At 49.3% G+C, this 57,671-nt stretch carries 56 protein-coding genes, 1 tRNA gene, 1 pseudogene and 1 other annotated feature (1 of these 59 running past the window's edge); of the genes and pseudogenes, 16 read left to right on the plus strand and 42 right to left on the minus strand.

All coding sequences use genetic code 11. The annotated features are described in order from the left end of the window. The coding region (locus C557_RS0107665) for a transposase (protein WP_018751263.1) at positions 1-189 on the minus strand (189 nt) is incomplete at its 3' end. Between the two features lie 698 nt (positions 190-887). Continuing rightward, positions 888-1,799, minus strand: coding sequence for an MmyB family transcriptional regulator (locus tag C557_RS0107670; RefSeq protein ID WP_051082427.1), 912 nt, complete (start codon positions 1,797-1,799; stop codon positions 888-890). Positions 1,800-2,045: 246 nt separating this feature from the next. Here C557_RS0107670 and C557_RS0107675 point away from each other — a divergent pair, with 246 nt between their 5' ends. Then, positions 2,046-3,008, plus strand: coding sequence for a zinc-binding dehydrogenase (locus C557_RS0107675; protein ID WP_018751265.1), 963 nt, complete (start codon positions 2,046-2,048; stop codon positions 3,006-3,008). A 183-nt stretch (positions 3,009-3,191) separates the two neighbouring features. On the opposite strand, the gene C557_RS0107680 is transcribed toward C557_RS0107675, so the two are convergent. The 4 genes and pseudogenes from C557_RS0107680 to C557_RS0107700 form a co-directional block, all read right to left on the minus strand. After that, positions 3,192-4,757 (minus strand): carbohydrate-binding protein, encoded by a 1,566-nt coding sequence (locus C557_RS0107680; protein WP_018751266.1) that lies wholly within the window; start codon positions 4,755-4,757, stop codon positions 3,192-3,194. 296 nt (positions 4,758-5,053) lie between these two features. Further along, a pseudogene (locus C557_RS24430) lies at positions 5,054-5,426 on the minus strand (aldo/keto reductase); the annotation flags it as partial. Between the two features lie 211 nt (positions 5,427-5,637). After that, positions 5,638-6,489, minus strand: a complete 852-nt coding sequence (locus tag C557_RS23180) for a helix-turn-helix transcriptional regulator (protein WP_018751269.1) — start codon at positions 6,487-6,489, stop codon at positions 5,638-5,640. A 24-nt stretch (positions 6,490-6,513) separates the two neighbouring features. Then, a complete protein-coding gene (locus tag C557_RS0107700) occupies positions 6,514-6,900 on the minus strand; it encodes a winged helix-turn-helix transcriptional regulator (protein ID WP_018751270.1) in 387 nt (128 codons plus the stop codon). Positions 6,901-7,115: 215 nt separating this feature from the next. Between C557_RS0107700 and C557_RS0107705 the strand changes: the two genes are divergently transcribed. Together C557_RS0107705 and C557_RS0107710 are read left to right on the plus strand one after the other, a co-directional pair. Continuing rightward, a complete protein-coding gene (locus C557_RS0107705; protein WP_018751271.1) occupies positions 7,116-8,174 on the plus strand; it encodes an LLM class flavin-dependent oxidoreductase in 1,059 nt (352 codons plus the stop codon). 38 nt (positions 8,175-8,212) lie between these two features. Then, positions 8,213-8,764 carry an NADPH-dependent FMN reductase gene (locus C557_RS0107710; protein WP_018751272.1) on the plus strand — a complete coding sequence of 184 codons (552 nt, stop codon included), beginning with the start codon at positions 8,213-8,215 and terminating at the stop codon, positions 8,762-8,764. Between the two features lie 71 nt (positions 8,765-8,835). On the opposite strand, the gene C557_RS23185 is transcribed toward C557_RS0107710, so the two are convergent. After that, on the minus strand, positions 8,836-9,123 hold the full coding sequence (locus C557_RS23185) for a TetR-like C-terminal domain-containing protein (protein WP_018751273.1): 288 nt from the start codon (positions 9,121-9,123) through the stop codon (positions 8,836-8,838). A gap of 79 nt (positions 9,124-9,202) precedes the next feature. Here C557_RS23185 and C557_RS0107720 point away from each other — a divergent pair, with 79 nt between their 5' ends. Further along, complete coding sequence (locus C557_RS0107720; RefSeq protein ID WP_018751274.1) at positions 9,203-9,940, plus strand: type II toxin-antitoxin system Phd/YefM family antitoxin; 738 nt, start codon at positions 9,203-9,205, stop codon at positions 9,938-9,940. Positions 9,941-10,007: 67 nt separating this feature from the next. Next, the gene (locus C557_RS0107725; RefSeq protein ID WP_018751275.1) at positions 10,008-10,319 is read left to right on the plus strand and encodes a YbjQ family protein; all 312 of its coding nucleotides are present in this window, start codon (positions 10,008-10,010) and stop codon (positions 10,317-10,319) included. A 70-nt stretch (positions 10,320-10,389) separates the two neighbouring features. Here C557_RS0107725 and C557_RS0107730 read toward each other — a convergent pair whose 3' ends face one another. From C557_RS0107730 to C557_RS0107750, 5 genes are all read right to left on the minus strand, one after another. Next, positions 10,390-10,845, minus strand: a complete 456-nt coding sequence (locus C557_RS0107730) for a GNAT family N-acetyltransferase (RefSeq protein ID WP_018751276.1) — start codon at positions 10,843-10,845, stop codon at positions 10,390-10,392. A 15-nt stretch (positions 10,846-10,860) separates the two neighbouring features. Beyond that, on the minus strand, positions 10,861-11,946 hold the full coding sequence (asd, locus tag C557_RS0107735) for an aspartate-semialdehyde dehydrogenase (RefSeq protein ID WP_026263362.1): 1,086 nt from the start codon (positions 11,944-11,946) through the stop codon (positions 10,861-10,863). Positions 11,947-12,049: 103 nt separating this feature from the next. Next, positions 12,050-12,327, minus strand: a binding site (T-box leader). Between the two features lie 193 nt (positions 12,328-12,520). Further along, complete coding sequence (locus C557_RS0107740; protein WP_018751278.1) at positions 12,521-13,075, minus strand: polymer-forming cytoskeletal protein; 555 nt, start codon at positions 13,073-13,075, stop codon at positions 12,521-12,523. 244 nt (positions 13,076-13,319) lie between these two features. Further along, positions 13,320-18,293 (minus strand): discoidin domain-containing protein, encoded by a 4,974-nt coding sequence (locus tag C557_RS23190; protein ID WP_018751279.1) that lies wholly within the window; start codon positions 18,291-18,293, stop codon positions 13,320-13,322. Between the two features lie 393 nt (positions 18,294-18,686). After that, on the minus strand, positions 18,687-19,004 hold the full coding sequence (locus C557_RS0107750) for a thioredoxin family protein (RefSeq protein ID WP_018751280.1): 318 nt from the start codon (positions 19,002-19,004) through the stop codon (positions 18,687-18,689). A 162-nt stretch (positions 19,005-19,166) separates the two neighbouring features. Between C557_RS0107750 and C557_RS0107755 the strand changes: the two genes are divergently transcribed. Continuing rightward, a complete protein-coding gene (locus C557_RS0107755) occupies positions 19,167-19,493 on the plus strand; it encodes a YnfA family protein (protein WP_026263363.1) in 327 nt (108 codons plus the stop codon). A gap of 50 nt (positions 19,494-19,543) precedes the next feature. After that, positions 19,544-20,488: a serine hydrolase domain-containing protein gene (locus tag C557_RS0107760; protein WP_018751282.1), complete on the plus strand. Its 945-nt coding sequence runs from the start codon at positions 19,544-19,546 to the stop codon at positions 20,486-20,488. A 3-nt stretch (positions 20,489-20,491) separates the two neighbouring features. Here C557_RS0107760 and C557_RS0107765 read toward each other — a convergent pair whose 3' ends face one another. Together C557_RS0107765 and ybaK are read right to left on the minus strand one after the other, a co-directional pair. After that, entirely contained in the window at positions 20,492-21,121 is a 630-nt protein-coding gene (locus C557_RS0107765) for a YfbR-like 5'-deoxynucleotidase (protein ID WP_018751283.1), read from the minus strand. 101 nt (positions 21,122-21,222) lie between these two features. Beyond that, on the minus strand, positions 21,223-21,711 hold the full coding sequence (ybaK, locus tag C557_RS0107770; protein ID WP_018751284.1) for a Cys-tRNA(Pro) deacylase: 489 nt from the start codon (positions 21,709-21,711) through the stop codon (positions 21,223-21,225). A 186-nt stretch (positions 21,712-21,897) separates the two neighbouring features. On the opposite strand from ybaK, the gene C557_RS0107775 reads away from it, so the two are divergent. Together C557_RS0107775 and C557_RS0107780 are read left to right on the plus strand one after the other, a co-directional pair. After that, entirely contained in the window at positions 21,898-22,890 is a 993-nt protein-coding gene (locus C557_RS0107775) for a zinc dependent phospholipase C family protein (protein ID WP_018751285.1), read from the plus strand. Between the two features lie 89 nt (positions 22,891-22,979). Further along, entirely contained in the window at positions 22,980-24,086 is a 1,107-nt protein-coding gene (locus C557_RS0107780) for a DNA alkylation repair protein (RefSeq protein ID WP_018751286.1), read from the plus strand. Between the two features lie 19 nt (positions 24,087-24,105). Here the strand turns inward: C557_RS0107780 and C557_RS23195 are convergent, their stop codons facing one another. Further along, positions 24,106-24,672 (minus strand): acyl-CoA dehydrogenase family protein, encoded by a 567-nt coding sequence (locus tag C557_RS23195; protein WP_018751287.1) that lies wholly within the window; start codon positions 24,670-24,672, stop codon positions 24,106-24,108. Positions 24,673-25,098: 426 nt separating this feature from the next. On the opposite strand from C557_RS23195, the gene C557_RS0107795 reads away from it, so the two are divergent. The 3 genes from C557_RS0107795 to C557_RS0107805 all read left to right on the plus strand — a co-directional run bounded on the left by C557_RS0107795 (position 25,099) and on the right by C557_RS0107805 (position 26,204). Next, on the plus strand, positions 25,099-25,329 hold the full coding sequence (locus C557_RS0107795; RefSeq protein ID WP_018751289.1) for a helix-turn-helix transcriptional regulator: 231 nt from the start codon (positions 25,099-25,101) through the stop codon (positions 25,327-25,329). Further along, the gene (locus tag C557_RS0107800) at positions 25,316-25,747 is read left to right on the plus strand and encodes a DUF2178 domain-containing protein (protein WP_018751290.1); all 432 of its coding nucleotides are present in this window, start codon (positions 25,316-25,318) and stop codon (positions 25,745-25,747) included. Before C557_RS0107795 ends, C557_RS0107800 begins: the two co-directional genes overlap by 14 nt. A gap of 154 nt (positions 25,748-25,901) precedes the next feature. Continuing rightward, positions 25,902-26,204 carry a DUF6442 family protein gene (locus C557_RS0107805; RefSeq protein WP_018751291.1) on the plus strand — a complete coding sequence of 101 codons (303 nt, stop codon included), beginning with the start codon at positions 25,902-25,904 and terminating at the stop codon, positions 26,202-26,204. A gap of 95 nt (positions 26,205-26,299) precedes the next feature. Here the strand turns inward: C557_RS0107805 and C557_RS0107810 are convergent, their stop codons facing one another. The 4 genes from C557_RS0107810 to C557_RS0107825 all read right to left on the minus strand — a co-directional run bounded on the left by C557_RS0107810 (position 26,300) and on the right by C557_RS0107825 (position 31,073). Beyond that, the gene (locus C557_RS0107810) at positions 26,300-27,346 is read right to left on the minus strand and encodes an HD-GYP domain-containing protein (RefSeq protein WP_018751292.1); all 1,047 of its coding nucleotides are present in this window, start codon (positions 27,344-27,346) and stop codon (positions 26,300-26,302) included. Positions 27,347-27,605: 259 nt separating this feature from the next. Then, complete coding sequence (locus tag C557_RS0107815; protein ID WP_018751293.1) at positions 27,606-28,451, minus strand: SPFH domain-containing protein; 846 nt, start codon at positions 28,449-28,451, stop codon at positions 27,606-27,608. Positions 28,452-28,545: 94 nt separating this feature from the next. Further along, positions 28,546-29,322 (minus strand): ABC transporter ATP-binding protein, encoded by a 777-nt coding sequence (locus C557_RS0107820; protein WP_018751294.1) that lies wholly within the window; start codon positions 29,320-29,322, stop codon positions 28,546-28,548. Positions 29,323-29,348: 26 nt separating this feature from the next. Further along, a complete protein-coding gene (locus C557_RS0107825) occupies positions 29,349-31,073 on the minus strand; it encodes an ABC transporter ATP-binding protein (protein WP_018751295.1) in 1,725 nt (574 codons plus the stop codon). A 239-nt stretch (positions 31,074-31,312) separates the two neighbouring features. Here C557_RS0107825 and C557_RS0107830 point away from each other — a divergent pair, with 239 nt between their 5' ends. Next, a complete protein-coding gene (locus C557_RS0107830) occupies positions 31,313-32,176 on the plus strand; it encodes a class I SAM-dependent methyltransferase (RefSeq protein ID WP_018751296.1) in 864 nt (287 codons plus the stop codon). 2 nt (positions 32,177-32,178) lie between these two features. After that, on the plus strand, positions 32,179-32,943 hold the full coding sequence (locus C557_RS0107835; RefSeq protein ID WP_018751297.1) for an RluA family pseudouridine synthase: 765 nt from the start codon (positions 32,179-32,181) through the stop codon (positions 32,941-32,943). Positions 32,944-33,175: 232 nt separating this feature from the next. Here the strand turns inward: C557_RS0107835 and C557_RS0107840 are convergent, their stop codons facing one another. The 15 genes from C557_RS0107840 to C557_RS0107910 form a co-directional block, all read right to left on the minus strand. Next, positions 33,176-33,586, minus strand: a complete 411-nt coding sequence (locus C557_RS0107840) for a MarR family transcriptional regulator (RefSeq protein WP_018751298.1) — start codon at positions 33,584-33,586, stop codon at positions 33,176-33,178. Positions 33,587-33,693: 107 nt separating this feature from the next. Beyond that, complete coding sequence (locus C557_RS0107845) at positions 33,694-34,767, minus strand: branched-chain amino acid aminotransferase (RefSeq protein ID WP_018751299.1); 1,074 nt, start codon at positions 34,765-34,767, stop codon at positions 33,694-33,696. A gap of 417 nt (positions 34,768-35,184) precedes the next feature. Continuing rightward, positions 35,185-35,796, minus strand: coding sequence for a hypothetical protein (locus tag C557_RS0107850; RefSeq protein WP_018751301.1), 612 nt, complete (start codon positions 35,794-35,796; stop codon positions 35,185-35,187). Positions 35,797-35,863: 67 nt separating this feature from the next. Beyond that, entirely contained in the window at positions 35,864-37,186 is a 1,323-nt protein-coding gene (locus C557_RS0107855) for a sensor histidine kinase (protein ID WP_018751302.1), read from the minus strand. 1 nt (position 37,187) lies between these two features. Next, positions 37,188-37,895: a LytR/AlgR family response regulator transcription factor gene (locus C557_RS0107860; protein ID WP_018751303.1), complete on the minus strand. Its 708-nt coding sequence runs from the start codon at positions 37,893-37,895 to the stop codon at positions 37,188-37,190. Between the two features lie 391 nt (positions 37,896-38,286). Next, on the minus strand, positions 38,287-39,108 hold the full coding sequence (gene nadE / locus C557_RS0107865; protein ID WP_018751304.1) for an ammonia-dependent NAD(+) synthetase: 822 nt from the start codon (positions 39,106-39,108) through the stop codon (positions 38,287-38,289). Positions 39,109-39,289: 181 nt separating this feature from the next. Continuing rightward, positions 39,290-39,901 carry a nicotinate (nicotinamide) nucleotide adenylyltransferase gene (nadD, locus tag C557_RS0107870; protein WP_018751305.1) on the minus strand — a complete coding sequence of 204 codons (612 nt, stop codon included), beginning with the start codon at positions 39,899-39,901 and terminating at the stop codon, positions 39,290-39,292. A 19-nt stretch (positions 39,902-39,920) separates the two neighbouring features. Then, positions 39,921-41,411 carry a nicotinate phosphoribosyltransferase gene (locus C557_RS0107875; RefSeq protein ID WP_018751306.1) on the minus strand — a complete coding sequence of 497 codons (1,491 nt, stop codon included), beginning with the start codon at positions 41,409-41,411 and terminating at the stop codon, positions 39,921-39,923. A gap of 57 nt (positions 41,412-41,468) precedes the next feature. Further along, complete coding sequence (locus tag C557_RS0107880) at positions 41,469-42,047, minus strand: cysteine hydrolase family protein (protein WP_018751307.1); 579 nt, start codon at positions 42,045-42,047, stop codon at positions 41,469-41,471. Positions 42,048-42,094: 47 nt separating this feature from the next. After that, positions 42,095-42,868 carry an NUDIX hydrolase gene (locus tag C557_RS0107885; protein ID WP_018751308.1) on the minus strand — a complete coding sequence of 258 codons (774 nt, stop codon included), beginning with the start codon at positions 42,866-42,868 and terminating at the stop codon, positions 42,095-42,097. A gap of 179 nt (positions 42,869-43,047) precedes the next feature. Then, positions 43,048-45,480, minus strand: a complete 2,433-nt coding sequence (gyrA, locus tag C557_RS0107890) for a DNA gyrase subunit A (RefSeq protein ID WP_018751309.1) — start codon at positions 45,478-45,480, stop codon at positions 43,048-43,050. Positions 45,481-45,493: 13 nt separating this feature from the next. Beyond that, on the minus strand, positions 45,494-47,479 hold the full coding sequence (parE, locus tag C557_RS0107895) for a DNA topoisomerase IV subunit B (protein ID WP_018751310.1): 1,986 nt from the start codon (positions 47,477-47,479) through the stop codon (positions 45,494-45,496). Positions 47,480-47,569: 90 nt separating this feature from the next. Further along, a complete protein-coding gene (locus tag C557_RS0107900) occupies positions 47,570-48,559 on the minus strand; it encodes an ABC transporter permease (RefSeq protein ID WP_018751311.1) in 990 nt (329 codons plus the stop codon). Next, on the minus strand, positions 48,552-49,514 hold the full coding sequence (locus C557_RS0107905) for an ABC transporter ATP-binding protein (protein WP_018751312.1): 963 nt from the start codon (positions 49,512-49,514) through the stop codon (positions 48,552-48,554). Before C557_RS0107905 ends, C557_RS0107900 begins: the two co-directional genes overlap by 8 nt. Positions 49,515-49,565: 51 nt before the next feature. Next, the gene (locus tag C557_RS0107910; RefSeq protein WP_018751313.1) at positions 49,566-50,372 is read right to left on the minus strand and encodes a GDSL-type esterase/lipase family protein; all 807 of its coding nucleotides are present in this window, start codon (positions 50,370-50,372) and stop codon (positions 49,566-49,568) included. Positions 50,373-50,543: 171 nt separating this feature from the next. On the opposite strand from C557_RS0107910, the gene C557_RS0107915 reads away from it, so the two are divergent. Continuing rightward, a tRNA-Lys gene (locus C557_RS0107915) sits at positions 50,544-50,616 on the plus strand. Positions 50,617-50,738: 122 nt separating this feature from the next. On the opposite strand, the gene C557_RS0107920 is transcribed toward C557_RS0107915, so the two are convergent. The 3 genes from C557_RS0107920 to C557_RS0107930 form a co-directional block, all read right to left on the minus strand. Then, the gene (locus C557_RS0107920) at positions 50,739-51,245 is read right to left on the minus strand and encodes a DUF4178 domain-containing protein (protein ID WP_018751314.1); all 507 of its coding nucleotides are present in this window, start codon (positions 51,243-51,245) and stop codon (positions 50,739-50,741) included. Between the two features lie 32 nt (positions 51,246-51,277). Beyond that, entirely contained in the window at positions 51,278-51,949 is a 672-nt protein-coding gene (locus C557_RS0107925) for a PspA/IM30 family protein (RefSeq protein WP_018751315.1), read from the minus strand. 82 nt (positions 51,950-52,031) lie between these two features. After that, positions 52,032-52,577, minus strand: coding sequence for a CAP domain-containing protein (locus tag C557_RS0107930; RefSeq protein ID WP_018751316.1), 546 nt, complete (start codon positions 52,575-52,577; stop codon positions 52,032-52,034). 236 nt (positions 52,578-52,813) lie between these two features. Here C557_RS0107930 and C557_RS0107935 point away from each other — a divergent pair, with 236 nt between their 5' ends. After that, positions 52,814-53,404, plus strand: a complete 591-nt coding sequence (locus C557_RS0107935) for a C40 family peptidase (RefSeq protein WP_018751317.1) — start codon at positions 52,814-52,816, stop codon at positions 53,402-53,404. Between the two features lie 121 nt (positions 53,405-53,525). Here C557_RS0107935 and C557_RS0107940 read toward each other — a convergent pair whose 3' ends face one another. The 5 genes in view from C557_RS0107940 to C557_RS0107960 are tightly spaced (at most 39 nt apart) and all read right to left on the minus strand, a layout consistent with a single transcriptional unit that may run on beyond the window. Beyond that, the gene (locus tag C557_RS0107940; protein ID WP_018751318.1) at positions 53,526-54,230 is read right to left on the minus strand and encodes an ABC transporter ATP-binding protein; all 705 of its coding nucleotides are present in this window, start codon (positions 54,228-54,230) and stop codon (positions 53,526-53,528) included. Further along, on the minus strand, positions 54,227-55,027 hold the full coding sequence (locus C557_RS0107945; RefSeq protein ID WP_018751319.1) for an ABC transporter ATP-binding protein: 801 nt from the start codon (positions 55,025-55,027) through the stop codon (positions 54,227-54,229). Before C557_RS0107945 ends, C557_RS0107940 begins: the two co-directional genes overlap by 4 nt. Next, a complete protein-coding gene (locus C557_RS0107950) occupies positions 55,024-56,331 on the minus strand; it encodes a branched-chain amino acid ABC transporter permease (protein ID WP_018751320.1) in 1,308 nt (435 codons plus the stop codon). Before C557_RS0107950 ends, C557_RS0107945 begins: the two co-directional genes overlap by 4 nt. Then, positions 56,332-57,315 carry a branched-chain amino acid ABC transporter permease gene (locus tag C557_RS0107955; RefSeq protein ID WP_018751321.1) on the minus strand — a complete coding sequence of 328 codons (984 nt, stop codon included), beginning with the start codon at positions 57,313-57,315 and terminating at the stop codon, positions 56,332-56,334. Positions 57,316-57,354: 39 nt separating this feature from the next. Continuing rightward, on the minus strand, positions 57,355-57,671 hold the 3' portion of the coding sequence (locus C557_RS0107960; protein WP_040676643.1) for a branched-chain amino acid ABC transporter substrate-binding protein. Its footprint extends 889 nt past the window's final position; 317 of the gene's 1,206 nt are visible here — the last part of the coding sequence; the start codon falls outside the window, past its right edge; the stop codon is at positions 57,355-57,357.

Below are 57,671 nucleotides of genomic sequence, written 5' to 3' on the forward strand. Positions count from 1 at the left end.
TCGAAGCCGTTCCACACTGGAGATGGACTCATTCTTGAACTCGCGATATTTGGCTTTCCAGGCATGCAACGTCTTTGCTGGGATGTCCATCTCTAAGGCGATTTCCTCCACCGATTTCGTCTGTTCATGGAGATATTTAGCTGTTTGTCTTTTAAATTCTTCGTTATAGCGATTCCGCTGCTCACCCACGTGAACACCTCCTCAGTTAGTTTTATTATCTTTTTCTCTTAACGAGGTGTCCACTTTTTATTCTAGCTCTAGAAATCCATATAAATCCCCGATTTTTGGCGGATTTGAGCCATTTAACGGGAGTTTTTCAGACTGTTGAGAAAGTTGGTTTTCCGTACATCTCGGATAAAAGGGCCCTTAGCCTATAAGGGTTCTTCTCCATATAAATGGTACGTCACGCCCTTTTCTTAACAATCTGAGATTTTCCCTATATTAAGAAGAGGAATTCCCGAATAGAACCTGAGAACCAGCGGTATTCAGCGAATTCTTGGGACACGTGCAATGCGGCTCATAAGTCTTGCTAACGATCAACCGTTAATTTTTAGATTGAGCCGAATTTCAGGCTCTAAACCAAAATCAGCGGTTGTCATGTGGACGGTGGGGTGCTACGGGTTCGTAGGGTTCTTCCGATCGCTATTGTTCATGGATTTTCCTGATTCAATAAATTCTTATAAGGTTGAAATCCACTCGCAAAGGCGAACACTCCGTTTCTCCAGAATCCCTACGACCCTCCGCTGCATTGGAGGCTAGGCGTCAACCACTAATTTTAAGATAGAGCCGAATTTCAATTATTATTTTTTCAACATTGGAATCCCTGAAACTAATTCAGCATGCAAGGAATTTGATTGTGTATTTGGGCAATACGTTATTTTGCATTTTTAGAGCCGATCTACCAGCCCGCAATCTACGGAGCTGCCCAACTCTTCAAATAGACGTTGCGCTGCTTCATCTGCGGGCAAGAAGACTTGAATTCGCGGATGCATCAGATTTCCGGTGGAGATCGTATACTGCTTGAAGCGAATCGGCACCCATTCTCTCCTGCGCTCGCTTCGAGCCAAAATGGTCTGGGTCAGCTCAAACGAAGCATCCTCCATGGCTTCCATGTCCTCCAGAAAGGCCTGTGATGCGTCATACTGTCCGAAGCGCTTGACCACGTCTTGATACCAGGCATCGTACCGGGATAACATATAATTCTGCTTGAACATCCGGATTCCCCGGGCAGCGTGAGCCTCCCACTGCTGCTGAGATGCTTGATCAAACGTAGAGCGAGGACGCACCGGCAGAGCCAGATTAAAATGCAAGTCCACCCGGTTCATCAAAGATTGATAAGCCGAACGCTGAGGAAAGTCAAACAAACGGCTGCAAAGCTCATTGTATCCCCGGATATCCTCCGTATGAGTAACGACCATCGCCGGATAAGGCAAGGCCCTCATCGTATGCTGCGCTTGTTCAATTGCTTGCCCCAGCATAGCTGGAGACAGCTCCGTCTGTACCGGCAAATACCCTGCAGCCAGCAGCAAATCATTGCGTTCACCGGAGCTGCACTCCAGATAATCCGCGATATTCAGCATCGTTTGCCGGTCCGGGATCCGGCGAGAGCGACCGACCAGCAGGTTTTTATAGGTTGGACACGCCTCATCGTTCAGTTCCTGTTGGGTAAATCTTTTCCAGGGCGTATAGCGATGATGGGATATCTCGCGCTGACGCTGCAGGCGAAGTCGTTCGATCTCGTACAAAGTCTGCTTTAATCCAGCTTCCTCCGTTTCCATATCCCACTCTCCTTTTGGCATAAGTTCGCCTTCTATCTATTTCTTGAACCACCGTTTGCGCTTATAAAGCATCGACTCACGCTAGTCTAATCAAGTGATACTAATAAGGTGTAGTTCTACACTTGGTTGGAAAAACCGCCTTAAGTATACTCTTGAATGAAAACCACGGTCAAACATTCCGCTCCATAATCATGGAACTCGTCACTTACGTAAAGGAATGATCAAGCAGGTTCACTTCAACAAACATGCTAAAGGAGAGATCCATAGATGTCAAAAAATAAAATCCAAGCTATCGTGACCGATCCTGCATCTTCATCTTATCTAACGATTCAAGAGGTCGAGCCGCCCGCAGCCCAGCCTTGGGAAGCTCTTGTGAACGTTCATGCCGTCTCCCTCAATCGTGGAGAGGTGATCGATGCCAGCCACCAGGACGCCTACTCCCGCCCGGGCTGGGACTTCGCTGGCATCGTCACTCAGCCAGCCAAGACTGGCGACGGTCCCGCCATGGGAGCGCGGGTCGTTGGACTGCTAATGCACGGTGCATGGAGCGAGCAGGTAGCGGCCCCGGTCTCCATGCTCGCCGAAATCCCGGATGAAGTAAGCTTCGCTGAAGCAGCCACCCTGCCCGTATCCGGCTTAACCGCCCTTAATGCGCTCCGCAAGGGAGGATTGCTGCTTGGTAAGCGCGTGCTCATCACAGGCTCAACCGGCGGTGTCGGCCTGTTCGCACACCAGCTTTCCGCCTTGTCCGGAGCCTACAATGTTGGAGTAGCCAGCACAGAGGATAAAGCCCGGTTCGTGCGAGAAGCCGCGGCGAATGAAGTGCTTGTCGGAGCTGCAGCATTAGCCGAATCAGAAGCCAGCCGCTTCGGTCCCTACGACCTGATTATCGATTCGGTTGGTGGCGAGACACTAGCAGCACTGCTGCCTCAGCTTGCTCCCCGGGGCATCTGCGTAGCTGTAGGCTTCTCGTCTTCCCCAACCGCAAATCTGGACATGATGAATCTTGTCACGCGCGGTGGCCGCTCGCTATACGGCTTCTTCCTTGGCGAGGAGCTAACCCGCATGACGGCGGCCTCCGATCTGGCTCTGCTCGCTCGCTTGGTCGCAGACGGCCGATTGACTCCAAGAATCGCCGTCGAAGCGCCCTGGACGGAGATCGATAGCGTTGCCCGGCAACTTATAGATCGCACCTTTGCCGGTAAAGCCGTGCTGCACATTCAGGGATAAGGCTAATTAGTAGCTGCACACGCGCATCTGTTATCCAAATTCTCATTCAGAGTTCTGCTGCAAGGTTCGGTTTAGAGTTCAGTATGAAGCTCTATTCATGCTCTCCCCTCAAAGCTCCACTCCAAAAAAACACCGCACAGGCCTTGGCCCATGCGGTGTTCCCCATCCTTCATCAATACGTGCTTACTGCAACTGCCACAACGCCGGCACATTGGCCGGTTCCCATCCGGGGAGGGAAGTATGCGCCTGGATACAGCGATAGACGCCACCATTGTAGCTTACTTCGTCATTGACGCTATAGGAGACATAGGCCTCCCAGGGCTGCGCCTGTCCCGGTTCCCCGGGCCCGCCCGTCGACGTTGTCGTCCCTTGCACGGACACGGCACCAGAGACATTGCCAGCAGCATCTCTCGCCGTCACGGTGAAGGTATACGTTGTATTTGGCGACAGGCCGCTGACCGTTGCCGTTGTACCGCCGACATTCAAGCTGCCTGTATCATAGGCGACCGTGTAACCGGCAACGCCCACATTATCTGTCGAAGCGCTCCAGACCAGTGTAAGGCTATCTGCTGTAGCCGCCGTTACGCGAAGCTGGGCTGGTACAGTTGGTGGTGTCGTGTCAACCGGATCAGGGTCAGGATTGGGTCCCGGACCCAATCCGTCCAGATAAGCACGGTGTGCTCGCGAGAACTCATAGTTCGCCGCTTTATCCCAGTTGATTGACCAGGTCATGATTCCTTTAAAGCCCGGGTAACCTTGAGGATTGCGCAAGGTATAGCCGCCGCCATAGGACTGGCCTTTCATAAGATAATTTAGCGCCCTATGCACGTTGTCTGCCGTGGTGTAGCCGCCGCCTGCTGCCGATGGCGTGGCTGGAAGACCGATGAGCAATTGCTCGGGACGAAGCGCCGGGAACGGATAGCTTGCATTCCCGCCCACGTTAAAGCCTTGCAGCAGCATTTCTGCCATGGCCACCTGGAAGTCTGCTGTTCCTTGCGAATAGGATTTGCCGTCAAGCCCTGTCATCGGGCCGGAATTGTAATGCTGCACATGCAGATAGTCCATATCATTGCGCAAAGCGTAAATGACCGGCAGATAGGCCCCCCAAGGACCGCCATAGGCCACATAGCCCCCTTGCACATACGCCGTCTCCGGTGCCATGGTCAGCATAAAGTCTGAGCCGTAGCTGTCAAGAATTTCTCGTACCCCCGAGATTAGATTGACGATTTTCGGGGTTGTTGGGTTCTTAAAGTCCACATCTCCACCGTTAAGAGACAGCGAACTTCCTTCCAAATCAATATCTAATCCATCAAATCCATAAGTATTAATAATGCTCTTCATCGTGCTGACAAAATTTTGCCGGGCTTGGGCACTAGCCAAATCTACAGTGCCATTGGCTCCTCCGATCGAAATCAGCACCTTTTTCCCTTGCCCTTGCAATTGCTGCACATCCGCCTGGAACTCACTCACGGAGGCATTATAAGGCTGAAATTCCATCATACCCGTTGTGGGACCGCCCACCGGCTCGGCAAAGGCTACCTGAATGACATCATAATCCGGCGAGACATCACGAAGCCGAATCGTGCTGGACCCGTTATCGAAGTTATGCCAATAACCGATCAGCTTGTGATCTGCAGCGGCTTGGGCCGACTTGCTATCAACCCATGAAGAAAATGAAAATAACGGAACAATCAGAGCCAACGCCAGCAACCACTTGCTAGATTTGCGCAAAAGATTGGCTTGAATCACGGTTTATTCCTCCCCGCAGTTGAAGATAGAATCTCTTACTAGTAAGCCATGAAATGATCGGTCTGTCGGCTAACCTCCTTTTTCAGAGATAATTCATCCCGCATCTGATATATTTTACATAATTCGCCAATCTTCCTGCTATATTTTTCATAATTATCATAGAAATGATCAAAAAAGAAGAATTTATCCCTCTTATTCTATGATAGTTTCCCTTTGCCGGCCGCACCTCAAAAAGCCCCTATCCGCAGTAAACGGCAGGGGCTAATCTCTAATCTATTCGAGTATTTCTAAATCTCTTATAATTGTGGATAACGAGCGCCCGCAGCAACACCTTTCGGTGAGATGCGTTCAATCTCTCTCAATTCCTCGTCAGAGAGCTGGACATTCAGAGCGCCAACATTTTCGGCAATCCGTTCCAGCCGCTTGGTGCCGGGAATAGGAACGATTTGCTCTCCTTTGGCCAGCAGCCAGGCCAATGCCCAACTCCTTTAGCACAGGCAGCACCTCATCCTCGACTTCGCGGCTCCATAGCGAGAACTCCGTCTGCACCGCCGTCAGCGGATGAACAGCATGGGCGCGGCGAATTTGCTCAGGTGTCGGCTCCGACAAGCCGATATAGCGAATCTTCCCCTCCTGAACCAGATCAGCCAACGCCCCACGGGCATCATCATGGTACCAAGTCCTAAGGCTGACACCTCTAGTCCCTGATTTCCTAATTTACGTGTGGCTATGGGTTTTTGCATCTCAGTTCCTCTCTTTCTTCAGCTTAAATAGAGATGATCTTGCATAATCTCAGTCTAGGCTATGTCCTTAGAGGTAGCCACCGTACGCTTATACTAGTAGTCGCAGTAACAGGCAAAATTTCCTGAACTGAAAGGCTCTATTCCGATACAGGAAAAAAGATACACAGGTGGAGGTCCGGATAATCGGTCGTAAATGCCAGTGAATCGCTGTCATAAGCCTGAGGATGTGTCCAGCCTGGGGCCTGATAAAGTACCCTGGTGACCTTCTTCGCCTTCACATGGTGCTGCTTCCACAATTCCGCAAATTCATGGCTTTGTTCAGATAATTCTTCCACGAACTGAGCAAACCACGGGTCAAGCGCATATTTGTCATAAGCGGTACGGAAGATCCCTACGGCATGAGCTGTCATCTCCTCCCAGTTAATCAGGCGTCTACGCATCTCTGGCTCCGTGAACTGCAAGGCTAGCATGTTGAGCGGGTGGTTCTGAGCAGTCGCATTCGTTAAATCTCCCACAAGCCCTTCTATCTTTTGATTCCAGACCAATAGCTCCGTGCGGTCATTGGTTATAAAAGCGGGATAAGCTATCCCATTCACGATTTCCTTCCATTTCGGCTGCACCTCTCTGGTGACGGTCAGCATAGTCTCCGGTTCGTTGCCATTCCACAGCCCAAGCAAGTGCTTGTACTCATCGTCGGTCAGTTGCAGCGCCCGGCCAATGCTTTCGATCACTTCCCGGGAGACGGATACCTCTCGGCCCTGCTCCAGCCAGGCATAATAGGTTGCGCTGACACCTGCCAGAATCGCTACCTCCTCCCGTCGCAGTCCCGGTGTCCGCCGGATTCCACGCGTCTTGGTCAACCCTGCCTGCTCAGGCTTCAGACGCGAGCGGCGCGACTTCAAGTAATCCCCCAGCCGCTTGGCCCTACTCTTATCCAACTCTCTATGTGACAGCTTCTCGCCAATATTAGTGTCTTCCTTGTTTAACATTCCCTTCTCCTCTCTAGCCTGGGCTCATGGTAATTCAGCCGCATGAATTTGCGGTTCTTGCCCCTTGGCGGCTTGCTCCAGACCTTTCTGGGATTTTCGCTGCACATGACGGGTCCCCCAATCATGCATCGCGTCCAATATCGGCTCCAGGCTGCGTCCATACTCTGTCATTGAATACTCGACTCTTGGCGGTACCTCGGGATATACAATCCGCTCAATAATTTCCTCCGCCTCCAGCTCGCGCAGGTTTTGCGTCAGCATTTTCTGCGAAATCTCTGGCAAATGACGCTTTAATTCGCTGAACCGTTTCGTTCCCTCCTGAAGCAGATACAACAAAATAATCGGCTTCCATTTCCCAACCAAGATCTCCAAGGCATTATCCACACGGCAAAATCCAGGATGCTTCTGCATAACTTGGCAACACTCCTTCCATTTATCTCCATGGCTTTATGGCTCGATGGCCGATCCTGTTGCTGTTGCTTCTGTTCGCTGCCCTAGGTTACCTATAAGTAACTATACCACTTTTAAGTGCGTACTTACTAAAAGTAGGTGGTATGACTATAATAAAAGCATGAAATATCATTCCTGCAGCATCCATTTCAAATCCACCAGAGGTGAAGCAACCTATGAATAAATATCGTCTTGATTCAAGCAAAGGACTGGAATTTGGCATCTACACCCTGGGAGATCATCTCCCCGATCCCAACACGGGCGAGCGCATTTCCGCCCAGGAGCGCATCAAGCAAATTATTGAGTACGCCAAGCTGGCTGAGCAAGCCGGATTGGACTTCTTCAGCATCGGCGAGAGCCATCAGGATTACTTCGCCACACAGGCCCATACCGTCGTGCTTGGCGCCATCGCTCAGGCTACCCGCACCATCAAGCTTGGCAGCTCGGCAACCATCATCAGCACCTCCGATCCCGTACGGGTCTATGAGGATTTCGCCACCATTGATCTGATCTCGGGCGGTCGGGCCGAGCTAGTGGCCGGACGAGCCTCCAGAGTAGGACTCTTCGATTTGCTGGGTTACAACATTCGCGACTACGAGGAATTGTTTGAAGAAAAATTTGATCTGCTGCTGCAGATCAATGAACATCCTGTCGTGAACTGGGAAGGAGAGTACCGTGCTGCGCTCCGCAACGCCAAAGTGCTGCCTCGCCCGCAGGATGGTTCCTTGCCGATTTGGCGGGCCGTGGGTGGCGGACCTGCCAGTGCCATCAAAGCAGGTTATGCCGGGGTGCCTATGTATATGGCTCATCTGGGTGGACCGGCTTCCGCATTCAAGCAAACCGTGGATGCCTATCGGCAAGCAGCTCGTCAAGCTGGTCATAACCCGGACGAATTACCGATTGCTACCGCCGGATTCTTCTATGCAGCAGACACCTCGCAGCAGGCGCTGGAGGAACTGTATCCCCATATCAACGAGGGCATGAAGAAGACTAACGGGCAAGGCTTTTACAAGCAGCTATTCATGCAAGGCGGCGATCCCCATCACATTATGAACGTCGGCAGTCCTCAGCAGATTATTGAGAAAATATTGTATCAGCACGAGCTATTTGGCCATCAGCGCTACATTGCCCAGATTGATTTTGGCGGCATGCCTTTTGACAAGCTGCAACGTAACCTTGAATTAATTGGTACGAAAATTCTGCCTGCCATTCGTAAATACACAGCTAAGGCTTGATCGCTAAAGCTCCAAGAATAGAATTAGGAGGAATCCCCATGTTAGCCGTTGGATTATCAGGAACCATCGTTGGTTCCAAGACTAAAACCGCCGTCGAACAAACCTTAACCGTCTTGCGCGAGAAATATCCCGACATCGAAACTACCCTGCTTGATCTGGGCGAATACGATGTGCAATTCAGTGACGGCCGCAACTATCTGGATTATGAAGGCGATACGGGAGTCGTCACCAAGACCATTATGGATGCCGACATTTTAGTGATCGGTACGCCGATCTTCCAAGCCTCCATTCCCGGAACGCTCAAGAATATCTTCGACCTGTTGCCACAAAATGCATTCCAAGGCAAGGTAGTCGGCATCATAGCCACCGCTGGTTCGCCTCGCCATTATCTGGTCCCTGAACAGCAGCTCAAGCCGATTCTAACCTACTTGAAGGCCCGCATTGTTCAGTCTTACGTCTTTGCCGAAGAGCAGGACTTCTTCCGCAAGCAGATCGTCAACGACGACGTGAAGTTCCGCATCGAGCGACTGGCAGAGGATGCTGTCTTGCTGGCGAAGACCTGCCATCACCTTGAAGAGACACAAGTGTAACAAGTAAAGTTCAAGCTGACCTGCTCGAAACAGCCGATCCAAGACACTCAAGGGATTGGCTGTTTTTTATCCTATCTGCGTTCGGTAGCTCCCAGCTTCACGATATCCGGTGATTGGAAATGGCGCAGTAGCATCTGTTTCAGTTGCTCTACCATGGCCAGCGGAGGATACGGAATTCCTTCGCCTACCCACCATTCCATCAAGCCAACCACGGCTGAAGTAACAAACTGCACCTCCACTTCCAGGGCCGCCTCGGGACCAAGTCTACATCTCTCCAGATATTCCTGCACCCCCTCATTTATCATCTCCATCATGCGCTCCCTGAACACGGGAATGCCATTTCCCGTAATCATTTTCATTTTAGCTAAATCTTTTGACTCCCTCCCACATTTTAGCTAATATGTATATGTATAAATACCTAAAATGGGGTGGTTTGGTATGCAAGTAACCTCAACAGATATGCAGAATAATTTTGGCAAGTATTTAAAATTTGCCGAGGCCCGTGAAGAAATCATTATTACCAGGAACGGCAAAGCAGTGGCTACACTAAAGGCTCTTTCAGATAGTGACCCAGATCTGCTTCAAAAAAAGGCATCAGCCTATGCAACGAGCTATACCCGGGTAAGTCATGAAGAGTTCCTGGAACTAAGCGAGGCCTCAGATCAACGCTTTGAATTGATTGATGGCATCCTGTATAATCTGGCATCTCCTTCCTTCCAGCATCAGCATGCTGTTCACGAGTTGCACGGCGCATTTTACGGCTGGTTCAAAGGCAAACCCTGCACCCCGCTGACAGCCCCCTTTGATGTGACTCTCCAAAAGAGTGTTGGAAATACTTGCGTAGTCCAGCCTGATCTCGTTGTGATTTGCGACAAGGAGCATATGGATGAGCACGGTAAATACCAAGGCATCCCTAAGCTGGTTGTCGAAGTGCTGTCTCCGTCCACGCGAAGCAGAGATGTTATACAGAAGCTTGATCTATATCGGGCCTGCGGAATACAAGAGTATTGGGTCGTGGACCCGATGAAGCAGCAGATTACAGTGTACATCTTTCGGGACAAGGAAATAGCCGATATATGCTACTACACAAATGCTGCAGATTCATTTGCCGCATCTCAGGTATTTGACGGCTTGCACATTTCCATGTCTGATTTTATTTGCTTGAGCAGCCACTGAAACCAATCCTCCAAGGCATGCGTATCAACATACAGTGAGATATTCCATTTTCAGGAGGGCAAGATCCATGATTATTACAACCACACCTACCATTGAGGGTTCACCGGTTCAGCAGTATCTGGGCGTCGTGACAGGCGAGGTGATTATGGGGGCCAACTTAGTGCGTGACTTTATGGCTTCCATTACGGATATGGTCGGAGGGCGCTCCGGCGCTTACGAGAACAAGCTGAAGGAAGCTCGGGATACCGCCTTTGCCGAAATGCGGCAGGAGGCCTCCCAATTGCGAGCTAACGCCATCATTGGCGTAGACATTGATTACGAAGTCATCCGCGAAGGGATGATGATGGTTACCGTGAGCGGTACAGCCGTTATTATTTAATCTTAATAACAACAATGGCGGTATAAGAGTCTGGTTTACTCTTATACCGCCATTTTCTTTTAGCCCAATCTTACAACAGCCTGGTCATGAACACGCTATTAGGGTCTTTCTCATAATTGGCAAATGGACCACAATAGCGAAAGCCAAAGCTTTCATACAACCCGCGAGCCGGGGCAAAAGCTTCCATTGATCCGGTCTCCAGGCTTACCTGCCGATAACCGCGGCGCTCTGCTTCTGCCAGAAGATGTGCCAGCATGTGCTTGGCGACCCCCTTGCCACGATGCAAAATAGCCGTACGCATCGACTTCACCTCAGCATGCTGCGAATTCAGCTCCTTCAATGCACCGCAGCCAACCAGTTCCCCCTCCAGCCATAGGCTCCAGAATGTCACTTCCGGCTGCTTCAAACCTTTAATATTCAGAGCATGCACGCTTTCGGGCGGAGAAGTCTCAGACATATTCATCAGATGCTCCCCGATAAATGCTACAATTTCTTGGCCGCTTAAATCATCCAGTCTGATCTCCATAGCATGCTTCCTCCCTTATTTGGCTTGAATGTACCCTTCAGCCTTCAGCAGTTCGGCAATGAGCACCGCACCGCCAGCTGCTCCACGCAACGTGTTATGGGACAGTCCAACGAACTTGTAATCATACACGGAGTCTGCACGCAAGCGGCCTACGGACACGCCCATTCCCTTCTCCAAATCACGATCCAGCTTCGTTTGCGGGCGGTTTTCTTCTTCAAAATAAGTAATGAACTGCTTTGGCGCACTTGGCAAAGCAAGCTCTTGAGGTCTGCCTTTAAATTGACGCCAGCACTCGATGATCTCTGCTTCCGCAGGCTTCTTCTTAAAGGAAACAAATACAGTTGCCAGATGTCCGTCCGTAACCGGCACCCGGATACATTGTGTGGTGATCAGCGGCGCGCTAGCCTTCACGATCTGCCCGCCATCTACATGGCCCCAAATCCGTAACGGCTCCTGCTCGCTCTTCTCTTCCTCTCCGCCAATATAAGGAATAACATTGTCCAGCATATCCGGCCAATCAGTAAAATTCTTGCCGGCTCCGGAGATCGCTTGATACGTGGAAGCCACCACCGTCGTTGGCTCGAAATGAAGCAGCGCATTCAGGGCTGGAACATAACTCTGAATCGAACAGTTTGGCTTGACAGCGATGAACCCCGTGGATGTGCCCAGACGTTTCCGTTGAGCTTCAATGACCTCAATATGCTGCGGGTTGATTTCTGGAATAACCATTGGGACATCCGGTGTCCAGCGATGGGCCGAGTTATTAGAGATTACTGGCGTACCGGTCTTGGCATAAGCTTCTTCCAGCGCTTGAATCTCTGCTTTCTTCATATCCACAGCACAAAATACAAAATCAATGTCAGCCGTCACCTCTTCCACCTTGGAGGCATCCTGAACAACGATGCCCTTCACACCCGCAGGAATAGGACCTGACATCTTCCAGCGCCCTTGTACTGCCTCTTCGTAAGTCTTGCCTGCCGAGCCTGCGCTAGCCGCGATGCTTGTCACTTCAAACCAAGGGTGTCCGTCCAGCAACTGAATGAACCGTTGCCCCACCATCCCCGTACCTCCGACAATGCCTACCTTTAATCTTTCTCCCATCCGTGCTCCAGTCCTTTCCCTGTTGGTAATATGTGTACCTTTGGCGAAGTCGCTGTCAGGCTGTGGTTAAATAAAAAAATCCCACCTCCAAGACCGATTCCGTCTTGGGGGCGAGATTGGTATGCTCGCGGTACCACCCCAGATTCGCTAAGATGTCGCCATCGTAGCCTCTTCAAGTACAGCCTCCCTGGCCCTTGGCCCAATAGACTTATACTCTAGCTCTGTAACAGGAGCTCCTGTCACACCATCCCGGAGTGATCCCCCGTTCCGATGTGCTGCTCAGAGTCTTTATTTCAGTAAATAAGCGCTATGCTCCTTTTCAGCAACCGGAGCTCTCTGGGACAGGCCGTATTTACCTACTCGTCTCATCACTGCATTTCATGTTCAATTTATGTTGCGATAATATTACCAAATAACCTGCTTTACGTAAACCTATTTCGTAAAATTTCCATGCCGCTCTGTTTTACCATATGACAAAATGACTTGTAATGTGCTAGCATCCGCCTCATATCGGCGGCCGTATTACAAAAGCAGGCCAACCTTATAGGCTGGCCTGCTGCTGATCTGCAATGGCTTATTGAACTTCAGTTGCTCCAGTAACGGTACCCTCAATTACAGCAGTACCTTTTACATCTTCGCTGGCGAAGTACAGATTGCCGTCGATCGTTGCTGTTTTGTCCAGGCTGAAGCCGTTAGCTTCTACATAAACATCGCCTTTCACTGTACCACCTTGAATCTTCAAGTTTTCACTTTGTACCGTCAATTTAGGAACAGTCAGCGTAAACGAATCAGTGATATTGTGATCTGCATCCTGCGTGTACAGAGCTATTTTACGGTAAATGTCCTTGGTTTCATCGTTTTTGTCATGGAATTGTCCGGCTACGACCACATCCTGATCCACCGTCAAATCGTTAAGTATAGCAATAATCCAAGTTCCCTTCTCGCTCACAGCATTAACGAAAGCGTCCGATTGATTAACAATCGATGCTGTTGTCGTTGCATCCGTTTGCTCAGCCTTATTGCCACCTGCGCCTGTATTTTCTCCGGCTGCCCCATTATTCGCTGCACCGCACCCTGCCAGTAAAACTGCTGCGAGACCTGCTACAACTAAACCTTTGACCATTTTCATGTTGTTTCCCTCCTGAATTTTTATATCTTTGTTTTAGATTATAAAAAAAAGTGCAAACTATACATGTGACTTAATTCACATTAATTGTGTATTTATTCACACAATTTATTCACAAATTTATTTACGGTCCTTTTTCTTATAATCTCTATCTTATATAAACCGAAAATGCAACCTTCAAACAGCCTGTGTCCATGTTTTTTAGACACAGGCTGCTTGAGATGGCTTCAAGTGCCTGTTTTAAGCTCTAGCGGTACAATTTTAACTCCGAAATAGACCACCACCATGCGGGCATTTCCTTCGTCAGGACAATTTTCATATACCGGGCATTTTGTTGCGGGAAGACCTCTCTTACCAGCGGGGAAGCTGCTTCCTTGTCAAGAACAAGCTCCCACTGGTTCCCGTCACGGGATACGTAAATTTGATATCCCCGGGCATAGTCGTTATCACTCCCGGTGGAATCCATCAACAGACTGCTGAAACGCTGCTCCCGTCCCAGATCAAGCTGAATCCACTGTCCCGGACGCTGTCCTTCAGAGGTCGTCCAGCGGCTGTGCATATTGTCATCAAGCAGTGCGTCAACATCAGCGTACGTGGAAGCCGTAACCGTCCAACTCGTCCGATCCAGTTCATCTGGTAGGATAACCTCATCTTGAGCAGGCACCCACCGCTTTGAATCGGCTGTATACAGCTTCACCTCAGCGATTGACCACCAGTGGGAATCCGTGCCCGTTTGCACGACCTTGACAAAACGGACAGGCTCCAGCGGGAATGCTGCGGTAACCAACGGGCCCGCTGCCTGACCGGAAGCTACCGGACTCCCCCAGGCATCGCCATCCAATGAGGTATACACCTCATAGCCTCGCCCGTAATCGTCACGGCTATGCGCGCTATCCAACACAATTTGATCCACCGGCTGTGCCTTGCCGAGATCGAGTTCGATCCACTCGCCACCCGTTTGCTCCCGGCCGGAAGTCCAGCGCGTCTCCTCGCGGCCATCCAGCATGGCCGCAGCGTCCTCACCAGAGGAAGCCTTGACCGTCCAGTCCTCAGGGACAAGCTGCTTTTGCCGACCTATTCCGTAATTATGAATGGCTAGCTCAGAGATGGACCACCACTTGTCAGCTTCGCCGATTTGCACGAGCTTCACATAACGGGCCCGCTGCTGGGGAAAGGTAATCGATAAAGCCCCCGGCTCGCCATGACCGCCGATCACCGGTTTCCCCCAATCCTCCCCATCGTGAGATACATATAACCGATACTCCCGGGGATAGTCATCACGCGAGTTGCCCGGGTCCAGCACGATTTGGTCGAATGCACTGACCGAGCCCAAATCAATTTTGATCCATTGATTGCTGGCCTGTGGACGCCCACTACTCCATAGTGTGCCTTGTTCCCCATCCAGCATGTTGTTCGCCACATCTCCTCCATAAGTAGAGGAAGCCGTCACAACCCACGAGGAACGATCAGGCAGGGGACCGCCCACCGGAAGCGGCAACTCCACGTTCTTTCCAGTGCCGAATTTAGCCAGCTTCAGCTCAGAGATGGACCACCAGCTATCTGCCGGTTCCGTTAATACAATTTTAACGTATCTCGCTGATTGTTCTCCCAGCGATACAGCCAGGCTTGGCGAGGTTCCGCCAGCTGCGACTACCGCTTCCTGCCATTTCTCATGATCATTAGACACGTACACTTCATATCCATGAGCGTAGTCGCCCCAATTCGTCCCTGAATTCATGAACAATGTATCAAAGACCTGTTCCGAGCCTAAATCAACCGTCAGCCAATCACCGGGCACTTGGAGTTGTCCCGAAGACCAGCGTGTAGCTAAATCGCCATCTGTCAGATGCTCGGTTGGCTCTGAACTGGAGGAAGCTGTAATCGTCCAGTCGCTGCGGTCCAGATAGCTAATCCACTGGGACGGATCAGGACCTTCCAGCACCGTGTTCTCCAGCGGATTGACCTTGACCTGTGCTTTGGGATACACCGTAGCTGATCCCAAAGCCCCTTCCGAATTATAGAAATGCACTGTCTTTGGTTCATTCGACGGATTCCAGATTTGCGCGGTGTAGACGCCGTCCTTCTGATATACGGTTACGGCTGGATCATCTGCCCAAATGTCCATTGACCGCGTTCCTGTGGATACCATGCTGTGAATGAACCAGTAGGCATTAAACACTTCATTTTGCTGCATATTTCGCGTATCCCACTTGGCCAGCGCCCCCTCCGGGTTGCCAATCGACTGGAATGGCCAAATGATATGCTGCCAGGAACGCTCCTGCTGACCGCCAAGGTCCTTAATCAGACCGGCATAGAGATCATTTGTTTTTTGAGGATCACGACCATAATAAGTCATCCATTCGGCTGGCGGCAGCCAGTGTATTCCATAAATATGCTCCGGGTCTCCGGAAAAATACGTGCCATATAGATAAGCACTGCCAAACACCATACCTGCTGTCGCGTGGTTATATCCTTCTACCCAATTGTCACGATCATAATTGAACCAATATTGCTCAGCGGCCTTCTCTTCGGTCACAAACCCCCAAATCCCGGTGTCCCGGTAGGCATCGTTACCTGTGACCTCACCCCACATATACTGGCCTACCCAACTGAACAAGGCTTCCCCTGCCGCCTCCTGATTATTGCCGCTACGGTTGTCGGCATAGCCACCTGCCCAGGAATGTCCTTCATACGGATCGAAATTCCGTAACCATGGGAACAGCTCATCCGTCTTGGAAGGGTTGGCATAATCACGAATTAGTAATTCGACCATATCTCCATAATCCTGCAGGAATTCCTCATCATACGTAGCAAGGACCGCGGACGCGAAGACATAATAACCATAGGTAAAATGGTGGTCCGTCAACCCGGTGTTCAAGCCAAAGCCACTGCCGTAAGGAAAGATTGATCCCCATTCATCATCATAGTGAAAATAATAGGAGTGGAACGGTTCATCCGGCGAATGCGTGTACCAGTCTGTCAGAATCGTCTTCAGGAAAGACAAGTAGCGGTCTCTGCGCTCCGTATCGCCCAGTTGATCACTGATCAACGTAGCCAATCCCAGCGGGTGCAGCTTCTTGCCTTGCCAATACGGCTCATCACTCATCAAGCCGTTAGCCATATCTGCATCAAGCTGATCCAGATAAGCTATTAATTCCGCACGCGAATATGTCGGATCATTCGGCTCCACAAATTGCGGAATAATACCGTAGAAACGGTCCTGCGTGGTAAACGAATTCCCTTCGCTCACCCGCATCAGTCCGCGAATCGATGGATAAGTCAGCTCCGTCAGCGGCGTAGTAGCGATTTTCCATTGATGAGGAAGCAATGCCATCAGCGTGTCCCCGGAAAATCCCGGGCGCTTTACCTCCGTCGTTGAACGGAAGCTCGTCGTAACCAGTGACTGTGACTCATCATAATTATAGTCTACAGTCGTATCCGTAACGAAGGCATAGGCATGGCGATAATAGTTGGACAACTCCTCGGCTGCCGGCAGCGTGGCCAGCGACAAGTAATTTTCACCTTGCCCAAACTTAATCTTGATGGTATTGCCCAGCTTCATGAATAAGGTACCCTCGGGTGCATAAACGCCGTAATTACGTACAAATGTTTGCGGTGTTGGCGCATTGTCCTGGTTAGTGACTTCAATACCGATATGGTCGGCTGTCAGCACATCCCCATCATTTAGCAGAATGGGCTCATTGTTGTCATCGAACAATCGGGTAATGTTCGGCGATTGCAGGACCGCCGCATCCGGTTGCTCAAACGTGTTATACAAGAATGGTGAACCCTTGACAAACGTTGTTTTCATTTTGGCCGTCTCGTCATCGCTCATAACCACCGTCGCGGAATAATCTCCGTAACCGGCAATCTTCGTCACCACCTCGGCCGGGTTCATATTGCTTGTGGACAAGATCAGATCCGCGGGACCATCCGCATCGATGGAGCCTCCATCTGCCGAAGCGTACCCTGCCCCCGGATTGAGGATATTTAACCCTTGTCGAGTGTAACGATTCTTGAACGGAAGCGTCACCAGACTGTTCCCATCTCCCAGGTTAGCAATCAGGATAGATTGCCACCAATCATTGGACGGGATGGGGGCCTGAACCTCAGAAGTCCGGTATTTCGGATTTTTGGGCGACAACATCGTTATATCATTGATTTCATAGCTCCCCGCCCCAACCGGTACGGTAGCGATGTCAGGAATAGCCGGAATGTGGTGAACTGGCTTGGCGTCCCCTTCGCGATAAGCATACACGCCAAACTCAAAAAGCGAATAGCCATTGGTAGAGCCGCGGCCATGTCCGGCCAGCTTGACATAACGCGCCCGGGCATAGACCGGAATGTCATCCCGACCACCGGACCCGTTCATCTCACGATACACAGTTGTCCAGCTTTGAGCATCATCGGACACCTGAATATCATAGACGCGGCCAAAAGCGGCTTCCCAATGCAAAGAAACGCTGCCGATCTCGCTCACGGCTCCCAGGTCCACATAAATCCACTCATTATCCTTGTAAATAGAGGACCAACGGGTGTCAAGACTTCCGTCAGCAGCATTCTTGGCCAAGTAATTGCGCTGTTCCATCTTGGCCTTGTCTTCATCCGAGCGGCTAGGCTCATCAATTTCCAGTGAAGAGGCAACAACCTCCTTGCCGAGCGCCAAATTCACGGCCTCAGGTTTAGGCGGCTGATTCGCTCCCCCGGTTCCATATACGTTAAATTCAAATAGCGAAATTCCGTAGGGCTGCTGTGCACGTTTTGTGCTGTACAAACGGACAAAACGCGCTTTTGCAGAAACGTCCGCCTCCGTTAATCCTCCCTTGCCCTCTGCAGTGGCGTAAACAGGAGTCCAGTGAATTTCATCATCGGATACCTCAAAGGCGAATTCCGTAGCGTATGCGTTCTCCCACTGAACAGAAATTTTGGAAATGTCTGCACTCGCGCCCAAATCCACATAAATCCATTGCGGGTCCTTCTGCCATTCGCTTTCCCAGCGGGTATGCTCGCTGCCATCCACCGCCAGATCTGCTGTATTACCGCCTAATACCGAAGAACTGTAAACGGGCCTGTGTAACGATAGTAAATAATCCTCTTCATCTGCGGCTTGTACAATTGGTGCAGGGAACAAAGGAACACTGCTCACCACCAACAGGACAACCATCATCAGATGTGCCCAAGTCATACGGGCCTTTCGGTTTCGGCCAAACCACTGCTGCATAATTCCACTCCTTTTGTCTGTTGTCTGCAAAAAATAAACCGGTCTTGCTCCACTTTCTTGACATTCACACCTCTTTCATCGCCGATCTTCCCACTTTATGTAAGAGTATGCTGGAATGGCTGTGCTTGTGGGAATTTGTGGGAAATAAACCACTCCATTTGGATTATCGTCCATATGTCCTTAATTTTTAAGAGTTAATCCCATGAATTTTATAAAATCAGGATATTAGAACTACATTCGTCAATAGAATATAATCCTAAAGTTTCATTTTTCTTGATATAACAGCGAACTTCTTGTGTCAATGCCAAAAAGGCAGTGCCAAAGCCCTCTCTCCTGCTCCAGCTACTGCCTGTTCACAAAGCATAACCAACCCCCTTTGGCTGGTTACTCCTGTTATTCCAAGCTATTCAAATATTCTCTGACCTGCCCCGGTGTTTTGGCAAATTTGCTATGAAGATGTGCGATCTTCTCCCCGTTGCGATATACCAGCAAACTTGGAATCCCCCGTACCTCGTTCGCCTCAGCCAACGGTTGGAATTCCTCCGCATCCATGGCATAAAAGTCCTTATCTCCATGCTCCTCCACAATATCGCCAATGAAGCGGTCAAGGTTTTTGCAATCCGGGCACCAGGTCGTATCGAACTTGATGACCGTATACTTATCTCTTTCCACTAATTCCTCAAATTGCTCCTTCGTTTGCACTCTATCCATCTTGATTCTCTCTCCTTCACTCGAATATGATCAGATGATATATTAAAATTTAATATTTATATTATATGAGAACTGCCCGGAAGGCCATAGCTATGATAAAGGTTTTATCTTTCGGGAACCATGATACAATCAAGGGAACATGCCATGAAAGGAATGAAAAATATGATATTTGCCATTATATTATTTGTCGTAGCCGGACTGGCTGAGATTGGCGGCGGTTACTTGGTATGGCTCTGGCTGCGCGAGTCTCGCCCCCTCTGGTACGGGCTGACCGGCGGAGCGATCCTGATGCTCTACGGCATTATTCCAACACTACAGAAATTCCCGGCCTTCGGACGCGTATACGCCGCCTATGGCGGAGTATTTATCATTTTGGCCGTACTCTGGGGTTGGTGGGTCGATAAGAAGACGCCGGACTCCTATGATTGGGCTGGAGCGGCGATCTGCCTCGTCGGCGTTTCTATCATGCTTTGGGCCCCCCGCCATTAATACGCTACTCATTCTTCCGCAGATAACAAATATCAGAAAGGGGCAACACCATGAATCTGCCGGCCATTTCCGCCGCTCTGAAGCCGCTGCACCTGAGAAGCTGCTTAATCAGCAGGCAGGGGCAGCTTGTGCTGGAGCATTACCGCGACATACATACGGCGAATGAAATCGCCAAGATCAATTCCTGCACGAAGAGCCTTTTATCGGCGTTGATCTGTATCGCCATGGACTTGAAGCTATTGCCTGGGCCCGATATCCGCATCAGCGAATTTTTCCCTTCGTTAAAGGAGGATCGGGATGAACGCAAGCGGAATATTACCTTGCGCCATCTGCTCACCATGGCCGGTGGGTGGAACTGGACCGAATTTGGCGGGCACAATTCATTCCCGCGTATGACCCGTTCTCCGGACTGGGTCCGCTTTGCGCTGGAACAACCCATGGCCGATCAACCCGGGGACCGGATGGAATACAATTCCGGCGGCTCGCAGTTGCTGTCGGCTATGCTGGTCCAAGCCTCCGGGCTGCCAACCGCCGAATTTGCCGAGCGTTATCTGTTTGGCCCTCTGGGCATCGACGCCTACCATTGGGAGCAGGACCCGCAAGGGATCCATACCGGCGGCTTCGGCCTGTCGCTTCGCCCAGCCGACCTGCTTAAGTTCGGGTTGCTTTATTTGCACCAGGGAATCTGGAAGGAGCGTCGCCTGATCAGCTCCGAGCTATCCACATTATCCGTGCAGCCCGCCATCGACGTGGAAGCACCACGCCGTGGCTGCTATGCCTGGCATTGGTGGACGGACATTTATGCTCCTGAGCTACAGGAAGCAAAGGTTGAAGAACGTACTGGTTTTGACTATTTTTTCGCCCAGGGCTACGGCGGTCAGTTCATTTATGTCATACCCCGGCTGGATACGGTTGTTGTGCTTACTGACGATAAACGAAAAAAAGACCGTCCTCCGGTCCATGTGTTTCGAAGCTATATTGCCCCTTACCTGTAAGGGCTAGCTATTCAGCGCTTCCTGGGTGATACGTTTGATATCAATGGCTGACATCGTCTCTTCATTGACCATGTCAGTCAGTATCTCACGGAGAAAGTAATCGACGCAGTGCAGCTTAATCTGCTTGATCTTAATCAGAGCGTCACGATACATTTTGACGAATTCCTTCTCCGTATTGCCCCGCAGCAGTTCGGCAAACGCCTCGTAAACTTGATCAAGCTTGTCGGCGACCTCCAGAATCAGCCCTTCAACGGAATCATCCTTACCTTCGCGCAATTGGCGGCGGAAGGTTGACTTAAATTCCTCCGGGATATGCTCCTCAATAAAGTTGTGAACCATCCCTTCCTCCACCTGGAGGATCAGGTTGCGCAATTCAAGGGAAGCATGCTTCACAGGTGTCTTGATATCACCGATAAATATTTCACCATAATCATGGCTGCTAGTGATCTCGTACAGCTTCTTCCAATCGATAGCCGTACCATGCTGCTCCTCAATATCGGCCAGCGTCTTTGCATACTGCACAACCTTCCAGGAGTGCGCTGCTACACTGTGCACCTCGAACTTGAATTTGCCCGGACAGCGATAAATGCGTTCCAATTCGTTCAACGATCGAAAGTACGTATGAATGCCCATCACATCAGCCATCCTTTTATAGAGAGTATAACCCTGATTATAGACAACGAATGTTAAGGGCGAATCAAAATTCTCCAGGTAGATTTAGGCAGCGAATTTGCTTACGTCTCTTCCGCATCGCGAATTAACGAAGCAAATCTTCCTCTCACCTGGTTAGCAAGCTCTTGCGGGGCAAGCTCCATCTGTGCTCCAATTTTCCCGGCACTAACCAACAGTGTATCGAGATGCTCCGCCTGGCTATCCATGAACGTCGGAAACAGCTTCTTCATGCCCACCGGTGAGCAGCCCCCGCGAATATAGCCTGTTACAGCCTGCAGATCCTTAAGCGGAAGCATTTCAATCTTCTTGACCCCGGCTGCCTTGGCCGCTTTCTTCAAGTCCAGTTCCTCTGCTACCGGAATGACAAAAACAAAATAATCCGGACCATGATGGGCAACCAGTGTCTTATAGACCTTCTCCGCTGCTTCACCGATTTTTGCCGCCACCTGAGTGCCGGACACAGGCTTGTCCTGCCCCTCGTACATATGAACCTTATATTGAATTTTAGACTTATCCAGAATGCGCATAGCATTTGTCTTTATTTCTGGCATAACCGTCACACTCCTATCCCTATATCGTAGCACTTTCCCCGAAAATACATCAACCAGAGACCTCGTTTGCCGCGCCAAAGCCTTCTAATTCTTAACACGAAGTCGAATCATTTTTTACGCTCCCAAAATATCTGTTCTTTATGCTGAGATGAGAACCAACTGACCCATTTAACGGGAGGAAAGCCGATGCCAGCCCTGTGGATGCACATAGAATACGGTCAACAACTTGCGGCGGAATTCCGGGAGCTTCTGCCCTTCTTAAGCGATCTTCACCTTCAGCGGGAGCTTTATCAACTTGGCTGCCAAGGGCCTGATTTCCTGCTTTTTCACGGTTTCCTGTCCTGGCGCAAGTCAAGCAGCATGACTCTTCTTGGCAACCTGATGCACAGCCAAAGCTGCGGGCCTACTCTGATTGAATTTTGGAAAAGAAGCCTGCGGTACAGCGAGCCGGAACGTACTTTGGCACAGCTTTATTTCCTTGGATTTCTAACCCATCATTTGCTAGATCGCAATTTTCATCCTTATATTAACTGGAAAGCAGGTTATGAGCGCCTGAACCATCAACGCTTTGAAATCGCCTTGGATGCCTATTTCTTGTATCGCTACAAGCGAGTAGATGTCTCACGTGAGCAGGGCTGGAAGCAGATTAAGCTAGCTAACGGAATACCTCGGCCAATTCTCCAAATCCTGCAGGACACAACGCTAAGCCTTTATCCGGAAGTATCCCGGTTGTCTTTCCAGGGCTGGCAGCAATCCTATAAGGACATGGTGCTCGCACATCGACTGCTTTACGACCCGAGTGGCTGGAAGAGATCGTTGGTTCCTCAGGCGTTGGGACAGCTTCTTTATCCTGCCGCCTCACTCCTATCCACCCAGAATATCCCCGATTATTTGAACGAGCAGCGAAAGGAATGGAGACATTCCGCCCTTTATTCCGAAGTACGCCGGGAAAGTGTGTGGGAGCTGTGGGAGCAGGCTTTAGAGGATGGGCGGCAGGTCCTTCATGCCCTTGCCGAATGGTTGCATAGCAGCCAGGAAGACCCGGCCACCCTTGCAGTCAAGCTGGAGGACTTTCAGCAAGTGCTTGGCAACCGCTCCTATGATACCGGCAAAGAGTGCAGCAGCCACCTGGTTAATCTGTATGCCGAGCCCATCTGGAGCCGTCAAAGAACCAGCTAAGCCCCGGCCACGCCCCGGAACGTGACAGCGGCTCCCCCACATAGTAGAATATAACCCTGAAGTCTGTACAGAAACAGGGGGATTTAACGATGGCCGAGACATTAAAGTCCATATATAGCGAAGCCTTTTTACGAGGATTCGGTGAGAAAATCCATATCGTATATCCACGATTTGATGCCGCGCAATTTGTGGCGGATACGATGGATGACACGTGGGAAGAGCGAGAACTGAAGGCACGGATACGGCAAATTACGCTCACGCTGGGGCAGCAGTTGCCTCCGGGTTTTGGCGATGCCATTAAAATATTGTATGCGGTGGCTCAAGACTGCACAGGCTTCCCTTATTTGTTCTTCCCTGATTTTGTGGAGGTGTTCGGCAGCAACGAAGCGGACTGGCCGCTGGCGATGCAGGCGTTAGAGGACTTTACATCCAAATCCTCGGCCGAATTTGCCGTTCGCTCCTTTATTCTCCGCGACCCTAAACGGATGATGCTGCAAATGGAGGAGTGGTCCCGCCACTCCGATGAACATGTTCGGCGACTAGCCAGTGAAGGCTGTCGCCCCCGGTTGCCTTGGGGACAAGCTTTGGGGCCATTCAAACAAGACCCCACGCCTATCCTGCCCATCCTGGAGCAGCTTAAGGCTGACCCTAGTCTATATGTGCGCAAGAGCGTAGCCAATAACCTGAACGATATTGCCAAGGATCATCCGGAACTGGTGCTTGATCTTGCCCGGCGCTGGAAAGGCACGCACCCCCACACGGACTGGATTGTACGCCATGGCTGCCGAACTCTGGTCCGCAAGGCCGGTCCGGCTGCACTGGAGCTGTTCGGCTATGCCCAGGCAAGCGGAGACGAACCGTTGACTAAATTCGCTGCTATTGCGACAGACCCGGCTAGCTTGCAAATCGGGGATAGCTGTGAGCTGCACTACGAGCTGGCTATTCGTCCAGGCCAGCCAGCCAAAGTGCGAATCGAATATGGCATCGACTTCGTTAAGTCAGGCGGACGTACTTCCCGCAAGCTATTTCTGCTGTCGGACAAGACGGTTCCGGGTGGTACGAAGCTGAGCAGCTCTCGCCGTCACAGTTGGGCCGACCTTACAACCCGGCGGCATTACCCTGGCGAGCACCGGATCGCCCTGTTGGTGAACGGCGTCGAGGTGGCCCACACACTGCTTCAACTGAAGCGAAGCTAATGCAGACCAGCCATCCAGGCTATAGGCTCAGAAGAACGGAATGCTGCGTCACCGTATGCAAATCCCGCCAGGTACGGTTCAGCGGATGTTCTTGCAGCAAGCCCGTCATGCCAAGCAGCGGGAACACGGACTGTGCGCCGCTGCGCGTTGTGCTGGCTGCCTGCTGGCTGATCTGTCCCACCTTATGCCAACGTTCCGGGGGCAGCGCGCCCTCCCGAACCAACGCTTCCCAGGAGGATTGAACTATAGCGTGGAACAGGCTGCTCGCTTCGGTCAGCCTTTGTTCTTCCCTGCCCACCGCCTCAAGCAAAGCCTTCAGACGACCAGGCTGACTCTCGCCCCATTCCACAGCCTTCCGGTCAGCCAAGGTTCGGCATTCCTCCAGAAAATGGTGAGCAATCCCCATCGATACCGCTGCAAACGAGGTTTGAGCAAATGGCAGAAACGGAACACGATAAATCGGATCACCATAGCGAGGTTCGGTAGCGATATCAAATGCCATGCTCTCCGGTACAAAGGAGTTCTGCACCTTGATGGAATGGCTTGATGTGGCCCGCAGTCCAAGCGAATTCCAGTCGCGTATCACCTCAACCTGCTCCGGAAAGAATGCGAAGGAGCGTATGTGCGGCTCTCCCTCCCCTTCAATGATACAATTGGCCGTGTAAAAGCTCGCATACGTCGATCCGCTACAATAACCAATCCTCTATCTCTCCACGCTGCTCCCTTTCCAACGCGTAATCTCTTATTTTCTCCACCTGCGCGTAATCGTACAAGAACATGATGCTAATCTTCCTTTCTATGGATGAGATAGGTAAGAAGGCGTTTAAATAAACAACCTGAGCCCAGTATAATATAAAGCCCGGAATCATGTCATATTGCGAGTTCAATTAGCCGGAACTGCAAAAAAGACCACAGGGCACAGCGTAACTTTTGCACTTGACGTTTCTTTGTTTTCGGAATAACATGAAGTATACTTCTGGTGAAGTGAACTTCATGTTTGTGGGGGAGGATTATGAAAACAAGGGTAAAAGAGCTCAGGTCCAAGGCCAATATGACCCAGCAACAGCTTGCGGATCTGGTTTATGTCTCATCAAGAACCATCATTTCAATTGAAAAAGAGCAGTACAGCCCTTCCCTGATGCTGGCCTATCGCATGGCAGAGGTATTTGGAACAACGGTGGAGGATTTATGCTGTTTGCAGGAAAATAAAGCATTGGAGGATCAACAGCGTGAAAATTTATAACATAAAGGGGTTTATTGGTGGAATCCTGTTTACAGCACTTGGCATCATTAATTTAAGCTTTACTATCACTTCGCCAGAGGATTTTTTACCAAAACAGATCAAAGATCTAGTCATTGCTGTGCTGTGTATTCTGATCGGAATCGGCAGCTTTATCCGGGCATTTTCAAAGCAGGCAACAAGACAGGATATAATAAAAGATCATGATGAGAGAAACAAGCTTGTAGCACTTAAAGCGAGCTCACTAACCCTTAAAATTCTATATGGATGCCTTATCGTCTCTATGGTTGGGGGCGTGGTTGGACACAAGCTGACCGCTAACACGGCGTGGATTCCTGTTTATACCGTATCAGCCCTTTTGTTGGGATTTTTAACTTTAGTGCAATTGATCGTAAGCTTCTATTATGAGAAACGAATTTGAGAAGGAAAAATGATGGCATCATTTCAATTCTATAATGAGTCGGCGGCTCACTTTGAAGGGGTTCTAATCAAGGGAGCCGTTGGAAAACCGTTACAATCAATATTTTCTTTCACAAGCTTGAATTCCTTTATGACGAAGAAGGAGCGAATTGAAAATGCAGAAAAACAACTTACCGAAACGTCCATTCAAGGATGAACGAGATCAACAAATAGAAGTGGCCTCTAAAAGTTATGCGCTGGAATTGATGATCACTGCCACGCAAATTTTGACGTTGATTTGCCTGGTCAAAGGCAACCCCGCTTGGAAAGGCAGTCTCGCATTGCTATTTATCGGCGGTGCGACAGGTTTATTTTACAAGCACAAGGAATATAACGAAAAGGCGTATTTTCACATTGCTCTTATTATAGGACTAATTGGAATCGCCTTGCTGATATGGTTTTGCTTTAGTGGGTCGTAACTTGTTTGTATATTGAATTTTCTGATGCGCCGGGAGTCAGTAACGCATCAGAATAATGAGCCAAGTTATGATGATTCTTTGTGGACATCGCTTTGTTAAATAAACACCTGCTCCAGATCAATCGAACGTTCTCTGGACAAATCCCGGAATCGCTCCTCATCAACCTGGACAAGGGGCTTGAAGATATCCATCGGATTGTTCCAGACAATTGTGACCGTTTCTCCATTGCTCAGCTTGGCTCGCTTGCCAATAAAGTTAGGCAGCAGATTAAGCGTTAATGCTTGCACAGCTTTTTCATTCAATTTTCCAAACCCAAGCTCATAAATCCTCCGCAGCACTGTCAAGAGGTCCTGACGATTGCGGTTTTCATCCGGCGAGGCCAAGCCAATATAGGCATTGGCTACAGCCACGATTTCTGTATAGGGATGAATCTTTTCCTTCGACAGATGGTTCGGATAACCCGAGCCATCCTCATATTCATGATGCTGTAACGCGACCAAAGCGGTAACTTCCTCACCGGTCGAATCACGAATGATCTCATACCCGTAAGTCGTGTGGCGCTTCATTTCCTCGCGCTCTTCTTCAGTCAATTGATGGCTGCTGTTACGAATGGACTGACGAACCTTACTCTTGCCGATATCATGCAGATAACCCGCTTTACTGATCTCATAACATTCCTCGGCAGAATAACCCAGCCAGGTAGCAATGTAATAGGATAGAAGCCCTACCTGCAAAGAATGATTGTAAATGGTGACGTCTTCTTCGCTAAAAGCTATGAGCAGTGACACGACATCCTTATTGCGATCCAGCACTTCAAGCATAGGAACTAAATGACGGTCAACCATCGACTGGTTGAATTTTCCTGTCGTGAGCGCCTCCAAAAACAAGGCCTGATAACCCTTGAGCGTAAAATAAAAGTTATCTCTCAACCGCTGAGTGAATTCCTTTGGGTCCTTGGAAGCAGGCGCTGCCTGTCCCTCACGTAGTTCAATATCTACATAATCAATGCTTTGGCGAATCAAGAGGGCAATTTCTTCCGTATGTATACTAGTTCCCTTGGGAAGTATGTGCAGCCCAGCCCGGTTGAAAATATCCGTCTTCAACCGATCTCCTTCCTGTAATTCCATGACGTGGGTTCTCATGTTTTCCCCTCTCCTCTTCTCGAACGTCAAACGCCGAATCAAATTCTTCTTACCTATAAATATCGAGCGTATTCATCATTTCCTTAATAGTGCTTAAGATGGTATTTATGAATCATAGTGCACCTAAGAATCAATATCCATTAGGCATTTAGACCTTAAATTATGCATTTCCCTGCAAGTAAATCCATGCCAATCCAGCTATCCGCACAAAGAACCGCCGGGCCTGTGGCCCGGCGGCAGATGCCTGAGTCTGATGGAATTATTGTCCGGTCAAGGACTGGATATCTATAAACGGAGTCGCTCCACCCGTGACTTGCGGCAGCTTGCCATCCCACTTCTCCAGCGCCTTCTCCTGGACTTCAATTTGCTTCAATTGGACTAATTCCGGCGTCACTTCCTGCTTCTTCAGCTTGAGTGATTCCGCCTCAGCCTGCGCCTGGGCGATCTTCTGCTTGGCTTCAATCTCAATCCGCTTGAGATCATTGCTAGCCTTAAGGGCCTGTTGCTGAGCAACCTGCTTGGCTTCAATCGATTGGTTAAATGCCTCAGAGAATTTAAAGTTGACGATATTGATTTCGTTGACGATCAGATCATATTTAGCCAACCGTGCGGTCAAATGCTCGCTGATCTCGCCAGCTACCACATCCCGCTTGGCAATCAGGTCCTCAGCTTGATAACGGGCTGTAACCTCCTTCACAATTTCCTGTACAGCCGGATTTATTATGACGCTATCATAATTGCCGCCAATGTTATTCATCAGGTTATACGCCGATTCCTTGTTCACGGAATAGTTCACCGAGACATGGGTCGAGACTGGCTGCAGGTCCTTGGAGGAAGCCGTTGTATCCGTCTCCGTCTTGGTTACCTGCGTATTCACTTGAATAACCGTTTGAATAAAAGGAATCCTCAAATGCATACCGGGTGTCAAAATATTGCTATTGAGCTTACCAAACGTTTTATACAAACCAACATGACCGTATTCCACCTGTGCGTAGCTGTTTACCCCAATAACAAGCAAGACGACGACCACTACAGCAGTCGATAACATTTTTCCTATCGGCATATTCGCCTTGGGCTTCTTCGCCGTTCCAGTTCCTTGTTCCATCTACCTGATCCCCCCACATGATATATTCTGCCTCTTTGTTGCCCGCTAACTATATCATGTAATACGGGAGAGTAGGGCCATTGGTAGCAAAAAATTATTTCCGCGACAGCCAGGCTCGTCCTTGATTCCAGTGCAAAGCTACAGGAACCTCAAAAAATTCAGATAAATGCTGCTCACTCAGCACCTCGGCTGTTGGCCCTTGCATAAAGGCTGCTCCCCGCCGCAGCAACAAAGTTCGGCTGAAGATGGGCAGAACCTCCTCCGTATGATGCGTGACATACAGCATATGAGGCGCCTCTGGCTCGGCAGCCAGCTGCGCGATGCTTTCCAACAGCTCTTCACGAGAGATAAAATCAAGCCCGTTAGCTGCCTCATCCAAAATTAACAGCTTGGGTGAGGCCATAAGCGCCCGTGCGATCAACAGCTTCTGGCGTTCGCCTTGCGAGCAGGTTTGATAGGTACGCCCCCGCAAGTGTGCACATCGAAGCCGTTCCATCAGTCCAAATGCCCGCTCGTAATCTTCAGGACTCGGCTGCTCGTATAATCCGATGGTTGCGAACTTGCCGCTCACAACCAAATCCTCGCCCTTCTGTCCACCGTGCAACCGCTCCTGCAAGGACGAACTGACCCAGCCAATCCATTTGCGCAGGTCCCGAAGGTCCACTTCCCCAAATCGATTGCCCAAAACGCTGATCGTGCCTGACGTTGGCCACAAGTAGCCGCATAGCATATTCAGCAGCGTTGTTTTTCCCGATCCGTTAAGACCAAGCAACGCCCAATGCTCCCCTTGCTGTACTGCCCAGTCGATTCCCTTAAGCACCGTCTTGCCCTCGCGTTCCCAGGTCACGCGTTCCATTTCGATGATATTCATCCCTCTATCTCTTCCTTCCCTCAAGCTTAACTGTTTAATTGACCAAACTGCGCCTGATGCAGCCGGCTATAATGGCCCCCGGCCGCGATCAACTCCTGATGGCGGCCCTGCTCGGATATCCCTTCCTCGGTAACCACAACAATCCGGTCCGCATTCTTAATGGTTGCCAGCCGGTGTGCGATAATCAGCGTCGTACGACCAACCGCCAATTCGGATAATGACTGCTGGATGGCCAGCTCCGTCTCTGTATCCAGCGCCGAGGTGGCCTCATCCAGAATGAGAATCGGCGGGTTCTTCAGGAACATGCGGGCAATGGCCAAGCGTTGCTTCTGTCCTCCGGACAGCTTCACGCCACGCTCTCCAATGACCGTCTCCAGCCCCTCCGGCTGGGAGCGGATGAATTCCTCCAATTGCGCTCGCCGAGCGGCCTCCCACACTTCCTCCTCCGTCGCGTCCAGCTTACCGTAAGCGATATTTTCACGAATGGTGCCAGAGAACAAATAGACATCCTGCTGCACGATTCCGATATTACGCCGCAACGAGTTTAGGGTCATCTTGCGGATATCCATGCCATCGATGGTGATCTGCCCCCCATCCACATCATAGAAGCGCGGCAGCAAGCTGCACAGTGTGGTCTTACCTGCGCCCGACGGGCCAACGAAAGCTATAGTCTCGCCAGGTCGTATCCTCATATTGATTCCATCCAGGACTCGGGACGAGCCTTCATAACCAAAGGACACCCGGTCAAAATGGATATCTCCCTGCAAGGAGCCGACGTGGACCGCGTCAGGTGCATCCGCCACGTCCGGCTCCGTATCCATAATTTCCAAATACCGCTTGAACCCGGCAATTCCCTTCGGATAGCTCTCGATGATTGCATTGATCTTCTCAATCGGGCGGATAAATACGTTAGCCAGCAAGATGAAGCCGATAAATTCCCCGTAAGATAGCTCCCCTTGAATCACAAACCAGGTCCCACAGACCATAACAAACAAGGAAACGAACCGCATCAGCATATAGTTGATTGACAAGCTGCCCGCCATGATTTTGTAAGCACGTAGCTTGGTAGCCCGGTAAGCATTATTGTTCTCCTCGAACAATCCCTGCTCATGCTGTTCGTTAGCAAACGCTTGAACTACGCGGATACCACCGATGTTCTCTTCAACGCGGGAATTAAAATTACCGAGCGCCGAGAATAAACCACGGTACGTCGAAGTCATTTTCCTATTAAAATAAAGTGCCGCCCAGACTATAATCGGGACAACGAGGAAGGTCAAGACGGCCAGCTTCCAGTTAATAGTCAGCATCAGCACAAATGAGCCGATCAGCGTCATTCCGGCAATGAACACGTCCTCCGGACCGTGGTGGGCAACCTCGCCGATATTGTCCAGGTCATTAGAGATGCGGGACATCAGATGCCCCGTTTTATTGTTATCGTAGAAACGGAAGGACAATTTTTGCAGGTGGTCAAACATCTTTTTGCGCATATTGGTCTCAATGTTCACCCCGAGCATATGTCCCCAGTAGGTCACAATATAGTTCAGCCCCGTGTTGAGGACGTAAATACCCAGCAAGGCTACACATGCCCACATAATGAGCGACCAGTTCTGCCCTGGCAGCAGCTTATCGACAAATTGATTGACCGCTATGGGGAATCCAAGCTCCAGCAAGCCCGCTACCACGGCACAGGTAAAGTCAAGTACGAATAAATGTTTGTACGGACGGTAATATGAGAAAAAACGGCGCAGCATCTCTCTGTCTCTCTCCTATCTTTCAGCTATGTAAGTTGCATTCATCACGAGCAACTACGGCTTAGTTGGTTTGTTGATCAATCTATCACAGTTTTCACATAAATTGAAGAAGTTTTCTCCAAGATGGTGGCATGAGCCCAGTTAAATAAGGTACAATAACTACCGAATGAACCGACCTATGGACTAGAAAGCCCGGCAAGGGCTGTTCGCTTTAGGCGCACGGAAGGAAGGATTAATACATGTACGTAGCCAACGATTGGCAAGATTATGAGGTGCTGGACACCGGGAACGGAGAGAAGCTGGAGCGCTGGGGGGACATTATTTTACGACGTCCCGATCCACAGATCATCTGGCCGATTGCCCAAGAGGATCGTCAGTGGCGTGAGGTGCACGGACACTATCACCGCAGTTCTTCTGGCGGAGGACAATGGGACATTAAGAAGCAGCTTCCCGAACGCTGGACCGTTTCCTACGACCGGCTGAAATTTTATATTCGCCCGACCAGCTTCAAGCATACGGGCTTATTTCCTGAGCAAGCGGCCAACTGGCGGTGGATGATGGACAAGATCTCCGGAGCGGGGCGGCCGATTCAAGTGCTGAACTTGTTCGCCTATACTGGCGGAGCTACCGTGGCAGCCGCTTCGGTCGGCGCTTCCGTCGTCCATGTCGATGCCGCCAAGGGCATGGTGCAGTGGGCCAAAGAGAACGTGGCCCTCTCCGGCCTGGCTGACCGACATGTCCGCTTCATCACGGACGATGTGTTCAAGTTCGTACAGCGCGAGCAGCGGCGGGGCAATCGGTATGATGCCATCATTATGGACCCGCCGTCCTATGGACGAGGGCCTGGCGGTGAAATGTGGAAGCTGGAGAGCAGCTTGTATCCGTTCGTGGAATCCTGTCTCTCCATCCTGTCGGACAACCCGCTGTTCTTCCTGATCAACTCCTATACAACAGGGATTTTGCCGACGGTGCTGAATAACATGTTGTCCATGACCGTGAAGCAGCGGTTTGGCGGACAGATCTCCGCCGGGGAGCTAGGGCTGCCGATTACCCGTTCCGGGCTTCATCTGCCTTGCGGCATACTCGGACGCTGGGAGGAATAGTCATGAACTCCCGGGCCATGCGGACGACCTGTAAGCCGGAAATGGCTATCCTGTTTGAAGACAATCATCTCCTGGGCATCGAGAAGCCCGTGAACGTCCCTACCCAGGAGGACGCCAGCGGCGATCCCGACCTGCTGAACCTGCTCAAGGCCGATATTAAGGAACGCTACGGCAAGCCCGGCAACGTCTACCTGGGCCTGGTGCATCGGCTGGATCGCCCGGTCGGTGGCGCAATGATCTTTGCCAAGACGTCCAAGGCCGCTTCCCGGCTTGCCGACACAGTGCGCACCCGCAAATTTGGCAAGTCCTATGTTGCGATTGTACATGGCATGCCTCCGCAGCCACAAGGGACACTCTCCGATACACTGCTGAAGGATGAGCGGACCAATACGGTTTCCGTCGTCCCGGCAGGTACTCCCGGCGGCAAGGATGCCCGTCTGGATTACCGGGTGCTGGGCAGTTCGGCTGCAGACCACCTGAGTCTTGTTCAGGTAGAACTGCATACGGGCCGCTCACATCAAATTAGAGTGCAAATGAGTCATCTCGGCTGCCCTCTCTATGGGGACCAGAAATACGGGGCATCTCTGAACCAGCCCGGGCAACAAATTGCCTTATGGTCGCTGTATGTGGGATTTCCCCATCCGGTGACCAAGGAGCCTGTCGACCTGGTCTCCCTTCCTCCGCGTCAGTATCCGTGGGACCTCTGGGAGGAACGAACATTTAGCCATTTGGCCGATATGCTGCGGGCGGGAGAGAACGGATTCTAAAAGTGTGGTGAACAATTCAGACCTACGACCGGTATGGGCTTCCACTCGCTGTTAAACCCAGATTTACCTGAACTATTAGACCCCACAGGGTTAAAATCCGGGTTTAAAGGCGACCGCATCCGCTGTTCCAGCTCCATACCGGCTCTCCGGTGACGTTCACCACACTTTTTATAACATAAAGGCGGGAGTTTTGGAGCATCTGCTCCGGCTCCCGCCTTTGTCATTAATCCGCTTATTTGGTTCCGGAGATCTTCCCCAGCAAAAAAATGAGCAACTGTTGATTATGGGTGGATATGCGGTCAAGCACTCCGCTCAAATAAGCATTTCGGACAGCCACGCCCCGCTCTACCTCAGCTTGCCCTTTATCCGTAATGGACACCCACACGTTCCGACGATCATGCTCATCGCGGTCACGGCGAATCAATTCTCCGCGCTCCATCCGGTCCAGCAGCATCGTAACCGCCGCAGGCGTGGTGGATAGAAACGGAATGAGATCGGACGGTTTCAGACTCCCCTGCTGCTCCAGCAATTCCAGCACAGTGAGCTGGGACGTGGTCAACGTCGGAGCCAGCTCCTCTTCCATATGTGTCTGATAGTCCTTGACAATAAGGTCCAGCAATCTGGAAAACTCGGCGGTATGCAAATCTTACCCCTCCTTGCCTAACATCACCATCCTTCCTAATTCGCTGTGTTCCTATGGAATTCCTTCTCAGGCTCCATCATTTGTCTTCATGGCTTGCCCGGGCCGCCTTAAGCTTCACAAACTGTATATCTCCAGCCCCTTGGGTCCTCCTGATCCCCCCGCTGGACGCCTGTGAGCGTATCATAAAGCCGTTTGGACAGTTCTCCGGTCTGTCCGCCGCAAATTTCAATCTCACGACCCTCCCACTGCATACTTCCGATGGGAGAGATAACCGCAGCCGTCCCTGTGCCGAACGCCTCCCGCAAGGTTCCTGCCTCATGCGCCTCGAACAGTTCGGAGACAGAGATTCTCCGTTGTTTAACAGGGATCCCCCAGTCCTCCAGCAAGCTGATTACCGAATTTCGGGTAATTCCGGCCAGAATACTGCCATTCAGCTCCGGCGTAACCACCTCGTCCCCAATCTTGAAGAATACGTTCATACTGCCAACCTCTTCAACATAGCGGTTCTCAATCCCGTCCAGCCATAATACCTGTGAGAAGCCAAATTCCTTGGCCACTTCCTGGGCCTTAATCCCCGCGGCATAGTTCCCTGAAGTTTTGGCTTCCCCGGTTCCTCCGCGTACCGCCCGAACATATTGGTCCTCCACATAAATACGGACCGGATGAATCCCTTCCGAATAATAAGCTCCGACCGGCGAGAGGATAACGATCAATTGATATTCACTGGCCGCGCGCACGCCAAGTCCAGCTTCTGTCGCAATCATAAAGGGACGGATATACAGTGAATTGCCTTCACCTTCCGGCACCCAATCCTTCTCCAGCTCGATCAGTTGCCGGATTCCCTCCAATACTTCCTCCGCATCCACCTGGGGCATGCTCATCCGGGCACAGGACTCATTCATCCGCCGCAAATTCATCTCAGGACGGAACAGCGCAATCTTGCCTTGCGGTGTCCGATAAGCCTTCATGCCCTCAAAGACCTCTTGACCGTAATGCAACACCATAGCGGAAGGATCAAGCGCCAGCGGTCCGTACGGAACGATCCGTAGATCATGCCATCCCAGCCCATCCGTATAATCCATCAACAGCATATGATCAGTAAAATATTTCCCGAAGCCCAAATGATCGGGGGCAGGTTTAAGTTTCTTTTCCGTAGCAAGTGTAATTGGCCATGACTTCATCGTTTAACATTCTCCTTTATCTATTAAATCCGAATTGGTAAGTTGACTTAACTATACCGATTCTGTATTCATTGATCAATAACATAATTTCAATTATTATCATTGATTAAAAACTATGGTTAATGAAGGAGATGGCGTGTTGGAGCATCGCTTGCTGGAATATTTCATTGCCGTTGCCAATGGAGTCGGAGGGGCCATTTTTTGATATGATTTTTTAAAGCGATTCAGAAGAAAGGCTTCTGCTACATCTGGCCGTTACGAGAAAGCAACGGCCTCTCCCAAACATAACAAAGCGGCTTTGATTTAATCTCAAAACCGCCGTTTATCATCGGTGCGCATGATACAACTATTTATTCCGCCGCAGAAACAACGTTAAATTATGTATGTTGTTGGGAGTTAAATAATAGGCTCGGCTAGTTATAAGGTATAAGTTGCGTTCTGCTTTCTATAAGCATCGTTATCTTTAACACTTAATTCCGATTCAACTTGTAACAACTGCTTTTCAAGATCTTTACGCTCATTTCCATCCTCGCCAGTACCTTTTAATTGTTGTTCAATCTGCTTTTTTTCCTCTTTCAGCTTCTTAATTTCAGCATCAACTTTATCGGTATTGACAGAGGATTGCTGCTTATCCTCATTGTCACTATTTTTTTCTGGTTCATCCTTTTTTTCTAGCCTTTTACTATCTTTTATTTCATCGGGTGCCGCTTTAGGCGAATCTTCCGATACTTTTTTCTCTGCGGTATCCGCTTGTTCGCTTTTTTCGGGTGAATCAGGACGGTCAAATACGATTCTTTGCAGGCCATTTTCAGCTTTTTCCAGCCTGTAAATACCGGAAGGTTCATTTGGCTTTTGATTACTTGGAATATATTCATCGTGCGGTTCAGTTAATGCCCTTGATACTTTCTTCGATTCCACTTTAAAATCATTATCTGCTTTGTCAGCAGCACCTGCCGTCTGACGGTTTTCAGATTTATTTACATATGGGTTTTGCTGATGAATGGTGTTATCTACTGCTCCTATCAACATGGGAATTCTCCTTCTTCATGTAAAGTTGGTAATTACAATCCCAATTTTAAGAATAAAATAGTTTTTTTCAACAGGTTTGTTGCGGAATGTCTTTAGAGTGTTGTGGAATGATGAACAATATGTTCAGTTTAAAAATGTTATCTGAAATCTCAATTTCCATTTTTCCGTTGTACTTTTTTAAAACAGCCCTTATGTTAGATAGTCCTATTCCCTCTAAAGGTAGCTTTGTGTATTGGAGACAGCAGTTTTCAATATTAAGAAGGTAAGCATTTCCTTTCTGCTTTCCAGATAAATAAATCCATCTATCCTGACTGGCAACATCTTCACTGGCACTGATTGCATTATCAAGGGCATTTGACAAAACGATACACCAATCCATATCAGCTATAGAACTTGGTTGGGGAATCCGTATCGTGCAATGCGTAGGGATTCCCTTTTGTGTCGCAATATCTAACTTACTACTTAAAAGTGCATCTACTGCACCATTACGAGTTTGCACCTGAAATGACAAAGAGTTAGACACAACTTCCATATTTCTTAAATATTCTTCTGCCTCATTTGTTTTCTCACCCTTGATCAACTGATGTAAAACAAGTAAATGATTTTTAATATCATGCCGAAATGAACGGGTTTGTTCGTATCTTAGCTTAGCTTCTCTGACATAAACCTCTTGGTTCTGTGTCTGTTGCTCCAGCAAACGTATTGTTTGCTCATGCTCAATTGATACTGTCATTTTTTTATAAACTGTCAAAATGGAAAACAATCCACCATAGGCGAATAAACGTAAAAGTAGCATCTGCATATTATTCACAATTGGAGATACTAACCCTGTTTCTGTATTCCATATTACCGTGTTGCCATATATAGAATCAGATACCACAGCTTCTACTAATGTAATAAATAAAATGGGGGTTATAAGAACTAATAGCATTGATAGGCGCATATTTTTTACACTGTCTGAAAAAGTCTTTTTAGCAATACGGAATGTAAACAGCAGTAATAGAATTACCAATGTATACCTAGCGAAATCAGCGTACATCAGAACAAATTTTGCGTTGATTAGAGAAAGAATCCAGTGTATAAAAGATTGCATAATTCCGTCTACAATGCTGTTTATAGAAATCACCAATGACGATAAGGTAAACGACTCTATAAATCTACATTTATGGAACAGTGCCCCACAAACTGATAGTAGTAAAATCCCTAAAACAACATTTGTAATTTCTCCCAGTCCCACTACTGCGTTACAATTGACCAAAGCAGATGATATAACAGCATATAATAGTGCCCCATACCATCGGAACTTTACATCACAAAAGCGACAAAAATTAAAATATAGCAATACTGGAATAATACTCGAATATAGTAAGTTTAAAATGAACCACTCCACTTTAAGTTCCTTTCCTTTTCATATACAACATCATAGCATCCATAAAATCCTGATGACGAAGCCTTGAGGTTGGAATACTTTCTCCATTTTCTAATATAATCTGTCCCCTTGCGTATTCCAGCAAATAATCCAAATTGACGAGATAACTACGGTGACAGCGAACAAAACGGAAATCAAGTTCCTTTTCAATATCCTCTAATTTAGAATAATACTCAATCACGCCGTTTTTTGTATGGAGATAAATCTTTCTGTTAATTACTTCGCAGAAATAAATATCATCCAATTTAATGGACTTGCACCAGTTCATAGTCTGAATGAATAAGCATTTATTTTTATTTGTCCGTAATTTGTTTAATGCTCGATCAATAACTTTATGTAATCGAATGTCCTGCATAGGCTTACAAATATAGTCCAAAGCTTCAACTTCAAAAGCTTCATAGACATATTCTGCTAAAGCGGTTATAAAAATTATTATGCTATGACTTTCTTTTTCCCGTATCTTTTTCGCCAACGTAAGTCCATCTTGTTCTGGCATCTGTATGTCTAGAAAAAACATATCGTAAGCACAGGAAGTCTGTAAAAGCGTAGCGGCACTAAAAAAACATTCAATTTCGTAATGCTCTTTCTTTTCTTGCATATAATTAAGTATTTTATCTTTTAAAGCTTCACAGGCGTTTTTTTCATCATCGCATATAGCAATTTTTATCATAATTTTATCCTAACCATTCTGTATGGTTCTGCATAACGAAAAGCAAATCTCAATATTTAAGACTTGTTTTTTATATGTAACCCATCTTATTATTTTTTCAAATTATACAATTGATTTCAATGGAATTGTTGTGAAATGCTTTGCCATTGTTGTGTAATGTTAAAATGCGAATTTGACATTATCCCCTGCAGGCATTTATAGAACATTTGACAGCGTAATCACATCCTATTGGCCTATCTTCTTGCATGACAAAAGAGGATGTCCCGAAGTGAATATCGGAACATCCTGCCTGATTCTTTTGCCGACACTACTTCATATTCACCATGATCCCGCACGTACTGTATTTAATGATGGGTTCGCATAAAGATGGCGTCATGGTTCGTTAGTGATGTTATTTCTTCCACCATGCATCAAAGGGGGTAGCTGGAAGCTCACGTTTGTGTGTGGTTGCCAGGTAACGGCGTTCAATATTCGCCTTTGCTTCAGGAGCAACCTCTTGCCCTGTTAAATATTGATCCAATATATCGTAGGATAATCCAAGCTCAGTCTCATCAGCTTGCTGCGGCTTGTTATCGAGCAGATCAGCCGTAGGTACTTTAAGGTAAATACGCTCTTCTGCTCCCAACACTCGCAACAACTCACGACCTTGCCCTTTCGTAAGACCACTCAATGGAAGTACGTCTGCGCCACCATCCCCGAACTTCGTGAAAAATCCGGTAATGGCTTCGGCTGCATGGTCTGTTCCGACAACCAGACATCCATGCTCTCCAGCAATCGCATATTGCGCAATCATCCGCATTCTTGCCTTTACATTTCCCTTGTGATAGTCTGCTAGCGGCGCAGATGCGGTCTCCTTGTAGCTATTAGCCACTGCATCTACACTATCTTGAATGTTAAACACAAGTGACTTATCCGGCTTAATAAAGGCTAATGCGGCTTGTGCATCGTCCTCATCCTGCTGAGATCCATAGGGCAAGCGTACGGCATAAAAGGTAGCCTCAACCCCTTCCGCACGCAAACCTTCCACCGCTAACTGAGCCAATCTTCCTGCCAGCGAAGAATCCTGTCCACCACTAATGCCTAACACTAATCCTTTAGCTCCTGCGGATTTTAAATAGTCCTGCAAAAATTGTACACGCTCTTTAATTTCTACCTCTGCATCAATAACCGGCTTAACATGCAAGCTACGTATGATTTCTGCTTGTAAACTCATCTCGATCCATCCTTTCCTATACTAAATTTAAAGGCTAAACACCGGAATCAGTGCTTGACATGAAATCCATTCTCAAAGGCGGCCACTTCGTTTCTCCAGAATCCTACGACCCTCCGATCTTTAGATGTTTTTTGTCAAGTACTGGTTTTGAGCGAGAGCCAAATTTAATTGATTTAAATATTTAGTACAGCTCATGCTGTTTAATATACTGATAACAAGACTCAGGCAATAAATATCTTGGCTCTCCTCCACGCTGAAATTCTTCCCGGATATACGTAGAGCTAATCTCCATTGCCAAGCCTTTATCAATCAGATGAAACGTATGTCCGTCGTCTGCATTGCGCAAGATCGGAGACTTGCTGATGGCCGCTAACATGCTAATTCCCTCTCGGGCCATCACTATAAATTTATTTTCCTGAATGAGTTCCTCGGATTTTTTCCATTTTCCTTCACCAATATCCAGCAGTAAATCGGCACCCATAATAAAGTAAATTTCATCATCAGGATACACGCTTTTAAAGTGCTTTAAAGTTAAATAAGTCGCAATTTCCCAAGCAGGTAAATCCATTTCATAACGTTCGCTAGTAAACTTATCATTTCCACGAATGGCAAGTTCAATCATATTCCACCGATGCTCATCAGAGATCATAATGGTTTTATCCGTCCGCTTGCTAGAGCAAGGCAAGAAGATGACCTGATCTAGCTTACAACGATGAGCAATCGTGCTTGCTGTCCATAAATGTACATTCGTAATTGGATCAAATGACGAACCATAAATCCCGATCTTCCCCATGATGGATGACACACCTCTCCTAAGCCTCCAGGCTCCCATTCACCTTTTCTCGTACCGCTTCAATTAATTTCATCTTATTATTCCAACACCGCTGACTCAAGTTCACAGGATATTCCGCAGGATTCAACATCCGCTTGTATTCCTCCCATAACACTTCAAGATTACTGCTGGCAAATGCTTGTATGTCAGCGAGCGCAGGAAGAGCATACACTAGCTTTCCTTGTTCAAAAACAAGCTGATGAAGCTCCTGTGCTTCAAAGTTTGTTACAAATTTAGCAATGTACGTATGCACAGGGTGGAACATCTTCAGCTTCTGCTCGGCTTGCGGCTGCTCACTCGCAAGTGCCACATAATCCCCTTCGGATTTACCGCTATTTCGGTTAATAATACGGTATACCTTTTTGATGCCCGGTGTCGATATCTTTTCAGGATTAGCGCTTATTTTAATGGTATCCACCATTGAGCCCACTTCATTTTCAATGGCAATCAATTTATATACCGCACCCAGCGCAGGCTGATCATAGGCTGTAATGAGCTTTGTTCCCACGCCCCACACATCTATTTTAGCGCCTTGTGTCTTGAGATTCATAATCGTGTACTCGTCAAGATCATTGGAGGCATAAATTTTGGTGTTTGTATAACCTGCTGCATCTAGCATTTTACGTGCTTCCTTCGACAAATACGCCAGGTCGCCACTGTCCAGGCGAATCCCGCGGAAGTTGATCTTGTCACCTAGCTCCCCGGCTACTTTAATCGCATTAGGCACACCGGACTTTAAGGTATCATACGTATCCACCAGAAAGACACAATCCTGGTGAACCTCTCCGTATTTACGGAATGCCGTATATTCATCCTGATAAGCCTGCACAAAAGCATGCGCATGTGTACCTGCCACTGGAATATGAAATAGCTTCCCTGCTCTTACATTAGACGTCCCATCGAAGCCCCCGATATAAGCTGCTCTCGTCCCCCAGATCGCCGCATCCATTTCCTGCGCGCGCCTAGTCCCGAACTCCATACTGATCCCGTCCCCAATCACTTGCTTGATCCGCGATGCCTTCGTAGCGATTAACGTCTGGTAATTCACAATATTGAGTACTGCCGTTTCAATGAGCTGGGCCTCGGCTAAAGGGGCTTCTACACGTAAAATCGGTACATTGGCAAACACAAGCTCCCCTTCCCGCATGGCATATAAATTACCTGTAAATCTTAACTCCTTTAAGTAGGCAAGATAATCCTCGGCATAGCCCTCATCTCTTAAATAAGCAAGATCACTGTCACTGAAATTGAAATCATGCAAGTATCGAATTACACGCTCAAGTCCTGCAAAAATAGCGTAGCCATTCTGGAAGGGCATTTTACGAAAATACACTTCAAATATCGCCTTGCGGTTATGAATCCCGTCTCTAAAATAAGCTTCCACCATGTTAATCTGATAACGATCCGTATGGAGTGCCAAGCTATCGTCGGCATAAATATTTTGTGGCAGCGTAACCTCTGTTATATTCATCTCCGGTTGCTCCTTCTTCATCTTGTCGTGTTGCTAATCATCGTGTTGAGGAATGACTTATCTTATCTCGGCACCTAATGACCCTTTGAAATGACGTAATGCCCATGCGTGGCCTTCTGCGTCAAAGCTTGCAATCGCTCCTTCATGAATGACAATCTCAAAGCCTTTATTATAAGCATCTACAGCGGTATGCAATACACAAATATCACTACACACCCCCACTAAATGCAACACTTCAATTTTACGTTCACGTAGTCTTAACTCTAAATCCGTCCCTGCAAACGCACTGTATCTCGTTTTATCCATCCAATATACATGTTCGTTATCACGGTTGCCGTCGTACACTGTCTGTAATTTACCATATAAATGACGTCCACTTGTACCTGCAAGGTTGTGAGGAGGAAACAGCTTTGTTTCCGGATGCAATTCATCTCCCTGCTTATGCAAATCAATCGCAAATACAACATAATCCCCACGTTCGATGAACTGCTTGGTAATGGCTACAATCGTATTTTCAATGGCTTGCCCCGGCTCCCCACAAGTTAAGGCCCCATCTGTAGCCACAAAGTCATTCGTATAATCAATGTTGATTAAACCGTGCTTTTTTCCCGTGTTGTTCTCCATATTTGTATTCATAATGCTTCCTCCACCCTGTTCATTTTTAGTTCATGAAATTGATTTTACTACCGTTTATTATGATAAATCGAGTGATTCACTGGCATATCTACAAAGCGATACAGCTGTGTTGGCTTCTTAGAGGTTCTTGTTGTCTTCTCTCCTTTAACCTCTTCGATAAAAGGTAAGGATTTAATTTTTCTGGCAAACGCCGCATCAAGAGTGATGGCTGAATCGTCACTTACCGTGAGCAGTACGGCCTGCAATTCCGAATACGTAAATTGTTCTGGCAAAAAGGCTTGTGCTGCCGTTGTCTCTAGCAGCTCACGTGTAATGACTGCAATGGCATCTTCAATGATGATTCTATGGTCAAAAGCAAGGTCTAGCTGCAGCACATCTTGAACCGAAAACAATTCGACCTTGCTCGCATCATCATTTGCCTTACGCTCCTGTAGCTGATGTTCTGGCACAATCGCATAATGTGCATTAGAAATGATCCAACCTCTTGGGTCACGCCCCGGAGTATCATATACCCCATAATGCTTGAGGTGAATATCTTTAACCCCTGTCTCCTCCATCAACTCACGTCTAGCGGACTCATATGCCGTTTCATCAGGGTTAACAAATCCCCCTGGCAAAGCCCATTTCCCTGCTTCCATATTGGGCCTGCCTTCACTATCCGTCATGCTGCGCTGAATGAGCATCAACTTTAAATCCATGACTGGAGGCTTAAATTCCTGATGTGATGAAACAATTGTAAATACCGCGATATCCGAAGTATAACCATCCGGCGTTCTATACTTTTTCACATCATATTGCTGCAATGCCTGTTCATTGGACACGTAGGTAACATCCTTTCCACTAATAAAACCTAACATTTAACACTTTGTTAATTGTTATTATAGATGAATGTTTTCACTTTGTCAATTCATACTAACTGTTCTTTTTATTTGACAAAATGAAGAGGACATCCCTTGGTCGTTTACGATGACTTTTGGGACACCCTCTAGCTTCAAACAGATTATTCTTTGACGATGAGGTCGATGATCTCATCGTTTTTGTCTACCGATACCAACGTCTTGCCAATAGATTTCCGCTCAGCCAGCGGTGCTGATTCGGTACTCAAGCTATGGGAGTGCCCTTCGCGGGTTACAACCTCTAGCATGACCGGCTCCCTGCAATGAATACCACCGATCAAGCGGCTCCCATTAGGTTTCACTCGCTTGCCTTCCTTGAATTCAAACGTCTGAAGACCCTTGCCTCCCCGGCTCTGCAGCGCATAGTCCAGCAGCAAGCTTCGTTTGCCATAGCCCAGGTCGGAAAGTACGAAAATTTCACCTTCCTCGCCCTCAACCCACAAGGCGGACACGATCTCATCCTCATCCTTCAGGTTAATGCCCCGTACCCCGGCGGATACCCGGCCCATCGGATTCACCTCGTTCTCGGCAAAGCGAATCGCCATGCCTTGCTTGGTCAACAGCAAGATGTCCTGCTTGTTCTCACTAAGAGTTACACTTAGCACTTCATCATCTGCTCCAACCTTACAGGCCGCTACGGCCCCGGTACGCTTGGTTTCATATTCCTTCAGCTCCGTCCGCTTAACCTGTCCCCGCTTCGTTACGAAGACCAGGCTATGCGCCTCCTCAAAGCTCTTGAGGGCAATCATGCTGACGATACGATCTTCCTTGGCAAGTGGAATGACGTTAACGATAGCGGTACCGTTATCCTTCCACTTGAACTCCGGAATTTGATGAACCGGCAAGAGGAAATACTGCCCGCGCTGGGTGAAGATGAGCAAATTCTGCAACGTATCCACTTCAAACAAATGCTTGATATAGTCGCCTTCCTTCACTCCCGAGCCGTCCCGTTCCCCACCAGAGCGGGTGAACGACAGCATCCCGGTGCGCTTGATGTACCCCTCGCGGGAGATCGTGACCAGCACATCCTCCTGAGCAACCAGCACTTCCAGGTTCACCTTCAATTCCTCTACCTTGTCCTGAATCAGGGAACGACGGTCAATTCCGTATTTCTCGCGAATTTCTAACAGCTCTTTCTTGATCAGAGCAATCAGCTTCTTATCGCTCTCCAGAATACCGCGCAATACCGTAATCTTCTTCTGGATTTCATCCAGTTCTTTCTGCAGCGTCACGATCTCCAGATTGGTCAAGCGATATAACTGCAACGTCAAAATGGCATCGGCCTGCCGCTCGGTGAAGCCAAACATCCATTGCAGATTGTTCTGCGCATCCTGACGGTTCTTGGAGGCCTTGATAGCATTAATAACTTCATCCAGGATGTTCAGGGCTTTTACCAATCCTTCCAGGACGTGGGCCCGGTCCTCCAGCTTTTCCAGCTCGTATTGCGTCCGCAGAGTCACAATTTCCCGCTGGTGGGCAATATAAGCATCCAGCATCGGCTTGAGGCCAAGCTGGCGCGGCGCCTTGTTCACAATGGCCACCATATTGAAATTGTAGGTCACCTGAAGATCGGTCTTCTTCAGCAGATAAGCCAGAATTCCCTGGGCATCTGCCTCCTTCTTCAGCTCAATCACGATACGTAGCCCATTGCGTCCACTCTCGTCCCGAACCTCGGCAATACCATCGACCTTTTTCTCCAGCCGAATATTTTCCATCGCTGTCACCAGCCTGGATTTGACCACCTGATACGGAATTTCTGTAACGACAATCTGCTGCTTGCCCCCGCGAAGGGTCTCGATCTCCGTCTTGGAGCGAACATAGATACGTCCCTTCCCGGTGGAATAGGCCTCCTGAATACCTTCCTCGCCCATAATGATGCCCCCGGTCGGGAAGTCCGGCCCCTTCACGAACAGACGAATCTCGTCCAGCGTCATCTCGGGCTTCTCCATCAGTGCGATGCAGGCATCAATGACCTCTCGCAAATTATGCGTCGGAATCTCCGTGGCAAAACCTGCCGAAATCCCGCTAACCCCGTTGACCAACAAATTGGGGAAGCGCGATGGCAGCACCACCGGCTCCTTCGCCGTATTATCAAAATTGTCTTTAAACGGGACGGTACGCTTCTCAATATCGCGCAAAAGCTCCATAGCAATCGGGGACAAGCGTGCTTCTGTATAGCGCATGGCCGCAGCCGGGTCATCATCCTGCGAGCCCCAGTTGCCATGACCGTCAACCAGCACATGGCCCATCTTCCATGGCTGTGCCATGCGGACCATGCCTTCGTAGATAGACGAGTCGCCATGAGGGTGATAGTTCCCCATTACGTCCCCCACCGTCTTGGCCGATTTGCGATAAGGCTTGTCCGGCGTATTCCCGGAGTCATACATGGCGTACAGAATTCGTCGCTGGACTGGCTTCAGACCATCGCGCACATCCGGAATGGCCCGGTCCTGAATAATGTACTTGGAATACCGGCCAAAGCGGTCGCCAACCACCTCTTCCAGAAACGCCGGCAAAAAGTTTTCCAGCATACTCACATCAATTCACCTCCTATTCCTCAAACTCCGTGAAGTCCACGTTCTCCACAATCCAGCGCTTGCGCGGGTCAACCTTGTCTCCCATCAGCGTAGACACACGGCGTTCAGCCTTGGCGGCATCCTCAATCTGTACCTGCAACATCGTTCGTGTCTCTGGATTCATCGTCGTCTCCCACAACTGCTCGGGATTCATCTCGCCAAGCCCCTTGTAGCGCTGAAGCTCAAAATTCTTGCCGAATTCCTTCAAATAATTTTGCAGCTGCTCATCCGTCCACGCATACCGCACCGTCTCCAGCTTGCCGGAGCGGCGGGCAATCTTATACAGCGGCGGCTGGGCGATATACACTCTGCCCGCATCGATCAGCGGCTTCATATAGCGATAGAAAAATGTCAGCAGCAGCACCTGAATATGCGCCCCGTCCGTATCGGCATCGGTCATAATAATAATTTTGGAGTAACTGCTGTCCTCCACTGCAAAGTCTGGCCCGATGCCCGCGCCAATCGCAGCAATAATGGCCCGGTATTCATCATTTTTCAGGATATCGGCCAGTTTGGCCTTCTCCGGATTCATCGGCTTGCCCTTCAGTGGCAGAATCGCCTGAATCTTGGAATCCCGCCCCTGCTTGGCCGAGCCTCCCGCCGAGTCTCCTTCGACGATGAACAGCTCGGTACGGGTGAAATCCTTCGATTGCGCTGGCGTCAACTTGCCGCCAAGATTGGAGCTTTCGCTCCGCTTCTTGCCGGTACGCATTTCATCACGGGCTTTGCGGGCTGCTTCACGAGCCTTGGAGGCTTGTACCGCTTTCTTGATCAGCGTCTGCGCCACCTGCGGATTCTCCTCCAGGAAGATCGCCATCTTCTCTCCGACAACCGATTCCACTGCACTGCGTGCCGAGGCGCTGCCGAGCTGATCCTTGGTCTGTCCCACGAATTCCACCTCGGACATCTTCACGCTGATGACCGCCATCATCCCTTCGCGCAAATCATTGCCCTCCAGGTTCTTGTCCTTCTCCTTGATCATGTTGTTTTTGCGGGCATAATCGTTCATCGCCCGAGTGTAAGCCGTCTTGAAGCCCGTCTCGTGCGTCCCTCCGCCCCTTGTCGGAATCGAGTTGACGAAAGAGGCCAATGTTTCCGTGTAGCCCGCGTTATATTGGAGCGCCACCTCAACCTCGATATCCTCACGCTCGGCGTAAAAATGCACAACCTCATGCAGCACATCCTTCCCATCGTTCAGGAACTCGACGAACTGGCTGGCTCCGCCCTCGTAAAAAAACTCGTCAGAACGGTCGGAGCGCTCATCCTTCAAGGTCACCTTCAGGCCCGAATTCAGAAAAGCGATCTCCTGTAAACGTTCCGCGAGTGTATCATAATTGAGTCCAATTCCGCCGGTGAACACGCGAGCATCCGGCTTAAAAGTTACTTTCGTGCCGGTCCGGTTTGTGTTGCCGATGACCTCAAGTCCCGTCACCGGTTCGCCGACATGCTCCCGGCCTTGGTCGTCCACCCAATATTCGAAGCGCATCCGATGAATCTTGCCATCCCGGTAGATATGAACCTCCAGCCATTCCGACAAGGCATTGGTTACCGACGCGCCCACGCCGTGCAGACCGCCAGATTTCTTATAACCCGATCCGCCAAATTTGCCGCCGGCATGCAATATCGTATAAACCACCTGAGGCGTCGGGATGCCCGTCTTGTGCATCCCCGTTGGAATCCCCCGACCGTTGTCGACCACGGTGACCGATCCGTCTTTATTGAGCGTGATGTCGATTTTGGAGCAGTATTTTGCCAAATGCTCGTCGACGGCATTATCCACGATCTCCCATACCAGATGATGTAGTCCCGACGAGCTCGTGCTGCCAATGTACATCCCTGGCCGTTTGCGTACCGCGACAAGCCCTTCGAGCACTTGAATGTCGTCCGCGTCGTAACCCGAAGACGCGCTTCCGGAACGTGCGCCGGGTACGTCCTCGAACAAATCGATTTGTTCGGCCATTCATGCTCCCCCTTTTACCTCTTTTATGTAGTCTTTTTGCAGATCATGATCAAAAAAATGCAAACAGATGTTTTGTTGCCTTTGTCCATTTTAATTCAAAATGTCTTGTTTCGTAAAGACAAGGAATGAAACGAGTATTGAACAAGCGCCCCATACCGCCAGTACAATCAGTGAAAATCCCAGCGTCATGCCCTCGATCGGGGCCGGAGTCCCGGCCAAATATTGGGTAAGCCCCAGGTTGACCATAAATAAATATTTGGCACTCGTCCACGAAGCTGCCATATTTGTCAAGATATTGCCTGCAATCAGCGCCGCCATCATAATCACGATGCTGGCTGAGGTGCTCCGCACAAGCACGGAGACCATAAACGCCAGGCAAGCCACCACAATGCTGACAAACCAGATCAGCCCGGCCTGCATAATGATATACTGCCATTGCGGCACGGCATGTACCCCCGAGATGTCAACCTCGGCTCCTTGCAGCTGGAAGCCGGTGAACACCGGCAGACTAAGCCCTCTGTAGCCGAAGAACAAGCCGGACATCAGGTAGCAAATAACGCAGGTAGCGATGATGATCAGCGAGACGAACATCTGCAGTGTAATCAGCTTGCTAAGCAGAACCTTCCATCGCCTGATCGGGCGGGTTAATAGCATCTTGATCGTTCCGCTGGTCCGCTCTGAGGAGACGATGTCCGACGCTATGCCCATGATCAGCAACGGAATAAATAAAGCCGCCGCGTTGTCCAGGAACTCCCTGGTAAAGGAGACCCCACCGGGTTCACTTGGATTGACATCATGCTCCAAATAATATTTCATCTGTTGAATATAAATCTGGCGGTACTTCTTCCATTCCTCCGGTACCCGGTCGCTGCCCAGCGAGTTCTGATTATCCGTAATGGCCTGCTGCACCTCGCGCCGCCAGTCTGTACCGAACTTCTCCCGCTTGTCCTCCGCCTGTCGGAGCTGCGCATAGGCAAACATCGGCACAAGCACGATCAGCACCAGCAAGATCACATAGAACCGTTTCTTCTTAATCATCTTGATCGTTTCATTTTTTACTAAAGGAAGAATGTTATTCAATGGTCTCACCTTCCGTCATCTCCAGAAACAGTTGCTCCAGCGTCGGATTTACCTTCTGTACCGCTCCTATCCGAATGCCTTCCTGCACCAGCCGGGGAATAAGCTCGGCCACCCGCTCGAAAGGCATTTGGGTCACCAGGGCTTCACCACGAATGCCCGCTACAACAGAATCGTCCAGTATCCGCTCCACCTCATCCACAATGCGCACCTCCTCCATGGATCGGAGCAGCGCTTCCCCCTGGTCCCGCGGCTCCAATTCCCAGACCACCACGTTGGAGCTGCCTTCCAGCAGTTCCTGGACTGCACCCACGGCGAGAAGCCGTCCACGGCCGATAATGGCTACGCGGTCACAGAGCAACTGAATTTCGCTTAGCAGATGACTGGAGACAAAGACCGCCATCCCGTCCTCAGCCAAACGGCGAATGAAGCTGCGCATTTCCTTAATGCCCTTAGGGTCCAGGCCATTCGTTGGCTCATCCAGGATCAGCAATTTCGGGCGTCCAAGCAGCGCTTGGGCGATGCCAAGACGTTGCCGCATACCAAGGGAATACGTCTTCACCTTATCATCAATCCGACTTTCCAGACCTACCGTCCGTACCACCTCGTCTATCCGCCCTGCAGGGATGCCCGGAGTCATGCGGGCAAAATGCTCCAGATTCTCGCGCCCCGTCAAATAAGGGTAGACCTCCGGATTCTCTACAATCGAACCTACATAGCGTAGTGCTTGCTCCGGCTCCTGCCGAACATCATGACCACAAATAACTACCTTGCCTGCCGTCGGGCGCGCCAAATTAACCAGCATCCGGATCGTCGTTGTTTTCCCGGCACCGTTTGGCCCCAGAAATCCAAAGATCTCTCCTGCATTCACTGTAAAGTCCATCTCATGCACAATCCACTTGCGGCCGATTTTCTTCTTCAAGCCTTGAACGACCAGAACCGGGGTTGTATCCAGCACCGCAATCTCCCTCCTTATCCTTGACTGCTTGATCTGCCTGTTCTGCCTGTTCTATTCCCGATTCAGGCCCTGAACCATCCGCAGCGCGATAGCCTGATAACCATCTGCATTCGGGTGGAAATGATCACTAGCCAAATACCGCGTGGGGTCTAATGTAAATAAATCATAGGTAGGTACAGCCAGCGTACCTGCATATTCATCCAGTGTTTCCTGCGCCATCCGATTCCAGCGGGCCACGGCATCATTCCCCGTCTCCTTGATTCCCTCCAGATCGCTAAACGGATTATACAACCCGACATACACCAGCAATGCTTGCTTGTTAATTTCCTTCAACTCTGCAACAATCTTGCGGAAATGCTCTGAATTCGCGGAGACCGCTTCCTCAATCTCTTCCGGAGTAGGTATATGCTCACTCGAGGCCATACGCTCCGCCCCATTAAACAGATCGTTGCCACCGATGGACAAGACGATAATTCCTGCCTGCCGAAGTGCATGTCTCACTCCCGGGTCATCCAGCATAGGCAGCAATTTCTCTGTATCCAACCCATTGATACCTAAATTATTGATCAGTTGGGACTTATGGCCCCGCTCCTGAAGCAATTCCACGCTGCGGCGGGCGAAGCCCTTACCCGTATCGTCACCAGTCCCTTTGGCCAGCGAATCTCCAATGGCGGTCATATCCCAGGCTCTCGCCTGGGCCGCATGCTCCTCCAGTGCCGGAGGAACGCCCGAGCTTTCATGATTAGCGGAAGGATTTGCAATATCAGTGACCGCATAAACAAACCCGCCAAACAACAACAGGGTAGACAGGGCGGATGCAGTCCCCGCCAACCTCCATATCCGGGATGCCGACTTCATGTCAATCTTCCCCCTGTTTCGTCATCATATCTAAATAAACTCTCCAACTTATGTAAATAACATAAAACTTCTTGTTTGCGGATGCAAATTTTTTTCAAAAAAAGACTAGCTTTTTTAAATTGGCTGATGTATAATAATTTCTGTTCCCAAAAAAAGTACACATTGTTTTGTGGGTTATTAGCTTAGCTGGTAGAGCAGCCGACTCTTAATCGGCAGGTCGTAGGTTCGACCCCTACATAACCCATCTATTAAATATCCTCCGCTCTTTGCAGCGTGAGGATATTTTTATATTAACAGCATGACAAGCATGAAGAAGCGCGAGAAACGAGACCTTCCCCCGTTCCCCGCGCTTTTGTCTATACGCTATTAAGTACCACGGATCACCTTCACATCCGCCGGGATGACCTTTACGCCCTCATAGAGCATAAAGCGTCCATGCTGCCACTCGATACGCATCAAGTGTCCATCATCCGACTGATATTGCCAGACATGCTGCTCCCCACCCTGCATGAAGGGCGTCTTGCCAACCACCGCAACATGGCCGTCATATTCCTCTTCCAAAAAATAATGAATTCCGTCCAGCTCCATTTGTGCAGGCACCAGGCTAGGATCGTCAAGCCGTCCGTCAATCGGTCGATACAACTGATACTGCAAGGACTCACGTTCCTCTATAAGCAGATAGCTGATATGGCTGCCGTCCTGCAAGGTTAGCACTACCGCATTGCGTCCACGGTTGCCTACCCGACCGGTTACCTCATAAGAAACCAGGGACACCTCGCAAATGTCCCCTGGGCTCAAATCCAGCATGCTCTTCTGGGCAACCGGCGGAGCCGGCTTTGCGAACAGGTTGCTTATTCTCTTCAACACGCTCATATCCGGTCAAGCCTCACTTCGCAAGAAATCACTTATTTTTTATCTTCGTATTGCTTCATCAACTCAGCCAGTTCAGCTTCTACCGCAGCATCCTTGCTTAAAGTTTCAAATTCATCATCCAGAGACTTGCCTTTGGAGCTCATTTCATTGCTGGCTTCCGCCTGAGCTTCCATTTGCAGCATCTTCTCTTCCATCCGCTTCATGCCGCCTGCCGCTGAATCTGAACCGAATCCGTTCATAGCCTTATTGATTTCATTTTGCGCTTTGGCAGCATTATAACGAGCTACCAATGTTTCGCGCTTATTTTTCATCTCCGTCAGTTGTTTACGCATTTCATCCAGCTTCAGACGGAGATTGTCTGCAGATGCTTTATTTTGCTCATAGCTGACTTTATATTCAGCCATCTTGGCTTCTGCCGCTTTCTTTTCTTCCAGCGCACGACGGGCCAACTCAACGTTCTGAGCTTGGGCTGCTTGGTGAGCCTGCTGCGTACGGCGTTCAACCAATGCCTCCTGCTCCTCGTACAGGCCTTTGAATCTCTTCTCAATAGCGATTTGCGCGGCTACCGCTTTCTCGGCGTCCTCCAAATCCTCCTGCATGTCCCGAATATATTGATCCGTCAATTTGATAGGGTCTTCCGCTTTGTCAATCAAGGCATTAATATTGGACATGGTCAAATCACGTAATCTTTTGAATATAGACATTGTTATATTCCTCCCGAAATAGAAATTCAGATTATGTTTATGTTTACGCTGCAATCGTCTGGAGGTTTCAAATTTAAGTTATTTATTTCCCGATAAATTCCTGAGCCCAGTGACCATTGTAATAACCAACACCAATAAGCTTGAAATCCGGATTCAGAATGTTCTTCTGATGGCCGGGACTATTCATCCAATCCTTGACCACCTCTTCGGCGGACCGTTGTCCTTTGCCCAGGTTCTCACCCGCATATTTATATGAAATGCCAAAGGCATCCATCATTTCAAAGGGAGAGCCGTATTTCGGCGAGATATGGTTGAAGTACCGATTATTATACATATCAATCGCTTTGATTTTTGCCATATTGGTCAAGTTAGTATGGACCATAAGCGGTTGCAGGCCCACGGTCCTCCGCTCTTTATTTATAAGTGCAACTACTTTAGACGCATTTTGTGTCTGAATTCGCGCGTATGCTATCGCCAGAGCTTTCGATGTATTAGCTTCCTTCTTGGTTTGCGCTGCTGCTGCATGGGCTGTTCCCGTTCGCCAGCCTTCCCCCGTTGCCATTGTCGATCCAACCAGAACGGATAATAATAAGCCGGCTAACCCGATTTTTTTCCCCCATGGTTTCATGATGCTTGCTCCTCCTCGGCTGATTTCCCCCACTTCTCGTTTCTTGTCACATTTTAACATATTTCCAGGACAAAGGCTTGCTAAAAAAAATGGAAACATTTTGTCGCCACGGTACGTACAAGACCTTAGTCCAGTACAAATTCCGTCTTCGGTCCGTTTATGAATGGGTTCAAAACAAGTACGATATTTATGTCGCAAACGCGTAGTTCTTATCATAATGTAACGGTGGTTAAATCATGAACAACACAATGAAAATCTACATTTTGCTAAGCAACCCAAATACGATTGTAGCCAAAATGATTGGCTTATACACAAAAGCCCCTTTTAATCATGCCTCTATTTCCTTTGATCACGAGCTTCGCGAGGTATACAGCTTTGGGCGCAAGCACCCGCTGATTCCCATCATTGGTGGCTTTGTCAAAGAAGATGTGCGATGCGGAGTGTTCAAAAAAGCGAGTTGTGCTGTGTACAGTCGGACTGTCAGTAAAGATACTTATCTACACATGCGGAGCTTCGTGCAGCAGATGGAGGCGCACGGTGAGCTTTATAATTATAATTTCCTGGGCATTCTCGGTATTATCCTTAACATGGAGATGGGGGGAGAAAGATCTTATTTCTGCTCTCAATTCGTCAGCCAGGTGTTTCAGGAAGGGGGAGTCAAGCTGCTGGACAAATCGGCCGGACTTACAACGCCCGCTGACTTCTCCACATGTGCCTCCCTTAAGCTTGAATTCAGCGGCTCACTGGAAGTCTATCGGAAAATGCATCGATACTCCGCACTTTCACAATCAGTCTTTGAACCCAATCACTTTTTTGTTGCCAACTAGGAGCGTGGCAAACAATCGGAGCCTGCGGGAGCTTGTACGCCTCACTTGTAGAGCGTAACCGCAAACCCTATAGCAGCACCGCCTTACTCACTCCCCTTAAACGTGAAAGAAGCCTATCTGGTCAAGCCAGATAGGCTTCTTTCACGTCTTCGTTGGCAAGCAATACTGAAGCTTCATTCTCCATAATAATCACTCCGGTCTGCATCACATAACCCCGATGGGCGATCTGTAGCGCCTGATAGGCATTTTGCTCCACAAGCAGCACAGTCATCCCTTCCCGGTTCAACTGTCCAATGATAGCAAATATCTGTTCCACAATAATCGGAGCCAGCCCCATGGACGGTTCGTCCAGCAGCAAGATTCTCGGGCCCAGCATCATGGCCCGCCCAATGGCCAGCATTTGCTGCTCTCCGCCGCTCATCGTTCCTCCCACTTGTGTCAGACGTTCCTTCAAGCGCGGAAAGTGATCGAAAACCGTATCCATGCGTTGCCTGATCAGCTTCTTGTCTTTGACGGAGAAAGCACCCATCTCCAGATTCTCCTTAACCGTGAGTCTGGGAAAGATACGACGTCCCTCGGGCACATGAGCTATTCCCTCGAGCGCCGCCCGATGCGGAGACAGCTTGGACATATCCGTCCCGCCGAACCAAACATGGCCGCTGGTATTCACCTGGCCACAAATGGCCTTGAGCGTTGTCGACTTGCCCGCCCCGTTCGAGCCGATCAGCGAGACAATCTCACCCTCATTGACGGTTAACGACACGCCCTTCAACGCTTCAATGGCCCCATAATAAGCGTGAATCTCCCGCAATTCCAGCAAACTCATGCCATCTTCCCTCCCTCCGCCGTCGGCTCCTCCACCGCACTCGTTCCCAGATAGGCTTCAATCACCTTGGGATGTGAACGTATCTCATGCGGCTCACCCTCGGCAATCTTCATTCCGTAATCAAGAACTAAAATGCGTTCAGACAACTCCATCACCAGCTTCATATCATGCTCAATCAGGATGACCGTCATTCCGGTCTCTTCCTGAATTCTTCGGATGAGTTCAATCAACTCGACCGTCTCTCGTGGATTCATCCCCGCCGCGGGTTCATCCAGCAGCAGAACCTTCGGTCTTGCTGCCAGCGCCCTGGCAATTTCCAATCTCCGCTGAGCTCCATAAGGGAGACTCGCTGCCTGCTCGTTCAGCAAATCTTCCAGCCCTACAAACTCCAGCAAACGGTAAGCCTCCCGGTGAGCCACCTCCTCCTCATGGCGAAATGACGGCAAAGAGAGCAAGGTGCCGAAAATGCCTGATCTCAAGTGAATATGCATGCCAACCATCACATTTTCCAGCACCGTCATACTGCCAAACAAGCGGATATTCTGGAAGGTTCGGGCAATCCCGCGGCCCGTAATCTGATGCGGCTTCACACCAACAATCGAGTCCCCATCCAGTTCAATCATCCCCTCATCCGGTGTATAAATGCCCGTAATCATATTAAAAAACGTCGTCTTCCCCGCACCGTTGGGACCAATCACAGCCGATATCTTCCCCCGCGGAAAGGAAAAATCGACGCCCCCCACCGCGGTTAACCCGCCAAAGCGCTTGACTAATCGGCTGACCTTCAGAATTGTCATTTTGCTGCACCTCCGCTTTGTGCCTTGGCCGCGGACTGAATCGCCATTGTCCCGGACGAATCATTCGCAGCCTTCAGCCGTGCGGCATCCACCTTTTTATTTTTCGCCGCGATCAGCCCGTTTGGCCTAAAGATGGCAATTAGCACCAGTACCAATCCAAAGATCATACGCTGCATTTTCGAGGGAGATACTGAACTGGGAATATGGATGACTCCCTGCAAGGTCAGTTGATTCAGCCAGTTTGTCACCTCGGTAAGCACCTGCAAATTCAGGATTGTAATCAGCGCGGCACCCAGTATGACACCAGGCACACTGCCCATGCCGCCTAGCAGCACCATGACCAGAATGGTGATGGATTCCAGCAGCGTAAAGCTGGTAGGATCAATGAAGGTCTGCTTGGCTGCAAATACAACGCCCATTACGCCTGAGAAGGAAGCGCCGATGGCAAAAGCGGACAGCTTGGTAAGAATAAGCGGAATGCCCATGGACTGAGCGGCAATTTCATTCTCCCGGATCGCCTTCCATGCTCTGCCCAGCCGGGAATGCTCCAGCCGCCGCACACTAAATATAACAACTGCCAAAATGCCGATTACGATAAAATAATATTGATTGGGAAAAGCAAACTGAAAGCCAAACAAATTGGGAGCCTGAATCGAGGATAACCCCATCGCCCCACCCGTAATATTCACCGGCCGATCCAGATTATTAAATATAATCCGGATGATCTCTCCGAAGCCAAGAGTCACAATGGCCAAATAATCACCCTTCACCCGTAATACGGGAAGCCCCAGCAGAAGCCCAAACAAAGCCGCCATAAATCCACCCAGCAGAAGGAAAATCCAGAATGCCCCGCCTGATAAGGGGAACAGCTCTCCGGCAATAAACTGATTGGCCTGCGGTGTAGCAAAGATGGCATACGTATACGCCCCCACGGCGAAAAACGCTACAAATCCAAGATCCAGCAGCCCGGCAAAGCCAACGACGATATTAAGTCCAAGCGCCATAGCGATATAAATACCGCATTGTGTAGCTACTTCCATATAGGACTGATGTGCAGGTCCCCCGGAAGTCGCAAACGGTATAATGATGAGCAGCAGCAAAGCAGCGGCCGACCACTTGACGGTGGTCGGGAACGTCGTATAGTGCAACAAGAGCAATGAGCCCAGCAGCAACAGAAAGGAAAGCACCGATTTATCCGAAAAATAAACACCTGCGGCTGTGACGAGCACAAATAATCCGAGTAACAAAGCCTGCGCGCCTTGACGGCGCTGTATCCATTGCGTCATTTGATTCAAGGCACTCACCTACACTTTCTCTTTCACGGCTTTACCGAATAATCCTTCCGGCTTGAAGATCAATACCGCGATCAGAATCAGAAATGCCACCACATCCTTGTATTCTCCACCCAGCACGCCACCCGTCATGACAGACAAATTCGCTGAAGAGAACATTTCCAGCACACCGATGAACAACCCGCCGAACATGGCCCCACGAATATTCCCAATGCCCCCAAGCACCGCTGCGGTAAAGGCCTTCATTCCCAGAATGAAACCGATGTACGGGTCAATGGTTCCGTACTGCTGAGCGAATAACACTCCGGTGCCTCCCCCCAGGGCAGAACCGATAAAGAAGGTCAAGGCGATCATTTTGTTCACATTGATCGACATCAAAGCGGCCGTTTCCCGATCCTGGGCCACCGCCCGCATCGCTGTGCCCCATTTTGTCTTGTTAACGAAGAAATCAAGACCGATCATCAGAGCCACTGCCACCGTTACAACGATGATAGTATTGGTCTTCAGAAAGGCATCATCAAACCCGCTCCACCAGGAAGACGCTCCCAGCTTTACGTTGCCTCCATATAGCGAAATGCCAGTAACGACAAAGTTCCCAGTACGAATATCCGCAATAAATCGCACGATATCCTGAAGCAAGAAGGAAACCCCGATGGCAGAAATTAATGAAATCAGCTTTGGAGCCTTGCGGAGTGGCCGATAAGCCACCCGCTCGATTCCAATACCCAATACACCCGTGAACAGCATGGCCGTGACCAGAATGAGGAAGTACGTTACCCCACTCGGCAGCCCGCCAAGCCACCCTGCTGAGCTCATGGTCAGCAGCACAGCCGTTCCTACGAAAGCGCCAGTCATGAAAATTTCCCCATGTGCAAAGTTGATAAATTCAAGGATTCCGTACACCATCGTATAACCGATGGCCACGACGGCATAGACAGCACCCAACGTCAAACCGTCTACCAAAACCTGGGGGAGTGTTTGCAGGATTACATCCATAAGTCCTTACCCCTTCTACTTTAAAATCCGCTGCTATGATTATTTGGGCTGTTCAATTTCCGATACCAAAGTGCCAGGATAGGTTGGCGTTTGAAATTTATAAATGAACACTTTGGCAAATTCATTGTCGCCCTTATCATCAAAACTGACCTTGGTGGCAATGCCCTCAAAATCGCTCGTCGCTCGAATCGTTTCGCGGACCAATTCGCGAGAAGGTAATTTCCCTTCCCCCTCTTCAATAGCTTTCTTAATGCCATCCAAAATAATATTCATGGAATCATAACCATAGGCGGAATAGTTCTCGACCGTTTTACCAAACTTCTCCTTATATTTATCCGCCCATGCCTGATTCGATT

The organism is Paenibacillus sanguinis 2301083 = DSM 16941, assembly GCF_000374825.1.
Lineage (GTDB): Bacteria > Bacillota > Bacilli > Paenibacillales > Paenibacillaceae > Fontibacillus > Fontibacillus sanguinis.

Coding starts and splice junctions, on each gene's coding strand:
- C557_RS0107670 (WP_051082427.1), bottom strand. CDS start 1,799: ATGCCAAAAGGAGAGTGGGATATGGAAACGGAGGAAGCTGGATTAAAG.
- C557_RS0107675 (WP_018751265.1), top strand. CDS start 2,046: ATGTCAAAAAATAAAATCCAAGCTATCGTGACCGATCCTGCATCTTCA.
- C557_RS23180 (WP_018751269.1), bottom strand. CDS start 6,489: ATGTTAAACAAGGAAGACACTAATATTGGCGAGAAGCTGTCACATAGA.
- C557_RS0107700 (WP_018751270.1), bottom strand. CDS start 6,900: ATGCAGAAGCATCCTGGATTTTGCCGTGTGGATAATGCCTTGGAGATC.
- C557_RS0107705 (WP_018751271.1), top strand. CDS start 7,116: ATGAATAAATATCGTCTTGATTCAAGCAAAGGACTGGAATTTGGCATC.
- C557_RS0107710 (WP_018751272.1), top strand. CDS start 8,213: ATGTTAGCCGTTGGATTATCAGGAACCATCGTTGGTTCCAAGACTAAA.
- C557_RS23185 (WP_018751273.1), bottom strand. CDS start 9,123: ATGAAAATGATTACGGGAAATGGCATTCCCGTGTTCAGGGAGCGCATG.
- C557_RS0107720 (WP_018751274.1), top strand. CDS start 9,203: ATGCAAGTAACCTCAACAGATATGCAGAATAATTTTGGCAAGTATTTA.
- C557_RS0107725 (WP_018751275.1), top strand. CDS start 10,008: ATGATTATTACAACCACACCTACCATTGAGGGTTCACCGGTTCAGCAG.
- C557_RS0107730 (WP_018751276.1), bottom strand. CDS start 10,845: ATGGAGATCAGACTGGATGATTTAAGCGGCCAAGAAATTGTAGCATTT.
- asd (WP_026263362.1), bottom strand. CDS start 11,946: ATGGGAGAAAGATTAAAGGTAGGCATTGTCGGAGGTACGGGGATGGTG.
- C557_RS0107740 (WP_018751278.1), bottom strand. CDS start 13,075: ATGAAAATGGTCAAAGGTTTAGTTGTAGCAGGTCTCGCAGCAGTTTTA.
- C557_RS23190 (WP_018751279.1), bottom strand. CDS start 18,293: ATGCAGCAGTGGTTTGGCCGAAACCGAAAGGCCCGTATGACTTGGGCA.
- C557_RS0107750 (WP_018751280.1), bottom strand. CDS start 19,004: ATGGATAGAGTGCAAACGAAGGAGCAATTTGAGGAATTAGTGGAAAGA.
- C557_RS0107755 (WP_026263363.1), top strand. CDS start 19,167: ATGATATTTGCCATTATATTATTTGTCGTAGCCGGACTGGCTGAGATT.
- C557_RS0107760 (WP_018751282.1), top strand. CDS start 19,544: ATGAATCTGCCGGCCATTTCCGCCGCTCTGAAGCCGCTGCACCTGAGA.
- C557_RS0107765 (WP_018751283.1), bottom strand. CDS start 21,121: ATGGGCATTCATACGTACTTTCGATCGTTGAACGAATTGGAACGCATT.
- ybaK (WP_018751284.1), bottom strand. CDS start 21,711: ATGCCAGAAATAAAGACAAATGCTATGCGCATTCTGGATAAGTCTAAA.
- C557_RS0107775 (WP_018751285.1), top strand. CDS start 21,898: ATGCCAGCCCTGTGGATGCACATAGAATACGGTCAACAACTTGCGGCG.
- C557_RS0107780 (WP_018751286.1), top strand. CDS start 22,980: ATGGCCGAGACATTAAAGTCCATATATAGCGAAGCCTTTTTACGAGGA.
- C557_RS0107795 (WP_018751289.1), top strand. CDS start 25,099: ATGAAAACAAGGGTAAAAGAGCTCAGGTCCAAGGCCAATATGACCCAG.
- C557_RS0107805 (WP_018751291.1), top strand. CDS start 25,902: ATGCAGAAAAACAACTTACCGAAACGTCCATTCAAGGATGAACGAGAT.
- C557_RS0107810 (WP_018751292.1), bottom strand. CDS start 27,346: ATGAGAACCCACGTCATGGAATTACAGGAAGGAGATCGGTTGAAGACG.
- C557_RS0107815 (WP_018751293.1), bottom strand. CDS start 28,451: ATGGAACAAGGAACTGGAACGGCGAAGAAGCCCAAGGCGAATATGCCG.
- C557_RS0107820 (WP_018751294.1), bottom strand. CDS start 29,322: ATGAATATCATCGAAATGGAACGCGTGACCTGGGAACGCGAGGGCAAG.
- C557_RS0107825 (WP_018751295.1), bottom strand. CDS start 31,073: ATGCTGCGCCGTTTTTTCTCATATTACCGTCCGTACAAACATTTATTC.
- C557_RS0107830 (WP_018751296.1), top strand. CDS start 31,313: ATGTACGTAGCCAACGATTGGCAAGATTATGAGGTGCTGGACACCGGG.
- C557_RS0107835 (WP_018751297.1), top strand. CDS start 32,179: ATGAACTCCCGGGCCATGCGGACGACCTGTAAGCCGGAAATGGCTATC.
- C557_RS0107845 (WP_018751299.1), bottom strand. CDS start 34,767: ATGAAGTCATGGCCAATTACACTTGCTACGGAAAAGAAACTTAAACCT.
- C557_RS0107850 (WP_018751301.1), bottom strand. CDS start 35,796: ATGTTGATAGGAGCAGTAGATAACACCATTCATCAGCAAAACCCATAT.
- C557_RS0107860 (WP_018751303.1), bottom strand. CDS start 37,895: ATGATAAAAATTGCTATATGCGATGATGAAAAAAACGCCTGTGAAGCT.
- nadE (WP_018751304.1), bottom strand. CDS start 39,108: ATGAGTTTACAAGCAGAAATCATACGTAGCTTGCATGTTAAGCCGGTT.
- nadD (WP_018751305.1), bottom strand. CDS start 39,901: ATGGGGAAGATCGGGATTTATGGTTCGTCATTTGATCCAATTACGAAT.
- C557_RS0107875 (WP_018751306.1), bottom strand. CDS start 41,411: ATGAATATAACAGAGGTTACGCTGCCACAAAATATTTATGCCGACGAT.
- C557_RS0107880 (WP_018751307.1), bottom strand. CDS start 42,047: ATGAATACAAATATGGAGAACAACACGGGAAAAAAGCACGGTTTAATC.
- parE (WP_018751310.1), bottom strand. CDS start 47,479: ATGGCCGAACAAATCGATTTGTTCGAGGACGTACCCGGCGCACGTTCC.
- C557_RS0107910 (WP_018751313.1), bottom strand. CDS start 50,372: ATGAAGTCGGCATCCCGGATATGGAGGTTGGCGGGGACTGCATCCGCC.
- C557_RS0107920 (WP_018751314.1), bottom strand. CDS start 51,245: ATGAGCGTGTTGAAGAGAATAAGCAACCTGTTCGCAAAGCCGGCTCCG.
- C557_RS0107925 (WP_018751315.1), bottom strand. CDS start 51,949: ATGTCTATATTCAAAAGATTACGTGATTTGACCATGTCCAATATTAAT.
- C557_RS0107930 (WP_018751316.1), bottom strand. CDS start 52,577: ATGAAACCATGGGGGAAAAAAATCGGGTTAGCCGGCTTATTATTATCC.
- C557_RS0107935 (WP_018751317.1), top strand. CDS start 52,814: ATGAACAACACAATGAAAATCTACATTTTGCTAAGCAACCCAAATACG.
- C557_RS0107940 (WP_018751318.1), bottom strand. CDS start 54,230: ATGAGTTTGCTGGAATTGCGGGAGATTCACGCTTATTATGGGGCCATT.
- C557_RS0107945 (WP_018751319.1), bottom strand. CDS start 55,027: ATGACAATTCTGAAGGTCAGCCGATTAGTCAAGCGCTTTGGCGGGTTA.
- C557_RS0107955 (WP_018751321.1), bottom strand. CDS start 57,315: ATGGATGTAATCCTGCAAACACTCCCCCAGGTTTTGGTAGACGGTTTG.